This is a genomic window from Desulfovibrio sp., from assembly GCF_009712225.1.
GTDB lineage: Bacteria > Desulfobacterota > Desulfovibrionia > Desulfovibrionales > Desulfovibrionaceae > Desulfovibrio.
Genome location: NZ_WASP01000005.1, coordinates 1 through 57,671 on the forward strand (window position 1 = coordinate 1; position 57,671 = coordinate 57,671).

At 58.3% G+C, this 57,671-nt stretch carries 45 protein-coding genes (1 of these 45 running past the window's edge); 23 read left to right on the plus strand and 22 right to left on the minus strand.

The window, feature by feature from the left end:
• The coding region (locus tag F8N36_RS03885; protein WP_291331487.1) for a sulfite reductase, dissimilatory-type beta subunit at positions 1-766 on the minus strand (766 nt) is incomplete at its 3' end.
• An 18-nt stretch (positions 767-784) separates the two neighbouring features.
• Positions 785-2,098 (minus strand): dissimilatory-type sulfite reductase subunit alpha, encoded by a 1,314-nt coding sequence (dsrA, locus tag F8N36_RS03890; protein WP_291331488.1) that lies wholly within the window; start codon positions 2,096-2,098, stop codon positions 785-787.
• Between the two features lie 573 nt (positions 2,099-2,671).
• Here dsrA and F8N36_RS03895 point away from each other — a divergent pair.
• The 3 genes from F8N36_RS03895 to F8N36_RS03905 are packed head-to-tail and all read left to right on the plus strand — an operon-like array spanning position 2,672 to position 4,637.
• Positions 2,672-2,941: a hypothetical protein gene (locus tag F8N36_RS03895; RefSeq protein ID WP_291331489.1), complete on the plus strand. Its 270-nt coding sequence runs from the start codon at positions 2,672-2,674 to the stop codon at positions 2,939-2,941.
• Entirely contained in the window at positions 2,938-3,936 is a 999-nt protein-coding gene (locus F8N36_RS03900) for a hypothetical protein (RefSeq protein WP_291331490.1), read from the plus strand. The genes F8N36_RS03895 and F8N36_RS03900 overlap by 4 nt, the downstream gene beginning before the upstream one ends.
• Positions 3,933-4,637, plus strand: coding sequence for a septal ring lytic transglycosylase RlpA family protein (locus tag F8N36_RS03905; RefSeq protein WP_291331491.1), 705 nt, complete (start codon positions 3,933-3,935; stop codon positions 4,635-4,637). The genes F8N36_RS03900 and F8N36_RS03905 overlap by 4 nt, the downstream gene beginning before the upstream one ends.
• A gap of 118 nt (positions 4,638-4,755) precedes the next feature.
• Here the strand turns inward: F8N36_RS03905 and F8N36_RS03910 are convergent, their stop codons facing one another.
• Positions 4,756-5,778 (minus strand): NAD-dependent epimerase/dehydratase family protein, encoded by a 1,023-nt coding sequence (locus tag F8N36_RS03910; RefSeq protein ID WP_291331492.1) that lies wholly within the window; start codon positions 5,776-5,778, stop codon positions 4,756-4,758.
• 228 nt (positions 5,779-6,006) lie between these two features.
• Between F8N36_RS03910 and F8N36_RS03915 the strand changes: the two genes are divergently transcribed.
• Together F8N36_RS03915 and F8N36_RS03920 are read left to right on the plus strand one after the other, a co-directional pair.
• Positions 6,007-7,164: a glycosyltransferase family 4 protein gene (locus F8N36_RS03915; RefSeq protein ID WP_291331493.1), complete on the plus strand. Its 1,158-nt coding sequence runs from the start codon at positions 6,007-6,009 to the stop codon at positions 7,162-7,164.
• The gene (locus F8N36_RS03920) at positions 7,161-8,510 is read left to right on the plus strand and encodes a sugar transferase (RefSeq protein ID WP_291331494.1); all 1,350 of its coding nucleotides are present in this window, start codon (positions 7,161-7,163) and stop codon (positions 8,508-8,510) included. Before F8N36_RS03915 ends, F8N36_RS03920 begins: the two co-directional genes overlap by 4 nt.
• An 86-nt stretch (positions 8,511-8,596) precedes the next feature.
• Here F8N36_RS03920 and F8N36_RS03925 read toward each other — a convergent pair whose 3' ends face one another.
• The 7 genes from F8N36_RS03925 to F8N36_RS03955 form a co-directional block, all read right to left on the minus strand.
• Complete coding sequence (locus F8N36_RS03925; protein WP_291331495.1) at positions 8,597-11,653, minus strand: EAL domain-containing protein; 3,057 nt, start codon at positions 11,651-11,653, stop codon at positions 8,597-8,599.
• 334 nt (positions 11,654-11,987) lie between these two features.
• The gene (locus F8N36_RS03930) at positions 11,988-12,395 is read right to left on the minus strand and encodes a (deoxy)nucleoside triphosphate pyrophosphohydrolase (protein ID WP_291331496.1); all 408 of its coding nucleotides are present in this window, start codon (positions 12,393-12,395) and stop codon (positions 11,988-11,990) included.
• A gap of 24 nt (positions 12,396-12,419) precedes the next feature.
• Positions 12,420-14,429 carry an ABC-F family ATP-binding cassette domain-containing protein gene (locus F8N36_RS03935; RefSeq protein ID WP_291331497.1) on the minus strand — a complete coding sequence of 670 codons (2,010 nt, stop codon included), beginning with the start codon at positions 14,427-14,429 and terminating at the stop codon, positions 12,420-12,422.
• Positions 14,426-15,517 (minus strand): NAD(P)-dependent oxidoreductase, encoded by a 1,092-nt coding sequence (locus tag F8N36_RS03940; protein WP_291331498.1) that lies wholly within the window; start codon positions 15,515-15,517, stop codon positions 14,426-14,428. The genes F8N36_RS03935 and F8N36_RS03940 overlap by 4 nt, the downstream gene beginning before the upstream one ends.
• On the minus strand, positions 15,514-16,644 hold the full coding sequence (locus F8N36_RS03945) for a hypothetical protein (protein ID WP_291331499.1): 1,131 nt from the start codon (positions 16,642-16,644) through the stop codon (positions 15,514-15,516). The genes F8N36_RS03940 and F8N36_RS03945 overlap by 4 nt, the downstream gene beginning before the upstream one ends.
• Positions 16,645-16,646: 2 nt before the next feature.
• Positions 16,647-17,573 (minus strand): dihydroorotate dehydrogenase, encoded by a 927-nt coding sequence (locus F8N36_RS03950; protein ID WP_291331500.1) that lies wholly within the window; start codon positions 17,571-17,573, stop codon positions 16,647-16,649.
• 174 nt (positions 17,574-17,747) lie between these two features.
• Complete coding sequence (locus F8N36_RS03955) at positions 17,748-18,557, minus strand: dihydroorotate dehydrogenase electron transfer subunit (RefSeq protein WP_291331501.1); 810 nt, start codon at positions 18,555-18,557, stop codon at positions 17,748-17,750.
• Positions 18,558-18,756: 199 nt separating this feature from the next.
• Here F8N36_RS03955 and F8N36_RS03960 point away from each other — a divergent pair, with 199 nt between their 5' ends.
• From F8N36_RS03960 to lepA, 11 genes are all read left to right on the plus strand, one after another.
• Positions 18,757-19,830, plus strand: a complete 1,074-nt coding sequence (locus F8N36_RS03960) for an aminopeptidase P family protein (RefSeq protein ID WP_291331502.1) — start codon at positions 18,757-18,759, stop codon at positions 19,828-19,830.
• Positions 19,831-19,839: 9 nt separating this feature from the next.
• Positions 19,840-20,367 (plus strand): shikimate kinase AroL, encoded by a 528-nt coding sequence (gene aroL, locus F8N36_RS03965; protein ID WP_291331503.1) that lies wholly within the window; start codon positions 19,840-19,842, stop codon positions 20,365-20,367.
• Positions 20,368-20,451: 84 nt separating this feature from the next.
• Positions 20,452-21,513, plus strand: coding sequence for a glycosyltransferase (locus F8N36_RS03970; RefSeq protein ID WP_291331504.1), 1,062 nt, complete (start codon positions 20,452-20,454; stop codon positions 21,511-21,513).
• Positions 21,514-21,937: 424 nt separating this feature from the next.
• Complete coding sequence (locus tag F8N36_RS03975) at positions 21,938-22,357, plus strand: ATP synthase F0 subunit B (protein WP_291331505.1); 420 nt, start codon at positions 21,938-21,940, stop codon at positions 22,355-22,357.
• Positions 22,358-22,468: 111 nt separating this feature from the next.
• Positions 22,469-23,050, plus strand: a complete 582-nt coding sequence (locus F8N36_RS03980) for an ATP synthase F0 subunit B (protein WP_291331506.1) — start codon at positions 22,469-22,471, stop codon at positions 23,048-23,050.
• Positions 23,047-23,598: an ATP synthase F1 subunit delta gene (gene atpH / locus F8N36_RS03985; protein WP_291331507.1), complete on the plus strand. Its 552-nt coding sequence runs from the start codon at positions 23,047-23,049 to the stop codon at positions 23,596-23,598. Before F8N36_RS03980 ends, atpH begins: the two co-directional genes overlap by 4 nt.
• 3 nt (positions 23,599-23,601) lie before the next feature.
• Entirely contained in the window at positions 23,602-25,110 is a 1,509-nt protein-coding gene (atpA, locus tag F8N36_RS03990; protein ID WP_291331508.1) for a F0F1 ATP synthase subunit alpha, read from the plus strand.
• A 26-nt stretch (positions 25,111-25,136) separates the two neighbouring features.
• Positions 25,137-26,021 carry a F0F1 ATP synthase subunit gamma gene (locus F8N36_RS03995; RefSeq protein WP_291331509.1) on the plus strand — a complete coding sequence of 295 codons (885 nt, stop codon included), beginning with the start codon at positions 25,137-25,139 and terminating at the stop codon, positions 26,019-26,021.
• 10 nt (positions 26,022-26,031) lie between these two features.
• Positions 26,032-27,453 (plus strand): F0F1 ATP synthase subunit beta, encoded by a 1,422-nt coding sequence (gene atpD / locus F8N36_RS04000; RefSeq protein ID WP_291331510.1) that lies wholly within the window; start codon positions 26,032-26,034, stop codon positions 27,451-27,453.
• 94 nt (positions 27,454-27,547) lie between these two features.
• A complete protein-coding gene (locus tag F8N36_RS04005; protein ID WP_291331511.1) occupies positions 27,548-27,949 on the plus strand; it encodes a F0F1 ATP synthase subunit epsilon in 402 nt (133 codons plus the stop codon).
• 368 nt (positions 27,950-28,317) lie between these two features.
• The gene (lepA, locus tag F8N36_RS04010; RefSeq protein WP_291331512.1) at positions 28,318-30,123 is read left to right on the plus strand and encodes a translation elongation factor 4; all 1,806 of its coding nucleotides are present in this window, start codon (positions 28,318-28,320) and stop codon (positions 30,121-30,123) included.
• A 243-nt stretch (positions 30,124-30,366) separates the two neighbouring features.
• On the opposite strand, the gene F8N36_RS04015 is transcribed toward lepA, so the two are convergent.
• From F8N36_RS04015 to F8N36_RS04055, 9 genes are all read right to left on the minus strand, one after another.
• Positions 30,367-30,639 (minus strand): hypothetical protein, encoded by a 273-nt coding sequence (locus tag F8N36_RS04015; protein ID WP_291331513.1) that lies wholly within the window; start codon positions 30,637-30,639, stop codon positions 30,367-30,369.
• A gap of 27 nt (positions 30,640-30,666) precedes the next feature.
• The gene (locus F8N36_RS04020) at positions 30,667-32,481 is read right to left on the minus strand and encodes a KUP/HAK/KT family potassium transporter (RefSeq protein WP_291331514.1); all 1,815 of its coding nucleotides are present in this window, start codon (positions 32,479-32,481) and stop codon (positions 30,667-30,669) included.
• A gap of 193 nt (positions 32,482-32,674) precedes the next feature.
• Positions 32,675-34,315 carry a lactate permease LctP family transporter gene (locus tag F8N36_RS04025; protein WP_291331515.1) on the minus strand — a complete coding sequence of 547 codons (1,641 nt, stop codon included), beginning with the start codon at positions 34,313-34,315 and terminating at the stop codon, positions 32,675-32,677.
• Between the two features lie 173 nt (positions 34,316-34,488).
• Positions 34,489-35,463, minus strand: a complete 975-nt coding sequence (locus tag F8N36_RS04030; RefSeq protein WP_291331516.1) for a glycosyltransferase family 2 protein — start codon at positions 35,461-35,463, stop codon at positions 34,489-34,491.
• Positions 35,460-36,056, minus strand: a complete 597-nt coding sequence (locus F8N36_RS04035) for a GtrA family protein (protein WP_291331517.1) — start codon at positions 36,054-36,056, stop codon at positions 35,460-35,462. Before F8N36_RS04035 ends, F8N36_RS04030 begins: the two co-directional genes overlap by 4 nt.
• Before the next feature lie 27 nt (positions 36,057-36,083).
• The gene (locus tag F8N36_RS04040) at positions 36,084-37,223 is read right to left on the minus strand and encodes a DegT/DnrJ/EryC1/StrS family aminotransferase (protein ID WP_291331518.1); all 1,140 of its coding nucleotides are present in this window, start codon (positions 37,221-37,223) and stop codon (positions 36,084-36,086) included.
• A 156-nt stretch (positions 37,224-37,379) separates the two neighbouring features.
• The gene (locus tag F8N36_RS04045) at positions 37,380-37,880 is read right to left on the minus strand and encodes a chemotaxis protein CheW (RefSeq protein ID WP_291331787.1); all 501 of its coding nucleotides are present in this window, start codon (positions 37,878-37,880) and stop codon (positions 37,380-37,382) included.
• A 192-nt stretch (positions 37,881-38,072) separates the two neighbouring features.
• Complete coding sequence (locus F8N36_RS04050; RefSeq protein ID WP_291331519.1) at positions 38,073-38,897, minus strand: glycosyltransferase; 825 nt, start codon at positions 38,895-38,897, stop codon at positions 38,073-38,075.
• Positions 38,894-41,692: a response regulator gene (locus F8N36_RS04055; RefSeq protein WP_291331520.1), complete on the minus strand. Its 2,799-nt coding sequence runs from the start codon at positions 41,690-41,692 to the stop codon at positions 38,894-38,896. The genes F8N36_RS04050 and F8N36_RS04055 overlap by 4 nt, the downstream gene beginning before the upstream one ends.
• A 167-nt stretch (positions 41,693-41,859) precedes the next feature.
• Here F8N36_RS04055 and F8N36_RS04060 point away from each other — a divergent pair, with 167 nt between their 5' ends.
• Positions 41,860-42,789, plus strand: coding sequence for a DMT family transporter (locus F8N36_RS04060; protein WP_291331521.1), 930 nt, complete (start codon positions 41,860-41,862; stop codon positions 42,787-42,789).
• 65 nt (positions 42,790-42,854) lie between these two features.
• Here F8N36_RS04060 and F8N36_RS04065 read toward each other — a convergent pair whose 3' ends face one another.
• Complete coding sequence (locus tag F8N36_RS04065) at positions 42,855-44,426, minus strand: cobyric acid synthase (protein WP_291331788.1); 1,572 nt, start codon at positions 44,424-44,426, stop codon at positions 42,855-42,857.
• A 323-nt stretch (positions 44,427-44,749) separates the two neighbouring features.
• On the opposite strand from F8N36_RS04065, the gene F8N36_RS04070 reads away from it, so the two are divergent.
• The 3 genes from F8N36_RS04070 to F8N36_RS04080 all read left to right on the plus strand — a co-directional run bounded on the left by F8N36_RS04070 (position 44,750) and on the right by F8N36_RS04080 (position 48,861).
• A complete protein-coding gene (locus tag F8N36_RS04070; RefSeq protein WP_291331522.1) occupies positions 44,750-46,909 on the plus strand; it encodes an AsmA family protein in 2,160 nt (719 codons plus the stop codon).
• 218 nt (positions 46,910-47,127) lie between these two features.
• Entirely contained in the window at positions 47,128-47,976 is an 849-nt protein-coding gene (gene motA, locus F8N36_RS04075) for a flagellar motor stator protein MotA (RefSeq protein WP_291331523.1), read from the plus strand.
• Positions 47,977-48,150: 174 nt separating this feature from the next.
• Positions 48,151-48,861: a flagellar motor protein MotB gene (locus tag F8N36_RS04080; RefSeq protein WP_291331524.1), complete on the plus strand. Its 711-nt coding sequence runs from the start codon at positions 48,151-48,153 to the stop codon at positions 48,859-48,861.
• Between the two features lie 104 nt (positions 48,862-48,965).
• Here F8N36_RS04080 and htpG read toward each other — a convergent pair whose 3' ends face one another.
• A complete protein-coding gene (gene htpG, locus F8N36_RS04085) occupies positions 48,966-50,945 on the minus strand; it encodes a molecular chaperone HtpG (protein ID WP_291331525.1) in 1,980 nt (659 codons plus the stop codon).
• A 297-nt stretch (positions 50,946-51,242) separates the two neighbouring features.
• Between htpG and F8N36_RS04090 the strand changes: the two genes are divergently transcribed.
• On the plus strand, positions 51,243-52,559 hold the full coding sequence (locus F8N36_RS04090) for a cytochrome ubiquinol oxidase subunit I (RefSeq protein ID WP_291331526.1): 1,317 nt from the start codon (positions 51,243-51,245) through the stop codon (positions 52,557-52,559).
• Between the two features lie 2 nt (positions 52,560-52,561).
• Positions 52,562-53,587, plus strand: a complete 1,026-nt coding sequence (cydB, locus tag F8N36_RS04095) for a cytochrome d ubiquinol oxidase subunit II (RefSeq protein WP_291331527.1) — start codon at positions 52,562-52,564, stop codon at positions 53,585-53,587.
• 295 nt (positions 53,588-53,882) lie between these two features.
• Here cydB and F8N36_RS04100 read toward each other — a convergent pair whose 3' ends face one another.
• Positions 53,883-54,773, minus strand: a complete 891-nt coding sequence (locus F8N36_RS04100; RefSeq protein ID WP_291331528.1) for a hypothetical protein — start codon at positions 54,771-54,773, stop codon at positions 53,883-53,885.
• A gap of 464 nt (positions 54,774-55,237) precedes the next feature.
• On the opposite strand from F8N36_RS04100, the gene F8N36_RS04105 reads away from it, so the two are divergent.
• On the plus strand, positions 55,238-57,671 hold the 5' portion of the coding sequence (locus tag F8N36_RS04105; protein ID WP_291331529.1) for an FAD-binding and (Fe-S)-binding domain-containing protein. Its footprint extends 1,118 nt past the window's final position; only the first 2,434 of its 3,552 coding nucleotides appear in the window; its start codon is at positions 55,238-55,240; the stop codon falls past the right edge of the window.

The following is a 57,671-nucleotide window of genomic DNA, read 5'->3' on the forward strand; positions in this document are numbered from 1 at the left end:
CTTCCTTGATGGCGATGGAGTTCACCTTGTTGCCGTTGTATTCCACCTTGGTGGGACGCACAGCGGCGGTGGGGCAAGCAGACACGGCCAAAGGAATTTCGCACAGCTGGTCAGCCCATTCGTGGTCGACCATCGGGGGCTTGCGGTGGATACCCACAAGGCCGATGTCCGAGCAGTGCACGGCGCCGCACATGTTGATGCAGCAGGCAAGCGCGATGCGCACGGGGGCGGGCAGACGCATGGACTTGAAGTCTTCAAACACGGCGTCCATCACGGCCTTAACCGGGCCAGAGGCGTCGGTCGCGGGGGTGTGGCAGTGCACCCAACCCTGGGTGTGCACCATGTTGCTGATGCCAGCGCCGGTGCCGCCCACGGGGAACTTGAACGAGCCACCGTTAAACTTGCGGCTGTTCAGGTCGTCGCGAAGGGCCTTCATGCCGGCTTCGCTGTCCACCATGAATTCAATGTTGTTACGGGTGGTCCAGCGCAGGTAGCCGCCACAGTGCTTGTCGGCGATGTCACACAGCTCACGGATGTGAGTGATGGACATGGTACGGGTACCACCCACGCGAACGGTAAAGCACTTGTCGCCGCTTTCGGCCACGTGCACGAGCACGCCGGGCTCCAGAATTTCGTGATAGAGCCACTTGCCGAAGTTGTTCTTGATCACCGGCGGGAAGTATTCATTATACTTATGGGGTCCGATGTCAGTAATGCGGCCTTCCATCGGTTTTGCGGGATTGTACCCGGAAGAAATAAAAGCCATGTTCTTCTCCCCCTTTGACTAGCGTTGATGGCGTTTGCGGTAAGCAGCGAGGTCGCGGGTCCAGCCGCCGGGCACTTCTTCTTCCTTGAAGAAGATGTACGGGTTGGAACGCGGTTCCTTCACATGGTAGGCAGCGGCGGGAGTGTCGGTGACTTCCAGCAGCTTCTGGAACGACAGGCGCTTCATGGTTTCACCCACGCGCTCGCGGTTCTTGCCTTCTTCCATCCACCAGTCCCAAATCTTTTCGATGACTTCTTTCACGTCATCGTAAGGGGCTTCACAGGAGACGAAAGGCACGAGCAGCGAACCCATCTGGGCGCCGTCCACCACGGGAGCCTTGGCGCCCACGAGGATGCTCGCGCCGCGTTCGTCACCGATGTGCAGAGCGCGGGGCATGGTGTTGATGCAGTGCATGCAGCGCACGCAGTCGGCGGTCTTGATGGAAAGCTTGGAGCCGTCCCACTTCATGCACTTGGAGGGGCACAGGTCAACGACTTCCTTCTGGATGTCGAACTTGCCCCAGTCACGACCGGAGTGAGCGCCAGCGTTGGGGGCGAATTCGCCGCCCACGTAGCCCTTCACGGCGTCCTGGTCGATCTTGATGTCGTCCTTCCAGGTACCGACAACGGCAAAGTCAGAGCGCGCCATGGCGCACACGCAGCCGTTGGGGCAACCGTCGAACTTGAACTTGAACTTGTAGGGGAAGGCGGGGCGGTGCAGTTCGTCCTGATAGTCCATGGTCAGCTGGTAGCACATGTCCTGCGTGTTGTAGCAGGCATATTCGCAGCGCGACTGGCCAAGGCAAGATTCAGGGGTACGCAGGTTGGAGCCCGAACCACCCAAGTCAACGTTCATGTTGTGGGTCAGTTCGTGGAAGATTTCTTCCAGCTGGGCAGTCTGGGTACCGAGCAGCACGATGTCACCGGTGGAACCGTGCATGTTGGTCAGACCGGAACCACGCAGATCCCAAATGTCGCACAGGTCGCGCAGGAACTTGCTGTGGTAATACTTACCGGAAGGCTGTGCCACACGCATGGTGTGGAAGTGAGCCACGCCGGGGAACATTTCGGGCTGGTCGCAGTAACGGCCGATAACGCCGCCGCCGTAACCGAACACGCCGACGATGCCGCCGTGCTTCCAGTGTGTTTCCATTTCGTTGTAGGAAAGCTCAAGCACACCCAGAAGGTCTTCAGGGCAGTCCACAGGGATCTGATAATCAAGACCCTTGGGGTTCTGGGCCCGATAGGCCGCCTCCTGTTTGATGTCGGACACAAAGCTCGGCCAAGGGCCGCTTTCAAGCTGGTCCAACAAGGGGGTTGCATGTTTCGCCATTGCCATACCTCCACATGGTTTGTTTGTATCACGCGCTCGCGTGACGTGCCGGTCAACTGCGGCGATCCGGTGCGGCAATCCGGGGAATGGGCGCGAAATCGCTGCCCATGCAGGTGGTAAAACTACCCGCCTGCACACGCATACCGACTAAATCGGCATACGCCCGCCCCGTAAAATCGGGACGCCCCAGGGGATCGCGGATAACGGACGTGCATGGGCCTCCGACCGTCAGGCCGCAACGCGGTCAAAACACTGCTTAGCCCATTTTCAACATAATGACAACCGGGGCGGCATGATATACACAAAAGGCGCGAGAATACCCGTCGATCAAGGCTTTGCGACACAAAGCACTAGAACACAGCATGCCAAAATCATTACTTTAGGCCTTGTGGAGGGGCACTTTTTTGGGGCAAAAAGCAACTTTTTTCTTAAATATTGCACTTTTTTTCACAACTCTTGCAACCACCCTTGGCAAAGCATCCTGTTGCGCGTATACTGGTATAGTATTGTGCGGGCGCACCGCACCAACACACGGCCATTCAGGGCCGCAGATTCGCAAAGGCTATCCTTATAATGAAAGACCAGCTTGGATTGTACTATCACCCGCAGGCGGGTAATGCCCAGTCACGCGTGTATGTGCGACGTGGGCCTGACGGAGAAGTTGAATTTCGCCTCTGGCGTGCCGACCACCCAGAAGTGTGGGAACGCCACCCCTGGCTGAGCATGGCCGTGGTGCGCAGCGCTGCCCGCATGTACCAGCAGGAACGCAACCCCGAGGCCGACCCCATGCTGCTTTACGACATCGCCGTGGCGCGTGCCCTGCTGCAGGAGAACGAAGCGTGAACGGACGCTGGCTGTTGGCCAACCGCGACTTTCTCGTACGCGATCTGGTGCGCGACTATTGCACCGTCTACAGCCTGTTGGCCGACCAGCGCCACCGTTTTGATGTGGATGGAGCCGTTTCATATACCGCCCTGCGCGACCTTCTTGGTGAGGCAATGCGCAAGGGGGTATTCTGGCGGCTCAAAGACACGGCACACCATCTCTTCCGCAACAGCCCCGGCATAGAGGCCGTGGCCCCCGGCGGCATGCCCTCTCTGGAACTGCCCCCACAGGGGGATATTCCCACCGAAAGCGGCAACGCGGCAGAGCAGGAACAGATCAAGGCCCTGCGCCGCCATGCAGACAATGTTCTGCCCGGCGGAGCCGGTGCACAAAAAGCGCTGGAAGGCCTCATCGACTGGTGCATCGGCTACGCCTTTCACGAATGCGCCAAACTGAAGGAAGACGCCTTTCAGGGCCAGCACTACGCCAACAGGCTTATCCAGATTTCGCGTATTCCTGCCGTTACAGCAGACATGTACAATCCCCTGCGAGGCCTCGGCGGTCAGACGTCCGAAAGCTCCTCTCGCGAACTTTCGCGCATCATGCACGTTCTCGCCCATGGCCTGCGCCTGCTTGCCAGCTATCTGGCTGTAGAACGCCACAATGCCCATCTGGCCCGCTGGCTTGCCAGCGAAGAAGACTTTGCCCGCCGTATCTTTGGTCAGTCTTACGACCACCTGCTGGCCTCACTCTACGGCAACGACCGCGAACGCCTTTACCTCATGGCTGCCAGAGACTTTCTGCATGCTGGCCGTCGCGAACCCGCCCGCGCCCTGCTTGCCAAGGCCCATCAGGGTGGCAGCCTGGGGCTGGAAGGCCTGACCCTGCTGCGCGAGCTGGACAGGGAAGCAGCCTCGGAATGCGGGGGGTCTGGCATCTGCGCCGCCTGCGGCAAGAAAAACTCCTTACCCTGCCTGCCCTTTCTGGCTGGTCAGGGCCGTGGGTGTGCATGACGGTCAGACCGTATCTGCCTTTTCTCATTGCCCTGCTTTGCTGTGTTCTGCTGAGCGGCTGTGGTTCGCGCTCCTGGCACAAAGGCGGCGTGCCGGGCAGCCGTCCCTACACGGTGCGCGGCAAAACCTACTATCCCCTCAAGTCTGCCAGAGGTTTTGTGGAAGAAGGCACGGCCTCATGGTACGGCCCCGGTTTTCACGGCAAGACCACAGCCAACGGTGAAACTTACAACCAGTACGCCATGACGGCGGCCCACAAGATATTGCCGCTGGGAACCCAGGTGCGCGTCACGCATCTGGGCAACGGGCGTTCCATCATCGTGCGCATCAACGATCGTGGCCCCTTTGTGGATGACCGAGTCATCGACCTTTCGCGCGCGGCGGCCACCCGCCTCAATGTGGTGGGGCCGGGCACGGCCCGCGTGCGTGTGCAAAGCCTTGGCGGGGTGGAGCGCATGCAGGACGACGGGGATCTTACGGGAGAATTTTACGTGCAGGTGGGGGCCTTTGCCGACCGCATAAATGCCGACAACCTCATCAGCATTCTTTCCCAGAGCGGCAACAAGGGAAGGCTTGTATATGGCAGCAACAACATGTGGAACGTGCAGGTGGGGCCGTGGCCGGATTCGTTTGGCGCGCAGCGTCAGCTTGACGTGTTCCGGGGCATGTATCCCGGGGCCTTTGTGGTGGGAGACAAATAGCTGCAGCGCCTGACTGCCCGCCGAGGGTCTGCCCTCTGCCCCTGACACAGCTCTGCGCTCAAAAAGCAAAAAACCCCGCTCGCGCGGGGTTTTCACATTTTCAGAGCGGGGCTTGCTGTTACAGGTTGGCAGCGTACCAGTCGCCCGCAAGGCGCAAGCCCTGACGCACGTCAAACTGCGGGTTGTAACCCAGCAGGGTTTGGGCGCGAGAGATGTCGGCAAGCGAGTGGCGCACGTCGCCAGCGCGGTAATCGCGGTGAACGCACTCGGCACCCATCACTTCAGGCTTGTGGCGGGCCACTTCTTCCTTGATGAGGCCAAACAGCTCATTAAGGGTGGTGCGCTGGCCAAAGGCCACGTTGTAAATCTTGTTGCTGGCGTCGCCCTGGGCAAAACTGGCCAGCAGGTTGGCCTGCACAACGTTGTCGATGTAGCAGAAGTCGCGGCTGGTTTCGCCATCGCCGTTCACGAATACGGTTTCCTGCTTGATGAGGCTGGCAAACCACTGGGGAATAACGGCAGCATAGGCCCCGTAGGGGTCCTGACGCTGGCCAAACACGTTGAAGTACCGCAGCCCCACGCTGGAAAAGCCGTAGCAGCGGTGGAACACGTCGGCGTACAGTTCGTCCACATACTTGGTGACGGCATAGGGCGAGAGCGGGCTGCCGATCTTGTCTTCCACCTTGGGCAATTCGGGCGAATCACCGTAGGTGGAGGAAGAAGCGGCGTACACAAAACTTTTTACACCCGCGTCGCGCGCGGCCACCAGCATGTGCAGGTAACCGGTGATATTGCAGCTGTTGGACAGCAGGGGATCGTCAATAGAACGCGGCACGGAACCAAGGGCGGCCTCGTGCAGAACGTGCTGCACACCCTTGCAGGCGGCGTGGCAGGTTTCGATATCGCGAATATCGCCTTCAATGAAGGTAAAACGGCTCCACGCCTCGGGGCCAACGATGTCGCGCACCATGTCCAGATTCTTCTGGTAGCCGGTCATAAAGTTGTCCAGCCCGACAACGGTCTGCCCAAGCTTGAGCAGCTGTTCCAGCAGGTTGGAGCCAATAAAGCCCGCCACGCCAGTGATAAGCCAACGCGAAGGTTCGGCGGTCATGGATTTGGTAAGTTCGGAATACGCGCTCATGTGTTGCGTCCTGTTTTCAGATTTTCGGCCTGCGCCTGTGCCATACGGCAGGGGGCATGCCCACCAAGCTTTTACCCTGTAGCCGTGCGACTGTAAAGCCAGCCCCGGTTCCACAACTCGCATACCCGAGAACTGTGGCCCCTTTTCATAACACGGTTGTAATGCTATAGGCTTGCCCATGCGACACTAGCCCTCAGGGCAAGCGCGGAACAAGGGAGAGCGCCAAGCATGAAGATCATTGTTCTGGGCAACCAGGCAAAAGCCATGAGCAATTTCTGGAGCGTGCTCATCCGCCACATGCGCCGTGCGGGGCATGATGTGGTTTGCTGCGCCCCGCCGGGAGACACCGACGCCGAGGCGGCGCTGGCTGCCCAGGGCGCACGTGTGCGCCACTATTCGCTGGACAGAAAGGGCCTTAACCCCCTGAGCGACCTGCGCACCACGCTGGAGCTTTTCAAACTTTTCAGGGATGAAAAGCCCGATCTGCTTTTTGCCTCTACCATCAAGCCTGTCATCTATGGCTGCATGGCCGCCCGGGCTGCTCGCGTACCTCATATTTACGCTACCATCACGGGCCTTGGCTACGCCTTTGAGGCAGACTCGTTCTTCAAAAAATTAGTCAACCGCCTGGGCCGCCTGCTTTACCGCGCGGCACTCTCTGGAGCAGAAGGCGTGTTTTTTCAGAATCAGGACGACATAACGGTTTTCCGCCAGTCGGGCATTCTTGGTTCCAGCGCCCGCGTGCTCACCGCGCGGGGAACGGGTGTGGATACCAAACGTTTCGCTCCCAGCCCTTTTGCCGACTACACCGATCAGGGCACCCTGACCGGTCCGCCGGTTTTTCTGCTGGTGGCGCGACTGCTTGAGGCAAAAGGCCTGCCGGAATACGCCGAGGCGGCGCACATGCTCAAGGGCCGCTACCCCGATGCGCGTTTTCAGGTGCTTGGCCCGCCAGAAAAAGGCCTTGGCAGCGTGAGCCTCGAGCAGGTGCAGAGCTGGCAGCAACAGGGCAGCATCGAATACCTTGGCGAAACCCGCGACGTGCGCCCCTATGTGGCAGCAGCCCATGTACTTGTGCTGCCCTCGTGGCGCGAAGGAACGCCCACCTCCATCATGGAAGGCATGAGCATGGGCCGCCCTGCCGTGGTAACAGACGCGCCGGGCTGCCGCGAGGTTGTGCGCCCCGGCGTCAACGGCTATCTTGTGCCCATACGCGATCCGCAGGCGCTTGCCAGCGCCATGGAAGCCTTTATCACCTGCCCGCAGGACATTGCCCGCATGGGACAGGCAGGGCGAGAACTGGCCCTGAGTGAATTTGACGCCGAAAAAGTGGCTGCGCGCATTCTTGAAGACATGCACGTTCCCGCCATTGAGGACACACTATGATAAGCACTTACCGCATGGCCCTCTTGCAGACGCTTGACCTGGTCTGCATTCTGCTGGCCCTCAGCATTACCGGTTTTTTGACGGTAGAGCCGGATCTGAGCATTTTTCACGACTACACGGGCGCCACGCTCTTTACGATCTTTTTCTACATGCTCTTTTTCTACATTCTTGATGCCTACAGCGTGGGCAACGAGGATTTCAAGGAAACCGTAGGCCGTGTGCTTGTGGCCTGCCTTCTGGGCATCATTTCTTCGGCCACCGCGTCCTACGCTTTTCAGCACTGGCGCTTTGACCGCGAGACCGTGGCCATGCTTTTCATGATGTCGCTCTGCTTTTCACTGGGCTGGCGCTGGATATACCACCTCAACGCCGAAAAACTCACCCACCCCCTGCGCATACTGCTGGTGGGTGTAGACCGCGCGGGCAAGGTACGCCAGCTGCTGGCCGAAGGCCTGCCCAAGGCCGAGATTCTTGGCTATGTGGGCGAACGCGATCAGGGCCCCGACGCTGGACCGTGCCTTGGCGCGCCCTTTATGGCGCTGGATATTGCCAAGGAAAAGCAGGCCACCATGATTCTGCTGCTGCCCGACGCGCCCATTGACGACGACATAGCCCGCGACCTGCTTGAAGCAAAGCTGCGCGGCAGCATGGTTGTAGACATCCGCAGCTTTTACGAACATGTGGTGCAGCGCCTGCCGCTCTCGCAGATCAACGACGAATGGCTGCTGCAGACCGAGGGCTTTTCGCTCAATACCCGCGGCTCGCTGCGCCGTCTCAAGCGCGCGCTTGACGTGCTGATTTCGCTGCTGCTGCTCATACCCGCTGCGCCCATCATGCTGATCACGGCCATTATTGTGCGGCTGGAGTCTCCCGGCCCGGTCATTTACAAACAGGACCGCGTGGGCCTTTTTGAAAAGGAATTTACGGTCTACAAATTCCGCTCCATGCGCGCCGATGCGGAAAAGAACGGAGCCGTGTGGGCCAGCGCCCAGGACGCCCGTGTGACCAAGTTTGGCAAGTTTATCCGCAAGGTACGCATAGACGAACTGCCCCAGATATGGAACATCCTTAAAGGGGACATGAGTTTTATCGGCCCCCGGCCCGAGCGCATGGCCTTTGTGCGCCAGCTCAAGGAAAGCATACCCTACTATACCCTGCGCCACACTGTTAAGCCGGGGCTCACGGGATGGGCGCAGGTATGCTACCCTTACGGCGCCTCCGAAGAAGACGCGCGCCGCAAGCTGGAATATGACCTGTACTACATCAAGAACATGTCCATCCTGCTGGACATCAACATTGTCTTTAAAACCGTAGGCGTAGTGCTCTTTCCCAAGGGCGCGCGCTAGCAAGCCCTGCCCAGGACAAATTGCGCAAACAGAAATCCCCGTGAGCAGACCTCACGGGGATTTCTTCTGCTTTACAAACCGCAGAGCTAAGACAGCGCCGCTGCAATGCGCTCGGTAGATTCCTTAATATATCGCGCAAAGTTGTTGCCGCTGATGGCTGGTGAAAACAGATAGCCCTGAATGATCTTGCAGCCGTTTTCAGCCAGGAATTCGGCCTGCTCCCGTGTTTCCACGCCCTCGGCCACTGTGGCCATGCCCAGACCATTGGCCAGGGTAAGCACGGTTCTGACCAACTCGTTGGAAGCGTTGGCGGGCGCATTGATGCCGTCAATGAAGGACTTGTCGATCTTGAGGCTGGCAATGGGCAGGGTGTGCAGATAGTAGAGCGATGAATAGCCCGTACCAAAATCGTCCAGATAGATCTTTATGCCCTGCTCGCTCAAGGCGGCGATAGCCCGCGAGGCCTCGGCCATGTTGGACATGAAGGCAGTCTCGGTTATTTCGATGCCAATATGCTCCGGCCGCACATCCTCGCGCCCCAGCACGTCCAGCACATCATCCACAAATGATTCGGCAATGATGCTGCGACCAGACATATTGACCGCCACCCGCACATTGCCCAACCCCTGATCCTTCCATTCTCGATGCTGCCTGCACGCACGGCGCAGCACGTACATGTCGAGCCGCCGCACGAGCCCGGTTTCTTCTGCCAGAGGAATAAAGACAGCTGGCGACACCCAGCTGCCGTCGGGGCGTTTCCAGCGCACCAGGGCCTCGCAGCCTGCCAGTGATTTTTCGGCAATGCTGATCTTGGGCTGGTAGTAGACATCAAATGCGGCGCTGTCCATGGCTCTGAACATTTCGGTTTCGAGGGCCATACGGTCATTGGCGGCCACGGTCAGATCTTCGGTAAAGAAGTCATAGGTGTTCTTGCCCTTGGCCTTGGCCCTGTACATGGCAAGATCTGCGCTTTGCAGGAGCGCCTCCATGGTGCCGCCGTTGTCCGGGTAACAGGCAATGCCAATGCTGGCGCTGAGGTATATGGAATAATCATCCACATAAAAGCAGCGGTTAAGTGAGCACAGCACGTTCTTTGCCAGCGCTTCAATCTGGTTTTTGCTGTGCACCCTGCCTGCAACAATTACAAATTCATCGCCCCCGGTTCGGGCCACGCAGTCATCCTGCCGCGCAAGATAGGTCAGCCGCTCTGCGGCCTGGCGCAACAGCTTGTCGCCCAGCGAATGCCCAAAGCTGTCGTTGACCTGTTTGAACCGGTCAAGATCTATAAGCAGAACCCCCACCATACCGCCGGTGATGCTGGCCTCGCGCAGGGCATCCAGCAGTTTTTCTTCGGTCAGCGACTTGTTGGCCAGCCCGGTGAGCACGTCGTGGTTGGCTCTGTAGGCCAGTTCCTTTTCCATGGCCGAACGTTCAGAAATATCCAGCAGCGAAATAACAGAGAGCCCGCTGCCCGGTATCCTGGCCAGCGTCACGAGCACGTTTGCGGTTTTGCCGCCGTGCGTGATGAGCTCTGTTTCAAACTTTTCGCGGGTATGGCTGGCATCTGCTGCAAAGAGCTGCTGCGGGGCAAACAGGCTTTTGCTCAGGAACCTGCTTATGAACAGCTTGCCCTCAATTTCATCAGAAGGCAGGCCCACCAGATTGGAAAACTCCGTATTGGTCAAAAAGATCAGCCCCGTACTGCTGATAACCGCCGTGGCTGTGCCCGTGTTCATGAACAGGGTCTTGTAGCGTTCTTCCGACCGTTGCAGCTCCTGACGGGTTGTCTCAAGATCAGTGATATCCACGAACGATTCCAGATAAATTTCCTCACCGTTCATCTGAATGGCGCGTACAGACTTAACAATAGTTTTCTGCGTGCCGTCGGTAGCCACCAGTTTGCCAGCCAGCAATTCGGCCCTGGAGTGCCCGTTGACCATGGGGCACAGGTCTACCCCCCTGGGGCAGACAAATTCGTGGCAGGCCTTGCCCACAATTTCTTCCGTGGGCAGGCCGATAAATTTCTGGGCAAAGGCGTTGATGCTGCGAATTTTCAGGCTACCGGGCTCTATGGTGATAACACCAGCCTGCAGGGTATCGAGCGTTTGCTGCAAAAACTTTTCGTTTGATTGCAGGGCATCGATCATACTGTTGATCTTGAGAGAAAGATCAAAGATCTCGTCGTCGCCTCCAATCTCTATTTTTTTCAGTGTCGTGCTGCTTTTTTCTATGTGCTGCGCCTGACGCTGCATGGATAGTATGCGCCGTAGTATCTGCTTTTCCGTAAAATACAGAAAGGCCACCAGCATGCTCATGCCGGTAATGACAATGAGAATGAAATTCTGCATGAACATGCGCTTGCCGAGCTGCGCTATCTCCCTGTCCGTGACAAGGCGCAGACAAAAGGCAGAACAGTCAAACACATCACGTACTACAGAGTACGAATTGACCGCACCGTCTTCGCGCACAGTTTTAAATCCTGTTACGTCATCCGCCGCTGTGGGCACAGTGTTGAACACATCCACCGGCAGTATGGAAAAGTGCAGAAGGGTGTCGTGCTCAGCATCCCTTATAAATTCCGCGTCCATGGCGCGCGTCATAAAGACCACGCCGTTGGGCGGCAGCAGCATGGCAGTATCGCGTATTTTCTGGGCTGCCATTATATGCGGCACGCCGCCGATCATCAGTATGCCTTTCATGCCTTCATCGGCGCTGCTCATAAGCTTGCGGGTCAGCAATGCAAAAAGTCTTTGCGCTTCGCCCGATTGGCCCGGTGCCCAGTTTTCCGTTGCGTCTTCTACAAAGGCCGCGTGCACCCCCTCCCTGTCGTAATAGGCAATGGAAGACAGGTTGAGCTTCACAAGCATTTGTTGCTGCAAATTTGTTTTGACAAACTCGGGATCCATATACTGCATGAACCGGTAAGCATCGTCCCAACAGGCCCAGTCCACAGCGATATGACCTATCTGCACCTGTTGGGCATTAATGTGGTTGCGCAACTGCCGCATTTTTTCGCTTGAGGCATTGCCTTCAATGGTTTCTACCCCGCGCACAACGACAATTTCAGACGTAATGTATGAAATCATTATGAACAGGCCCACAATGGCCGCGCAAACAATAATGGAAAGATGCTTTATGCGCATAGGGAACCTGCCGGGCATTGGGCGCACGCAACACCGCCCTCAGGCATAAGGCGAAGCAAGGGATGCCCACCCGATGTGTGTGGAGAAACAGAGATGATGCGGCAAGGCCCGGTGCTCCCGGCTTGCCATTCCGCTGGCAACATTCGCATACCCTCTCCCGAAATATCTGGAAAAAGCACTGCCGCATTGGCGGATTCAATGATTACTGTTTTCAAGTTACCCTTTTACCCAAAATATTTCCACATATTGGCAGGCCATTTATTGGGCAGAGGTCGCAAAAAAGCCCGCGCTGGGCGGGCTTGCATAAAAAAACAAAATTTGCAGTGCAGCTTCGTCAGCCGATGCTGGGTTGACGTGACACCAGCTCTTCGAGCACCACGGCATCGGCAGGCAAAAAACCCAGGGCAAAAGCCTCCTGCGGTTCTACCCAGCGCAGGTTCTGCCCTTCCGCACCGCAGGGTTCGCCCGCAAACTCGGTCACATGAAAAAAGTAGATGCGCACGCCAAAACCGCGCTCTTCATATTCGTGGTCAAGACTTTTCCAGAACACGGCCTGCCGCACCCCGATGCCCAGCTCTTCGGCCAGCTCGCGCTTCAGGGCATCCAGCGGGCTTTCGCATGCTTCAAGCTTGCCGCCGGGAAATTCCCAGTACCCTTCCAGAGGTTTGTCACTCAGCCGCTGGCTGGCCAGAAACCTCTTGCCACGCCAGATGATGCCGGCTGCTACTTCTATATGCTGCATTAATTCCTCCGCATGGGGCCAGGGCTAGTCCTGATCCACATTCCACTTTGCCCGCGTGGCCGCCATGTTGTCTTCAAGAACGGTCATTTCTTCCAGTATGGCCTCACTGCGCTGCTTGCAGGCTTCAAAGGTCTTGAGCAGATCGCTTGAACGCGCATGGTCGGCATAAACATCGGGGTCGGCCAGCTGGGCTTCCACGGTGCCCTGCTCTTCGAGCACCGCGGCAAACTCGGTTTCAAGCGCCTCGTACCTGCCCAGCAGGGGCTTCAGTTCCTTGTGCAGGGCGTTGCGCTTGTCGGCCTGCTCACGCTTGATGCGCTTCTGCTCATCACGAGAGAGAGGCTGCGCCAGCGGCGCTTCTTCCTGCTTGCCCCGTGTACCAGCCTGCCCGCCAAAGATGGAAGGCGCAAGCTCGTCGCCGCCAGTAGCGCTCTGCCGGGCGCGTCGGTTTTCATCGTAAGATGCAAAATCAGGAAAGACCGTCAGGCCTTTTTCGTTGAGTTCCCAAGCCTCTGCCCCCACCTGCGAGAGCAGCCAGCGGTCATGGGCAACCATGAGTAGGGTTCCGTTGAACTTTTGCAGTGCGCTTACCAGGGCTTCGCGGCTTTCAAGGTCAAGGTGGTTGGTGGGTTCGTCAAGCAGCAAAAAGTTGCAGCGCTTCAAAAACAGCGTACCAAGCACAAGGCGGCTTTTTTCACCGCCCGAAAGAGCGCTCACCTGCCTGTCAAAATACTCCTGCCCCAGCATAAAGAGGCCGAGCACGCTCATGAGCTCTTCTTCCGTGGTGCGCGGGTCAGAAAGACGGCGCAGCTCGGCGAGCACGGTGGTATCGCCGCGCAGGGTGTCCATCTGGTGCTGTGTGTAGTAGCCCATGCGCATCTGCGGAGCCGTGACCATGTTGCCGCCCCGCCGCTCGAGCGTACCAGCCAGCAGCTTGAGCAGCGTGGACTTGCCGCAGCCATTGTGCCCCACCAGGGCAACCCGCTGGCCCCTGTACAGGGCAAAGGTGAGCGGCGGCCACATGGTCTTGCCGTCTTCAAAACGAAAATCCAGATCAGCGGCGGACAGCACCACCTTTTCGCAGTGCGGGGCCTCGGGCCAGCTGAAATTCAGCTCCTTGCGCTTGGGTTCTGGCCTGTAGTCTTCCAGCTCTTTTTCCAGCTTCTTGGCCATCTTCTGGCGCGAACCGGCCTGTCTGGCCTTGGTGGCCTTGGCGCGAAAACGCTCCACAAAAGCCATCTTGCGGTCAAGGTCTTCCTTGAGGGCACGGGCCTCGCGCTCGCGCTGGGCATTGTATTCTTCCTGCAGCGCCAGAAACTGCGTGTAGGTTGCCTTGCGGAATACGGGTTTGGACAGGCCGAGGTACAGAACGTGCGTACCCACCTTGTCCATAAAGATACGGTCGTGGGCCACAAAGACCAGCGCACCCTTGAAGTCCATGAGAAAAGCTTCGAGCCATTCCACGGCTTCCACATCAAGGTGGTTGGTGGGTTCGTCGAGCAGCAGCACGTCGGCACCGGCGGTGAGTACGCGGGCCAGCTTGGCACGTTCGCGCCAGCCGCCGGAAAGTTCGCGCAGGGTGCGGCCCCACTTGCTTTCGGCAAAGCCGAGACCAGAGAGCACGGCCTTGGCCCGGTGCTCCGGGTTGTAGCCATAAAGCGCCTCAAGCTCACCCTGACGGTGCATGAGGGAGGTCAGGCGCCCTTCGTCCTTCGCTGCGGCGGCTTCTTCCCACTCTGACCAAAAATCGCTCCAGTCGTGCAGCACGTCGAGCACATAGGTCAGCAGCGGGGTTTCCAGAGCCGATTCTGAAAGCTCCTGCTCCACAAAGCCAAGGCGGCACCCCTTGGGCAAGATCACCCTGCCGCCATCGGCGCTTTCAACACCGGCAAGCAGACGCAACAGGGTGGATTTGCCTGTTCCGTTGGGACCACAAACGCACAGGCGCACGCCGGAATCCACTTCCAGCGAAAAATTGCTGAGAATATCCCTGCCGCCAAACGCCTTGGAAAGTTCCTGTATCGTTATCTTCACAACCAGCCCTCTCGGCGGTAGCCCTCGATGGCTTCGGTCATGCCCGCCTCAAGGTTCACGCGTGGTGCAAAGCCCAGCTCGGCGCAGATGCGGCTGTTGTCGCACAGCCACCCCGCCTGACGGGCCTCGCGGTATTTATCAAGATTCCATGCCGGGGCGCGCCGCAGGCCATGCCCCAAAAGGCGGTTGACCACAGCATCGCCCACCACGGCAAAGGCCGTGGAAATCCCGGCAGTACAAGCCATCACCGGCAAGGGCATACGTATGATACGCACCTTGCGTGCTGCTCTTCCCAGCACTTTATCCATGGCCGCACCCATACCCTGGCAAAAGCCCGACATGGTGTAGGCCTCACCGTCGCTCAGATGGTAAACCCCACGGGCTTCGGGCCTGCAGGCGCACAAGACGGCCTGCGCCATGTCGGTGGCGTGCAGGGCGCTGACGTAAAACTCGCGCCCGGCACCGGGGCTCACTGCGATGGCGGCCTTCTGCACACCCTTGAAAACGGGCAGCAGGCCCTTGTCGCCCGAGCCGTAGATAATGGGCGGGCGCAGAGTTACAAGACTCTGCCCAAGGGCGCGGCCAAGCACCTGTTCTGTAAGCATCTTTGACCAGCCGTAGGCAGAAACCGGCGCGGCTGGGGTGGCGTCGTTCACCCCCGGTGCAACCCCGCTGGGCCCTGTAGCCGCAAGGCTTGAAACCAGCACAAAACGGAAATCATCCCCCAGCCCGCCCTCGGCAGACAGACGGGAAAGCGCACTGCCAAGACTGCGGGCGGCAAGGGCGTTGGCGCGCAGGTAGTCCTGCCAGCCAAGGCCAAACAGCAGGGCCGCCATGTGGATGACCACATCCTTGCCCTGCAGGGCCTGCTCCAGCCCAGCGCCCGTGGTAAGGTCGGCCTGTGCCGTGGCAACGCCCTGCGGCAGATGTCCGGTGCGCGAAACCGCGCGCGTGAGGCAGGTAACCTCGGCACCCGTCGCCAGCAGCTGCGGCAGCAGATGACGGCCCACAAAACCAGTGCCGCCCGTAAGCAGCACTTTTTTTCCCGCCAGATGCGGGGCCATACTGTTGCCTGCCGTCACGGTCATGGCTGAATCTCCCGGCGATAGATGCGGTAACGCTTGTTAAGCCGACCCGAAAAATCTTCCAGCAGTTCGTTGACCGCCACGTTATCTTCAAGCACCCACGAACCTTCGACCCACTGAAAATCGGGCTTCTGACGGGCTTTTTCCATCATATAGTCGAGCAGCAGCAGGGGCAGCCCCATGAGCCGGAATTCTTCGCGAATGCCAAAGAGGATCGTACGGTAACCGCCGCGAATTTCCGCGCGCGACTGCCACCAGTGCCACAGGGTGGATATGCCCAGTTTGCCCTTGATCCGCCGCAACAGCGGTGCCAGGTCAGGCAGGGCAACCATACCCGCCGCAGGCTCGTCGTTGTGGAAGAACAACACAAAAAATTCCGGATCCAGAACACCTTTAAGCTCTTTGACGTGTTGCTCGGCCTCGCCGTCTGAAAGGGGAGAAAATCCCCAGTTTTTGGCCCACGAAACCTTGTACAGGTCCAGCATGATGCGGATGTCTTCGGCAAGCGTCGCCTTGCTGGACGTGCGGCAGGTAAAGCGGCCCTCGGCCTTGAGGCGGGTCACTTCCTCATTGAGCCATTCTGGCGGCGAAAAGTGCGAACGCTCCATCAGATAGGCAAAAAGATCCTGCTCCTTGCGCATATGCCAGCCCTCAAGCAACTCGGCATAATAGGGAGGGTTCCAGGGCATCATGATGGTGGGGGCCAGCTCAAAACCGTCCACCAGCAGACCGCAGGTGTAGTTGGCCGAAGGGTTCAGCGGCCCGCGCATAAAGCTCATGCCCTGTGCGGCCAGCCAGTCGCGCGCGGCATCAAGCAGGGCGTGGGCGGCCTCCCGGTCGTTGACGCATTCAAAAAAGCCAAATGCCCCGCATTTTTCATTGGCGTAGGCATTGTATTTTTCGTCCACGATGGCAGCTATGCGGCCCACGGGCTGCCCATCGCGCAAAACCAGAAACAGTTCGCGCCGGGCGCTTTCCCAGAAGGGATGTTTACCGGGCGTAAGCAGCTCCGCATCCTGACTTTTGAGGCCGGGGGTCCACAAGGGGCTGTGCTCATAGATGCTCCACGGCAAATCCATGAACTGGGCAAATTCCTGCTTTGAGCGGGCGGGGATAACGGTAAGCGACATGGCTAATCCAGATTCAGGCTGCCGCGGAAGGCGTCAAGGTCTTCGATGCCCAGCCTTTCGCAGGCAGCGGAAAGTTCCTCTGCCAGGGCAAAGGCACAGTCGGGTCGCATAAAGTTGCCCGTACCCACCTGCACCGCGCTTGCGCCCACCAGCAGAAATTCCAGTGCGTCTTCGGCCGTCACAATGCCGCCAATGCCGACAACGGGAATCTTCACGGCCCTGGCCACCTGCCACACGCAGCGCAGGGCCACGGGTTTGATGGCCGGACCGGAAAGCCCGCCCACCACGTTGGCCAGCGAAGGCTTGCGGCTGTGCAGATCAACAGACATGCCGAGCAGCGTGTTGATGCACGAAACGCTGTCCGCGCCCGCGTCTTCCACGCTGCGGGCCATGAGAGCGATGTCGGTCACGTTGGGCGAAAGCTTAATCATCACGTGCTTGCCCGGCGCCGCACGGCGCACGGCCGCAGTAACCTGCGCCGCCAGAACAGGGTCCTGCCCGAACAGCACACCCCCTTCCTTCACGTTGGGGCACGAAACATTGACCTCAAGCGCGGCCACGCCTTCTTCTTCGTTCAGGCGGGCGGCCAGCTCGGCAAATTCATCAATAGAACCTGCGTAAATATTGGCTATAACGGCGGTTTCCTGCCAAGGCAGGCGAGGCAGCTTGGTGTTGCAAAAATTTTCCACACCGTCGTTTTGCAGGCCCACGGCATTGAGCATGCCCGCCGTGGTTTCCACAATGCGCGGGGTTGCGTTGCCCTGACGCGGCAACAGCGAGAGCCCCTTGACCACCATGCCGCCAAGCGCGGAAAGATCGCCGTAAGTGGCAAATTCAAGCCCGTAGCCGAAAGTACCTGAAGCCGTGAGCACAGGGTTCTTGAGGGTCAGATCGTGGGTCTGCCCCTTGAGCGTGACGGAAAGATCCATGCCGCATTCTCCAGATTGCCGGCAACCGGCTTTTTATGCGTGGCTTTGCCAGAGGGCCCATGCCGCGCATGCTGAAACGCGCCCACCATTTGCGGTGCGGCGCGTGTTACCATGGCGCAAGTAGCGTACTGGCGTTAATCGTCGCTTCTGAAATCGAAAAAAGAACAGGTAAGGCTAAAGCTCCACCTGATCCGACCAGAACACAGGGCCGTGGTTGCACACCTGCACAAGACCCTCGCGTTTTTCTTCAACGGGCCATGCTTCGGTAGTTTTGGTCACGCAGCCCAGGCAAGCGCCCACACCGCAGGCCATGCGGTTTTCGAGCGAAAGCTGGCAGCGCACGCCAAGCTCGGCGGCAAACTTTTGCACGGTACGCATGAAAGGCGTGGGCCCGCAGGCAAGCACCAGGCCCTTTTGCTCGGCGTATTCGCTCATGCGTTCCTGAATGGTAAAGATAAAGTCATCCAGATCGCCCGATTCGGCCTCGCGCAGGCTGTCGAGCGGCACATGCTCGTTGATGCTGTCCACCGGGTAGCAGCTGATGTGCTCGCGGTGGCCAAAAAGCATGGAAATGTTCCAGGGCTTGGGGTGCTCGCTCACATAGCCCACAAAGGGTACTATACCCATGCCGCCAGCCAGCAGCAGGGTTGGAGTGTCGGGCTCTATGGCAAAGCCGTTGCCCAGCGGACCCCACACGCGAACCTTGTCGCCCGGGCGCAGCTCGGACATACGGCGTGTACCTTTGCCGCGCACCTGAAAAAAGCAGATCATGTGCCTGGACGTCATGTGGCAGATGCCAAGCGGACGGGCCCAGGGTATATCCAACCCGAAGTTTCGGGGGCGTATCATAACAAACTGACCAGGCCGCCACCGAGTCCAGTCGGGGCGGGAGAGGCGCAGTGCAAAAAAGCGACTTTCGTTGCCCGTCTGCCCAAAAGGAACCAGATCAAGGACGTCGAGTTCGCAAGAAGTAGATTGTGACATGTCTATAAATATAGTCCTAGTTGCGTTCTAGGTCAACTGACCGGTAGCTCCATCGCCTGCCAGCTAATATATACAATTTTTGTATCAATTGTCCATTATGTGAGGTGCGTTCCCGCACCTGTTCCATCCTCTTCAACACCCCTAAATTTCAACTTTTCAGCGGGCCTTGTGCCGGGTATGCTGCCAGCAGGAGTTTTTTATGACAGAAATATTCGCTTCACGCCGTGAAACGCTGCGTCGCGCCATGCGCCAGCGCGGGCTTGATGCCCTGATGATCAACCAGGCCGCCAACAGGTTTTACCTCTCTGGATTCGAGCTGCACGACCCCCAGTTTAACGAGAGTGCAGGCAGGCTTGTAATCACCGCTGATGGCCGCGACTGGCTGGCCACAGATGCCCGCTACCTCGATGCCGCAGCCCGCATCTGGGACAGGGAACGTATCTTCATCTACGGCGGGGGAGCTGCCCAGGACCTGTATGGCCTGCTGCGCCTTTGTGGCAGCCGCATCGGCCTGGAATATCAGGGCATAAGCATGGCCTTTGCCCGCAGCCTCGCGGCCGCTGGTCCAGGCCTGCACTGTGAAGCGGCCGACGGCATGGTGGAACGCCAGCGCCGCATCAAGGAGCCCTGCGAAATCGCCGCGCTGGAAAAGTCCTTTGCGCTCAACCACAAGCTTATGAGGTGGGTTGAAAGCCAGCTGAAACCGGGCCGCACAGAGGCCGACATAAGCTGGTGCATCGAGCGCTTCTTTCGCGAGAACGGCGCTTCGGAACTGGCCTTTGCCAACATAGTGGCCGTTGGCAGAAATGCAGCCTTGCCCCACGCCATTCCCGGTGAAGACACTATTACCGCCAACTGCCCCGTGCTTGTGGACGTGGGCTGCAGGGTGGACAACTACTGCTCTGACCAGACCCGAACCTTCTGGGTTGGCAACGCCCCTACCGATGAATTTCGCCGCGCGCTTGACCTGACCCGCCAGGCTCAGACCGCAGCCATTGAGGGCATGCGACCGGGCATGGCCCTGCGCGATGCCTATGCACTGGCGCACGCTGTCTTTGAAAAATCTGGCGTAGCCAATGCATTTACCCACGGCCTCGGGCACGGTGTTGGTCTTGAAACCCACGAAGCCCCCAGCCTTTCGCCCCGCGCCGATGGCATACTTGAGCCTGGCATGGTAGTGACCGTTGAACCTGGCCTGTACTATCCCCAGTGGGGCGGCATACGCTGGGAATACACGGTACTGGTGGAAGAGGACGGCGTCAGAATTCTTTAGGGGGACACGATGGGCATTATTTACCTCGTTGGCGCGCGGGCTTCGGGCAAGACCACTGTCGGCAAGGCCCTTGCCAAAAAGCTGGGCCTGCCCTTTGCCGATACTGACCAGCACCTGCTGGAAAGTGCTGGCCGTAGCGTTGACCAGATAGTGGAAACCGAAGGCTGGCCGGGCTTCCGCCAGCGCGAGAGCGCAGCATTGCGCGAAGTGTCGGACGCCCACACCCGGGGCTGCGTTGTTTCCACCGGCGGCGGCATGGTGCTGGCAGAGGCAAACCGCACGCTCATGCGCCAGCGCGGTATGGTTGTATTTCTCGACGCACCGGTGGAAGTACTTGCGGAACGCCTGGGGCGCAACCCTCTCAACAGCCAGCGTCCCTCGCTGACTGGCAAGGACCTCATTGAGGAAGTAAATGACGTGCTCAACGAACGTCGCCCGCTTTACGAGGCCACCGCTCATCATATTGTGGATGCCTCGCGCCCCCTTTCATCCATTTGCCGCCATATTTCAGACCTCTGGAAGGCCCATGGCGCATAGGCAACTTCCAGCCTGGTTTTGCCTTGGTGGCAGCGTCATCGTGCTCTTTCTCATGGCCCGGCTTGCTCCTGACTGGTTGCATACGTGAATTTTTCCCCGACATCTGATCCCCAGCCGCTGGTTTCAGTGGTGCTGCCCGCGTGGAATGCGGCGCGCACTCTTGGCGCTGCCCTGCAAAGCCTGCTTGACCAGTGCCCCTCTTCGCTCGGCCCTGTGCCAGATTTTGAGGTTGTGGTTGTGGACGACGGCTCCACCGACGACACACGCACCCTGCTGGAACACTGGCGCTCCACCCACCTGCTGGGCAACAGGCTCCGCCCAGTCTACGCACCGCACAGGGGCATCGTGCCTGCGCTGAACAGTGGGCTTGCCGCTGCAAGGGGCGCACTTGTGGCCCGCATGGACGCTGACGACACAGCACACCCCCAGCGGCTGGCCTGCCAGACAGCTCACCTACTGGACAATGAGCACATTGATCTTTCTGCAACCTGCGTGACTTTTGGTGGTGATCGCGAACTTGCGCACGGATTTGCACACTTTGTGGACTGGCAGAACAGCCTGCTCACCCACGAGCAGATCAGTCGCGCGCGCTTTCGCGACACACCCGTGTGTCATCCTTCGGTCATGTTCCGCAGGGGATGCGTGAACCAGTGGGGCGCGTACCGCGATGGCGACTTTGCCGAAGACTGGGAAATCTGGTTGCGATGGCTGCACCATGGCGCTGTAATGGACAAGCAGCCAGAGCAGATGCTGGTGTGGAATGATGCGCCAACCCGCGCCACACGTGCAGACCGCAGATACGCACGTGAGGCCTGCGACAGGTTGCGGGCCTTTTGGCTTGCCCGCTGGCTTGAACAAAACAACCCTTTTCATCCCCTTGTCTGGATCGTTGGCGGGGGTCGCGTTGCCCGTCAAAGGCTCGCGCCGTTGTGGCAGCATGGCCCTGTACCCGCCGCGTACATTGATATTGACCCGCACAAAATCGGCAACCGGGTCGGAGGGGTAGCTGTTATGGGCCGCTCTGCCTTGCCTCCCCCTGGGCAGTGTTGCATTCTTAATGCGCTTACAGCCCACGGTGCAGCCGAAGAGGCAAGTCAGTGGCTGACCCAGACTGGACACCAGCCGGGCCAGTTTCTTATTGTTTAGCAGTCACTTTGCATAAATCTGACCTGTTAAATCGCCTATAGCATTTATTTGTGTCTTTCTTCCCAAGGCAAACTTCCATTGCATGCAGCTCTTTGCACTGCGATACTGCAATGACATTGTAGCGTACTGCATAAATGCATGCTTTATGCACCACAGCGGCTTTTTTGCCTCTTTATTTGGTTGTGCAAACAGCCAATTTTGACGCACTTGCAACGCATTCCTGTTACAGCACACGCACTCTGCCCTTATAGTTGCCATTTTCCGCCAATCCTGATCGCTCGAACAGCCCTTGTGAAAAAAAAATTGCGGAGTTTGCGAAATTTGTCACCAATACCCTTTGACATAACAGGGGCAAGGGGCTATGTTGCAAGGGCTTTATGTATTTTCAACTCCTTCAATCCGCAATTCATATGGAGGATGCGGCATGCTGGACTTAAATGTCACCCTGCTCTTTCAGCTGGCGAATTTCTTTATCGCTATTTATGTGCTCAACATCCTCCTGATTCGCCCCATCCGCGAAATCATTAAAAAGCGCAACGGCGTCATGGATGATATGGCCGAGGAAGCTGGCTCTTTCGAGTATCAGGCTGCCGAACGGCTCACCAACTATGAGGCCGAACTGGCCCGCGCCCGTCAGGACGCAGGTAGCAACCGTGAGGAAGGCCGCGCTGCTGGCGCGGCAGAACAGCAGAAGCTGGTGGGCGAAGCACAGCAGAGCGCCCGCAACATTCTGGCTGAAACCCGCGCCTCGCTACAGGCACAGGCTGCGGAAACCCTTGAAGCACTGCGTAAGCAGGTGGGCGAATTTTCTTCCCGCCTGGCCGACCGCCTTATCAAGGGCTAGCAAGCGGCGCTGACTCAGGCCTTTTGCGGGCCGTTCCGCAACGCCGCGCGTTGCGGGCATCATTGGGAACTGTTTTCGAATCGGCATATTATCGAACAGAGGGGGTGGGCTTTGAGCAGATGGAAACACGCGGGTTTTATCCTGCCGCTCGTTATTGCCTTTGCCGCGCTGGTGGTCATTCCTGCGGGAGCCATGGCTTCTGAGGGACATGCAGCGCCGCGTTGGGGCGACTTCGGCTGGCGCGTGCTCAACTTCGTGATTTTTGCCGGCATCCTCTGGTACTTCGTCGGCGGCTTGGCCAAGCGTTTCTTTAAGAACCGCCGCGAAGGCATCAAGAATGCCCTGGACGATCTTGACGGACGTCGCAAGACGGCCAAGGAGCAGCTGGCCTCGGTAGAGACCCGCATTGCCAACCTTAATGCTGAACGCGAGGCCATCTTGGCCGAAAGCCGCCAGCAGGCCGAAGCCCTTAAGCAGGGCATTGTGGAAGAGGCTCACCGCCAGGCCGCTCAAATTGTGGAGCAAGCGCGCCTTACGGCGGAAAATGAAGGCCGCGCCATCTTCGCCGAAGTGCGCGCCTCCATTGCCGATGAAATCGTGAACGCTGCCGAGAAGGCCTTGGGTTCCAAGCTCAACGCAGCCGAGCACGACAAGCTTATCGCCAACTCCCTTAACAAGGTGGTGCTCCATTGATCGACACCGTGGTTGCACGCAGGTATGCCAACGCAATCTTTGCGCTTGGCAAAAAGGAAGGGGAAGCAGCCCTGAGCTCGCACGGCGAATGCCTTGCCGCTCTTGGCAAGCTGCTTGCCACCGCGCCTGGGCTTGACGTTACCCTTAAAAGCCCTGTTATCGGCGTGGAAGAAAAAAAAGCGGTACTCGACAAACTGCTTGGCAAGCTTAAGGCCGACACTACCATGCGCAACTTCTGCTTTCTGCTGGCAGACAAGGAAAGGCTTGCCTTTCTGGGTGAAATCGCAGCGTGGTACGGCAAACTGCTGGACGAGGCCAAGGGCATTGTCCGTGGCCAATGCATAACCGCAGTACAACTTTCCGCAGACAAACAGTCTAAGCTCAAGGACACCCTGCAAAAGAAAGCGGGCACTGATATTGAGCTGACCTTTGCCGTGGACAAAGACATACTAGGGGGTATGGTGCTCAAAATGGGTGACCGGGTGCTGGACGCAAGTCTGCGCGCGCAGTTGGGAATCCTTCGGGAGACATTCAAGAGGGGTGAATAGCACATGCAGATCAAAGCGGAAGAGATAAGCAAGATCATTGAGGATCAAATCCAAAACTACGAGCAGCGCGTAGAAATGAGCGAAACCGGCACCGTGCTTTACGTCGGTGACGGTATCGCCCGTGTCTATGGGGTGCAGAATGCCATGTCCATGGAACTGCTGGAATTCCCCGGCGGCATCATGGGTATGGTGCTCAACCTCGAAGAAGACAACGTCGGCGTAGCTTTGCTCGGTTCGGACGTGGGCATCAAGGAAGGCGACCCGGTCAAGCGTACCGGCAAGATCTTCTCCGTGCCTGTGGGCGACGGTGTTATGGGCCGCGTGCTCAACCCTCTGGGTGAGCCCATCGACGGTCTTGGACCCATTGAGGCCACTGAAGTGCGCCCCGTGGAAATCAAGGCCCCCGGTATCATCGCACGTAAGAGTGTGCATGAGCCCATGCCTACCGGCCTCAAGGCTATTGACGCCATGACGCCCATCGGCCGCGGACAGCGCGAACTTATCATTGGCGACCGCCAGACCGGTAAGACCGCTGTTTGTGTTGACGCCATTTTGGCGCAGAAAGAAACGGACATCCACTGCTTCTACGTGGCCATCGGCCAGAAGAAGTCGTCCGTGGCTCTGGTGGCCGACACCTTGCGCCGTCATGGCGCGATGGAATACACTACCATCATTTCAGCCACGGCATCCGATCCTGCGCCCTTGCAGTACATTGCGGCGTACACCGGCTGCGCAATGGCCGAGTTCTACCGCAACAACGGCAAGCACGCCCTCATCATTTACGATGACCTGTCCAAGCAGGCTGTGGCCTATCGCCAGATGTCGCTGCTGCTCCGTCGCCCCCCGGGACGTGAAGCTTTCCCCGGCGACGTGTTCTACCTCCACTCGCGTTTGCTTGAACGCGCCGCGAAGGTGAACGACAGCTTGGGCGCTGGTTCTTTGACGGCTCTGCCCATCATTGAAACCCAGGCTGGCGACGTTTCCGCGTACATCCCCACCAACGTGATCTCGATCACCGACGGTCAGGTGTACCTGGAACCCAACCTCTTCAACGCCGGTGTGCGTCCGGCCATTAACGTGGGCCTTTCGGTTTCCCGCGTGGGTGGCGCAGCGCAGATCAAGGCCATGAAGCAGGTCGCCGGTACCATGCGTCTCGACCTTGCCCAGTATCGCGAACTTGCGGCTTTCGCCCAGTTCGGTTCCGATCTGGACAAAACCACCAAGGCCAAGCTTGACCGTGGTGCTCGTCTGGTGGAACTGCTCAAGCAGCCCCAGTACAAGCCCATGCCCTCGCATGAGCAGGTGGCTTCGATCTACGCCGCTACCCGTGGTTACATGGATGACGTACCGGTGGAACAGATCCGCAAGTTCGAAGAAGAAATGCTCACCTTTATGCGTGATACGCGTAAGGATGTGCTGACCGGCATCAAAGAAAAGAAAGTCATTGACGAGGCTGTGGAAAAAGCGCTCACCGAGGCCATTACCGCCTTCAAGCAGGGCTGGAAGGCCTAGGGGCCCCCTCCATACGGGAGATAAGCATGCCTTCACTCAAAGACGTAAAAATGAAGATCGTGGGGGTCGGTAAGACCAAGCAGATCACCAAGGCCATGAACATGGTGGCCTCGGCGAAACTGCGCGGCGCCCAGGCCCGCATCGAGCGCTTCAGGCCGTACGCGGCCAAATACCGCGACGTGCTCGCCGAACTGTCGAGCAAGGTGGAAGGAAACGCCCACCCCCTGCTCACAGAGCATGAGGAAAAGAAACACTGCGCCATTGTGCTGGTTACATCAGACCGTGGCCTGTGCGGCAGCTTTAACGGCAACATCATCGCCACCGCTCTGCGGCTGGCGAAGGAAAAAGCCGGGGCTGGAATGGAGATCAGTTTTGCCTGTGTGGGACGTAAGGGCCGCGACGCCGTTCGTTCTGCCGGGCACAAGATCTTCACTGCCTATGGCGACCGCATGGGTAGCATTGACTTCCCCTTGGCCAGCTCTGTGGCACAGGAAGTCATCCACGGCTACGAAACCTTCGCATTCGACGAAGTGTGGTTGATTTACGGCGAGTTCGTATCCATGGCCAGCCAGCCCCCTCGCACCCTTCGTCTGCTGCCGTTGCAAACGCCGTCAGCCGAAGAAGTTGCCACAGAGGCCGGCACACCCAGTTGCGAATACGTGTACGAGCCGCAGGAAGAAAAGCTGTTGGCGGAGCTCTTGCCCCGCTACGTCAAAGTGCAGGTTTACCGTGGCATGTTGGACACCTCGGCCAGCGAGCATGCAGCTCGTACAGCCGCCATGGACAACGCCACCCGTAACTGCAACGAGATGATCAACATGCTGACGCGGCTCTATAACAAGACGCGGCAGGCTTCCATCACCAGCGACCTCATCGACATCGTCGGCGGCGCTGAAGCGCTGAAGGGTTAAGGAGCCAAACATGAGCAAAAACATCGGTAAAGTCGTTCAGGTTATCGGCGCCGTGGTGGACGTAGAGTTCAGCGACGGCAACCTGCCGAGTATCTTCACCGCCCTGGAGATAACCAACCCGAACAATAGCGATGCTCCCAGCCTCATCTGTGAGGTTGCGCAGCACCTGGGCGACAACGTTGTTCGTACCATCGCCATGGACGCCACTGAAGGCCTTGTCCGCGGCATGGACGCGATCGACACCGGGAACCCCATCATGGTTCCCGTAGGCAAGGCCGCCGTTGGCCGTATCCTGAACGTCATCGGTCGCCCCGTTGACGAACTGGGCCCGGTTAACGCTGAAAAACACTATCCCATCCACCGCCCTGCTCCGGCCTTTACCGACCTGAACACCAAGGTGGAATTGCTTGAAACCGGCATCAAGGTCGTTGACCTTCTTGTTCCCTTCCCCAAGGGTGGCAAGATGGGCCTCTTCGGCGGCGCCGGCGTGGGCAAGACCGTTATTCTGATGGAGATGATCAACAACATCGCCAAGCAGCACGGCGGTTCGTCGGTTTTCGCGGGCGTCGGTGAACGTACCCGTGAAGGCAACGACTTGTACCACGAACTCAAGGATGCCGGCGTTCTGGAACGCGCCACGCTTGTTTACGGTCAGATGAACGAACCTCCGGGAGCCCGTGCTCGCGTGGCCCTTACGGCCCTTGCTTGCGCGGAATACTTCCGTGACGAAGAACACCAGGACGTGCTGCTCTTCATCGACAACATCTTCCGTTTTACACAGGCTGGTTCCGAAGTGTCCGCTCTGCTTGGCCGCATGCCCTCGGCCGTGGGTTATCAGCCCACCCTGGGTACTGACCTTGGTGCCTTGCAGGAACGCATTACCTCGACCAACAACGGTTCGATCACGTCGGTGCAGGCCGTTTACGTCCCTGCTGACGACTTGACTGACCCGGCCCCGGCCACCACGTTCTCGCACTTGGACGGCACACTCGTGCTTTCCCGTCAGATCGCGGAACTGGGCATTTACCCCGCCGTGGACCCGCTCGACTCCACCTCGCGCATCCTCGACCCCAACGTTGTGGGCGAAGATCACTACATGGTGGCCCGTCGTGTGCAGATGGTTCTTCAGAAGTACAAAGAACTTCAGGACATCATCGCCATCCTCGGCATGGACGAACTGTCTGACGAAGACAAACTGACTGTTGCGCGTGCGCGCCGCATTCAGCGCTTCCTCTCGCAGCCCTTCCACGTGGCCGAAACCTTCACCGGCACCCCTGGCCAGTATGTGAAGCTTGAAGATACCATCAAGGGCTTCAAGGGCATTCTGGACGGCGAATTCGACCACATGGCGGAAGGTGACTTCTACATGCTGGGCGGCATTGAACAGGCCGTTGCCAAGTACGAACAGCGCAAGCTGCAGGAAGAGAAGTAAGGCGTTAATCGCAACGCTTTGAGGTTCTGGGTCGCGCCATGCCGGCGCGACCCGAACCCGGCCATCTGCGTATATCAGGAGCGAAGGAGTACCTATGGGCACGCTGCAACTTGAAGTGGTTACGCCGGACAAAACCGTGGTCAGCGGCGAAGTGGAAATGGCCGTCTGCCCTGGAATCGAGGGCGAATTCGGCGTGCTGCCCAAGCACGTTTCCCTGCTTTCCGCCCTGAAGATCGGTGGCCTGCGCTACCGCACCGGTGGCAAGGATGAGCATGTTTTCATTTCTGGCGGTTTCGCCGATGTGAACAACGATGTGCTCACCGTGCTTGCCGAATCGGCAGAGCTGGCGGACAGCATCGACACCGCGCGCGCCATGGCCGCCAAGGAACGCGCTGAGAAGCGCATTGCCGGCCATGACGAAAAGGTGGACATGACCCGCGCTGAAGCTGCTCTGCAACGCGCCATAGTGCGCTTGCAGCTGGCCCAGCTTCGCTGAGCTACCAATTTTCAGATTTGTGGAGCCGCAGCCGCGTGGAACATTTCCGCGCTGTTGCGGCTTTGCTTTTGTTAGCCCGCGTTCGCAGCTTGAATATGGCGTCTTATTGCACGTTTTTTGACCAGCATCAGTATTGGCAACTACTGCCACAGATATTTGGCCGTAGCGTCTATATCCCACCAACGCAAGACCACCTGTGCTTAAAAAATTTTATTGATTTCAGACTCCCACAGGTACTCTGTCCATAGATCTTCCTGACCAGATATCTCTCGCAACAGCAAATGGACTTCCGTACGAATCTTGGGTATTGATAGAGGTTCAACGCGGAAAATTCGCCGCCAACCTATCCAGTTTCCCAGGACATGACCATGCCCAAGCAGGAAAATATCCGCAATTTTTGCATTATCGCCCACATCGACCACGGCAAATCCACCCTGGCCGACCGCATTCTTGAGCTGACGCAGGTTGTCAGCAAGCGGGAGGCGCGCCAGCAGTATCTGGACAAAATGGAGCTGGAACGGGAACGTGGCATCACCATCAAGGCCCAGACCGTGCGTATTCCCTACAAGGCCCAGAACGGGCAGGAATACGAGCTGAACCTCATCGACACCCCCGGACACGTCGACTTCAACTACGAAGTTTCGCGCTCGCTGGCCGCCTGTGAAGGCGCGCTGCTTGTGGTTGACGCCACCCAGGGCGTTGAGGCCCAGACTCTTGCCAACGTCTACCTTGCTCTGGACCACGATCACGAAATAGTGCCGGTGCTCAACAAGATTGACCTGCCCAGCGCCGAAGTCGACCGCGTAAAGGCCGAAATTGAAGAAAGCATTGGGCTGGACTGCTCTGAGGCCATGCCTGTTTCTGCCAAAACCGGCATGGGCGTGGACGCAGTGCTTGAAGCCATCGTGCACCGCCTGCCCGCGCCAAAGGGCGACGTAAACGCGCCGCTCAAAGCGCTCATTTTCGACTCTTGGTACGACAGCTATCAGGGCGTGGTGATTCTTTTCCGCATCATGGACGGTACCATCAAGCGCAACGACATGGTGCGCCTGATGAGCACGGGCAAGGAATACGAAGTGCTGCGCCTCGGTGTGTTCTCGCCCGAAGCCACAGATGTGAACACTCTGCACGCTGGCGAGGTGGGTTTTATGTGCGGCTCCATCAAGGAGCTGGGCGACGCCCGCGTGGGCGACACCATCACCCTGGCCGACAACCCCGCCTCTGAAGCCGTTCCCGGATTCACGGAAGTGAAGCCCATGGTTTTCTGCGGCCTGTACCCCACAGAGTCCGACGAGTACGAAAACCTCAAGACCGCCCTTGAAAAGCTTCAGCTCAACGACGCAGCTTTTTCGTTTGAACCCGAAACCTCGCAGGCATTGGGTTTCGGCTTCCGTTGCGGCTTTTTGGGCCTGTTGCACATGGAAATCATCCAGGAGCGGCTTGAACGTGAATTTGAGGTCAGCCTCATCGCCACAGCTCCTTCTGTGGTCTACAAGGTGGACACCAACGACGGCAAAACGCTGCAGATCGACAACCCGAGCCACCTGCCCGACCCCACCAAGATTCGCGCGCTGTACGAGCCCTACGTGAACATGGATATCCACGTACCCAACGATTATGTGGGCAATGTCATGAAGCTGTGCGAAGAAAAGCGCGGCATGCAGAAAAACCTGCACTATCTGGCTACCAACCGCGTGGTTGTGACCTATGAACTGCCCTTTGCAGAAATTGTGTACGACTTTTTCGACCGCCTCAAGTCTGCCACGCGCGGCTATGCTTCCATGGACTACCATCCGCTGGATTACCGCGAATCAGACCTCGTGCGCCTCGACATCATGCTCAACGGCGAAACCGTTGACGCTCTGGCCGTCATCGTACACCGCGACCGTGCCTACACCTATGGGCGCGGGCTGGCACTCAAACTCAAGCGCAGCATTCCCCGCCAGCTTTTCCAGGTAGCCATTCAGGCGGCCATCGGGCAAAAAATTATTGCCCGTGAAACCGTTTCGGCCTTCCGCAAGGACGTGACCGCCAAGTGTTACGGCGGCGACATCACCCGCAAGCGAAAGCTGCTTGAAAAGCAGAAGGAAGGCAAAAAGCGCATGAAGCGCATGGGTAACGTGGAACTGCCGCAGGAAGCGTTTTTGGCCGCCCTCAAGGTGGGCGACGAATAATAGCGTTTTCTTACAGCAAAATAGCAAAAGGGGTGGCCGTCATGGTCACCCCTTCTTCATTTCATGAAAGATTTTTTCAGCCCGCCCAATTTGGTCCCAGGTTGCCCGTAGAAGCAATCTAACAACCCAGACGGGTCCTTGCCCGGAAAATCAAAATAAACCGTCCCAAAGACCATCAGCGATGCACAGGCGCAGCCACACCCCATGCACCAGGCGCATACCACCTGACAAAAAGGCGTAACGCTAAGGCAGGTGCAGTCTGCGCATCTGCTCGTCGCTTATCTCAAAACGCCTCATGCACATGTCGTAGTAAGCGCGCCAGGGGAAATAGCTGGTGTTGCCCCGCCATTCGTTGTTCATCTGCGTTGCATCAGAGCGGCACTGCCGGTCGGCGGCCAAAGCCTGCTGGTCATCAAACGAAAGCGGTGCCCGCTCCTGCGCGGCGCAACCGCCCAGCGCACACGCAAGGCACAGGCAAAGCAGCACACTGCCATAAATCGCGTGTCGTTGTCGCATAGCCTGCCTCCTTTTTGCGGCGTCCTGCTACATGTCTATGCGGCTGATAACCCCGTGCACTGCGTGCACCGGCATTTTGTAAAACTGCACAAACGACGGCGCCAGTTTTTTTATGACGGCGTAAATACGCCACAGGGGCGAACTGGTGAGGATGTCTTCCACACCATAGAAAATAACGCGTGGCTTGATGCCCGCCTCTACCATTATCTGGTCGATATCGACCACTTCCATGTAACCGGCAGAGACCTCAAACACGCGGATACCATCGGCAGGATCTTCCGCGAAGCGCCACACCACGCCCGTGGGTTCATAAGTGCGCGACATGCACAGCATGATGTTCTGCTCATAAATGATGCCATTGCTGAACATGGTTTTGACAATGTAGGGCGAAACCTTGTCGAGGCTACGCAAAAAGAAGATTGCCGTGCCGCGAATGGTGTGGCCATGGGCTTTCTCCTCTGCAAATTTTCTCAAAAACTGCTCCTTGCCCATGGGCCGCATGCGCTGGTAGGCCGCCTTTTGCCCCTGGGTATAGATAAGTATGACGGAAAGCGGAATGAGCGAAATAAGAATGGACCAATACCCGCCGTGGGGGAATTTATAAAAGTTGGCGAGCAGGTAGATGAAGTCCAGCGCACATATGAACGCCGCAATCACGGCATTCAGGTGCCGCCCCTGCAGGTGGAAAATCCATACCATGAACACGCCGGTTATGGTCATGGTTCCCGTAACCGCCAGACCATAGGCGGCGGCCAGCTTGTGTGATTCGCCAAAGCCGCAGATCACCAGCACCACAGCGATAAACAGGCCCCAGTTCACAGAATTTATGTATATCTGCGAGTGCAGTTCCTTGGAGGTATAATCCACCTTGAACAGGGGCATGATGTGGGTGGCCATGCTTTGATACATAATGGAAAACAGGCCGCTGATGAGCGCTTGCGAGGCGATGACCGTGGCCAGCAGGCTGAGCACAAGAAAGGGCACGTAAAGATAGTGCGCCTGGCTGTTGATCATTTCGAACAGCACGTTTTCCGCACCGGGATTGCGGATGAGAAACGATGTCTGGCCCATGTAGCTGGCAACCAGTGCCATGAAAACAATACCCCAGGCCGCGATAATGGGTTTGCGCCCCATGTGCCCCATGTCCGCGTACAGGGCTTCACCACCTGTTGCGCACAAAATGACCTCTGAGAGCACAAAAAAGCTTACCAGACCGTTGTGGATCATGAAATCGATGGCGTACCAGGGGTTCAGGGCCTTGAGAACCTGCGGCGTCTGCGCGATGGAGACGCAGCCGGAAAATGCCAGCACGCAAAACCATATGGCCATTATGGGGCCAAAAACCACAGAAACCGCACCGCTGCCTCGCCGCTGTACGGCAAAAAGCACCAGCGTAATGGCAAGGGCCAGTCCCACAATCACAGTCTTGGGTGTTTGCTCCAGCCCGGGCACGAGAGTCAGGCCTTCAACAGCAGAGAGAATGGAAATGGCAGGCGTGATGACGCCGTCGCCTATGAGCAGCGAAACGCCCACAAAGGCCAGCACAGAGGCCAGGCCAATTTTCTTGGTAGATTTGAGCAGAGGACGCAGGATTGAAAGCAGCACAATGGTGCCACCCTCGCCGCCCTTACTCAGGCTCATGGCAAGCCAGGCATATCCCACCGTCACAAGCAGCAGCAATGTCCAGATAATCAGCGATAAAATGCCGATAAAATGGGCTTCTGTGCGCTCTGTGAGCAGAAAAATAACAGCCAGCGTGTAGATAGGGCTTGTGCCAATATCGCCGAAAACAAGGCCCAGCGATTTGATGATCGTAGAAAAAGTAACCTGCTGCGAATCCATGAGTCCTCCAAGCATTGCAGCGCACCATAAAGCACGCGGGCGCGGCTGGCAAGATGGGCCAAAAGGCCCAGCCATCGGGGGTTGGCAGCGCTTGCTGTCGCAGCCCCCTCAAAGCGCAGTGGGCATTCATCCCCTACACAAAAACACGCCGCCCCTTTCGGGGCGGCGTCACATTACGGAAGGAAAACCACTTTTACGGCAGCATCCAGTGCAGCACGTTGGACTGCAGGTAGGTGAGCACGCAGATAAAGGCCGTCATGGCCAAGCTGTGCCCAAGCGTAAAGCGGAACAGGTCGCCTTCATGACCAACCAGGTTGGTGGCAGCGGTTGCCACACTGATGGACTGGGGCGAAATCATCTTGCCGGTAACACCACCGGAAGAGTTGGCGGAAACGGCCAAGGCCGGATCCATGCCCACCACTTCGGCCGTCGAGCGCTGCATGCCGCAGAACAGGGCGTTCGAAGAGGTGTCCGAACCGGTAAGGAACACGCCCAACCAGCCCAGAAGGGGCGAGAAGAGCGGGAACAGGGGACCGGTCAGGGTGAAGGCGATACCCAGGGTGGAGCTCATGCCGGAGAAGTTCATGAGGTAGGCCAGACCCAGGATCATGGCAATGGTCAGGATGGGGAAACGCAGCTGGTGAATGGTGCGGAACAGGCAGCTGACGGCCTTGCCGAACGAGTAACCAGGCATGAAAGGCACAGAGAAGAAGCCAGCCAGCAGAATGGCCGTACCACCGGCGGAGAGCCAGTTGAACGTAAACACTGCGGGGTAGTTGGGATCTTTGCCAGCGGCCAGAATGGGGGCAGCCTTGTGCACCATGCCGTCAAGAGCGGGCCAGGAGAACTTGAGCACCGAACCGGGCACGGCGTTCAGCATGTTCTTGAACTGGGGCAGGCCCCACAGGAACACCATCACGGCCAGCACGATGTAGGGCAGCCACGCACGCAGCACTACGCCCATAGCGGGGGCAGCGCCACTCAGAGCGGTTTCCTTTTCACCTTCAAAGCGCCAAACGCTCTTGGGCTTCCACACGCGCAGCAAGAGCACCATAGCGATAATGGTGATCAGGGCCGACATGATATCGGGCAGCGTAGCGCCGTGGTAGTTGGAGAACAGGAACTGCGAACCGGCAAAGCTCACGCCAGCCACGATGATGGCGGGCAGCACTTCCATGGCGCGCTTGAAGCCGCACATGACCACGCAGAGCCACAGCGGAACAAGGATGGACAGGAAGGGCAGCTGACGGCCCACAATCTGGCTCACGTGCATTTCCGGAATACCGGAAACCTGGGCGCCGACGATGATCGGGATACCAATGGCGCCAAAGGCCACAGGAGCGGTGTTGGCAATCAGACAGATACCGGCGGCGTACAGCGGGCGGAAGCCCAGGCCCACCAGCATGGCGGCGGTGATTGCCACAGGCGTACCAAAGCCAGCGGTACCTTCAATGAAGGAACCAAAGGCAAAGGCGATAAAGATGGCCTGAAGACGGCGGTCGTCCGTAAGACGGGCAAGCGATTCTTTGATGTACTCAAATTCGCCCGATTCAACGGTCATGTTGTACACCCAGACCGCCGTGATGACGATCCAGATGATGGGGAAGAGGCCGAAAGCGGCACCGTAGCTCAGCGCGCCCAGAGCAGTGCCGAAGGGCATGCCCCACACGGCAACAGCCAGAACGAAAGAAAGACCAACGGCAAGAGCCGCAGCGTAGTGCCCCTTAGCACGGCGCACGGCCAGCATGTAAAAAAGGCTGATCAGGGGGATACCTGCCAGCAGGGCGGAAACCACAGCTCCGCCAACCGGATCATACACTTGTGTCCAAGCCATATAACAGACCCTCAACTGTTATGTGTTACTAGGGGGCGTATGGCAGTGCGGAGTCCCTTCCGTGCGACCCTGAAATACTACCCTATCCCCCTCTAAGACCATTGAGAGCGAATATAATCTTTTAGCCAAAAAAACAACACGTTTTTCCTATATTGACGACACAAAACTTAGCGTTATCGTCGCAAATTGGCGGGTAGAGCGAAATACAGGCGGGCTGCAAGGTCAAAAAAAACTCCCGGCAGATAACTTGCCCACCAGAAAAGTCTGTACTTGAGGCCGCTGTTTCGCCACGGGCGTATGGCCTCGCGGGCGGCGCTGTTGTGCCCCTCGCGCCACAGGGCCACGGCCTTCTGAAAACCAGCCCTGCGGGTCATCAGCTCCACAAGCCCCGCATATTCCTGATCATAGCCAGGGTACAATGCCCGGTGCTTTTCAAGAATCCGCAGCGTCTCGTCCGCAAACTGGCCAAATTTTCTAAAGGTCGTGTTGGCTCCGTGCACTCGCCAGAGGGTCAGGGGCTCATCCACATGGTCCAGTTCCCAATCGTGGGCGATGCGATAAAAAACGTCGGCCTCCTCGCACACGTTGAGGCTCTGGTCAAACCAGCCCCCGTTGATGCCCTGGCCGGAAGCAATCTTTTCCGCCGAAAGACTGGTCAACGCCTCGCGGCTAACCATGGCCGAAGACATGGAAATCCACTGCCGCTGCATCAGCGCGGCAAATGCCATGCCACGCTCTGGCGAGGTTTCGGCAAACAGGCGTTTGAGCACCCGCCTGCCATCAAAAATTTCCGTATCGGTAGATACCAGGCCAACGCGGGGGTTGGCTTCAAACAGGACCACCTGCCGTTCAAGCTTTGCGGGTTTCCACAGGTCGTCGCAGTCGAGAAAGGCCAGATACCGGCCCCGCGCCTGCGCCAGAGCCAGATTGCGGCCCTCGCCCAGCGGCACGATGCTCTCGCCCCTGAAATAGCGCACCTTTTCGCCGTAGCTCCGGGCTATGGCCGGGCTTTCGTCGGTCGAGCAGTTATCCCAGAAAATAACCTCAAAATCCGTAAAGGTCTGGGCCATGAGACTGTCCATGGCCTCGCGCAGGTCGCGCGAGCTGTTCAGACAGTTCATTATTACCGAGACAGCGGGGGCATTCATGCTTTTTCCTCGTTGGGTGCGGGATGTTGGGCTGCGGATGATGCTACAGGGGGCTGCCCAGACTCAGACTGATCTTGCCCGAGCTGATCTTGTCCGGACCGATATGGCCCAGTCTTTTCTGCCCCGGACTGCACAAAGGAAGCCTGCTTTTTGAAAACCCATACCTTGCACAGGGCATAGACGATGACAGGTACAAGCAGCACGGCTATTGGCATGGCCCAGGCATAGGGTACACCCGCCTGCATGAGCAGCCACACAATGGCAGAGTTACAGCACAGGCCAACTGCCTGGGTTGCCGCAAAACGCGGCAGCATGGCGCGGTGGGTGGCAATGCCTGCGCCCGCTTCCGCAGCGCGGAAGGTCCACAGGCATTGCCCGAGATAGGACACGATAAAACTGAGCGCATAGGCCAGGGCATTGCCCACCAGCGTGGGCAGCCCCAAAACGCTGACAAACAGCAGCCCCAGTAAAAAATAGCTTACCGAGGCAGCGCCGCCCACAATGCCAAAACGCACCCAGCGCTTGGCGAGAATGCCGCGCACCAGTGCCGCAATTCCGGCGCAGCCGGGTATACCCTGCCAGCCGCTAGCCACGGCTGCCTCCGCCCGCAGGGGCGGTGCCTACTTCAGTGCGGCAACCAACGCGTCGCACACGCTCTCCACGTCTTCAGTGCTCAGGGCGGGGTGCAGGGGCAAGGTCACAAGCTCGCTGTAGAGCTGCTCGGTCACGGGCAGCGACAGCGCACCGCTGCCAAAGCAGCTCAGCAGATGGTTGGGCTTGTAATGCACGCCCGTGGGAATGTCGCGAGCGGCCAGAAATTCCTTCACCGCGTCCTTGCGACCGCCCAGCACGCGCACCGGCATGATGTGGCGCACCACAAAATCCTGCGGATCTGTGCGCAGCACGACCAGCCCATCAACCCCGGCCAGCCGTTGCTCATAAATGGCTGTCAGCTGGCGGCGGGCCGGTATGAATTCAGATTCAAGACGCGAAAGCTGCACCCGGCCAATGGCGGCCATGATATTACTCATGTGGTAACGCCAGCCCTGCCGTTTTACGTCCGGATCCCACGAACGCGCACCCGTAAAACGCTTTTGCGCGTCGTTGGCCACAGAAAGCAGGCGGGCGTCAGAAGCCAGCTGCCCGGCTTCTTCATCAAAGGCGATCAGGCAACCGCCCTCGCCGCAGGTAATATTTTTGATGCCGTCAAAGCTGAAACAGACCATGTCGCCCATGCTGCCGATCTTGCGGCCGTGGCTTTTGCAGCCAAAGGCATGGGCGGCGTCTTCAACCACGCGCAGGCCTTTTTCGCGAGCAAAGCTGTAGATGGCGTCGAGCTGCCAGGGGTTGCTGGCATAGTGCACGGGCATGATGGCGATGGTGCGGGGGGTCAGACGGCGCTCGGCATCGGCAAGATCAATGGTGCCGGTATCGGCCAGCACATCGCAGGCTACCGGCGTACAGCCAGCAGCTGTAATGGCCTGAAAAGACGCCACAAAGGTAAGAGAAGGAACAAGAACTTCGGGTGTGCCGTCTACGCGACACTGTGCGGCAACGGCGTCCACGGCCAGATGCAGGGCCGCGGTGCCGGTATTGACTGTAATAACCTGACTGGGTTTGACGCCAAGATACTGCGCCACTTCTTCTTCAAAAAGGCGCACTTCGTTGCCCATGCCAAGATAGCCGTCTTCAGTAATAACGCGGCTAACGGCGCGGGCTTCAGCTTCACCCACAACGGAACGTGAAAGACGCATGGACATAAGGCCTCCTGCTGCGGCGGCATGACCGGGGTTTACAGACCGCCCGGCTGGCGTTGGCTTCAGGCTGCGCGTCGTCACTCAAAAAAACCGCAGGCACCGGGGCTTTAAAAAACCCGCCGTCCGTACAGATTCAGGGGTGCGCGCCTGGCCGCCATGCTAACCCGCATCGGCGTTCATGTCGCTCAATAACGTGTCGAGGTCAAGCAGAATGAGCAGGCGGTCTTCAAGCTTGCCCACGCCCCGAATGTACTCGGAGCCAATGCCGCACACAACAGGCGGTGCGGGCTCTACCGTAGAGGCGGGAATGCGCAGCACTTCAGAGACGCCGTCTACAAGAAAACCCACGATTTTCTGGTTAAATTCCATTACCACAATGCGCGTGTTGCCGTCGTGCTCCACCGGGTGCAGATGAAAACGCGTGCGCATGTTGATGACCGGAATAACCTTGCCGCGCAGGTTGATAACGCCCTCAATGAAGGCGGCGGCATGCGGAACCATGGTGATCTGCATGAGCCGGATGATTTCCTGAACCGAAAGGATATCGACCCCGAACTCTTCTTCGCCAATGCGAAAGGTTACCAGCTGGAGCAGGTCGCCCTCATGTTCCTGGCCAGAGCCCTGATGCGTCTCAAGCGTTGATGTCTGCACCGCGTCCATTGTGTCCGTCATGGGATGGCCTCCATGGTATAAAGGGCGTTTCAGCCCGTACACCGCCGCTGTTGCGGCAGCTTTTCACCTGTTTTGGGTGTCCGGGCCTGCCGCAGAAGCTGCGCGTCAGGTCCGGTTCTCTCACTTATCGGTTACTATGCAAAATACTTCATGCCCAAGTGCAAATTCGGGCTGCCCCACCTAGAACCACGATTCCACAAGTGTGCGCTCGTCAGAGCGCAGATAGTCAAGCCAGAGATTCTGCATATAGCTGTAATGGTTAATAAGCAGGTCTTTCAGGTTTGTTTTGTTGTGCTCCCACGGTTTTGGGCCGTGAAAGTGCACGATGCGCGCCTCATCCCTGCACTCCGCGCGGTAGGGAGGACAGTTCCAGCAGTCGTCCAGCCGCGTTATGCGTTTGCCGAAAAAATAGTTTATCAATGATTGGTCAAGGTTGCCGATGCGCGACTCGTTTTCGCGGCAAAAAGCCATAAAATGACCAATAAAGTCGCGCTTGCGCAACTTTTCAAGGTTGAACAGAGCTACGCCGCTGGAATATGTCCAGATGGGAAATGGCAGGGGCACCGTGTAGCGCGCGCCGCGAAATTTGTAAGAAAGCTGCTGGTGCTGGTGAAAAAACGGTGCCGTATACTCTCTGGCCATGCCCACATACGGCAGCTGCTGTGCAAAAAGCTCATCCAGTGGCCGATAAAAAAGTACGTCCGTGTCGCAGTAAAGCACACGGTCATCGTGGGCAAGCTCTGGCACCAGCGCAAGCTCAAGTTTGAGAAAACACCCGGCGCAGGCCTGCCCCAGAGGTGTGAATCCGCTGGGATCAAGCTGCGGCGTATAGCGCGCCACAGGGATATTTTCCGCCTTCAGCTCGGCCAGCAGAGCTGTATCGCGCCCCGCATACACGCACAGACAAGGCGCGTGCTCCCCCTGCACGGCGCGCAGGGAGCGCACCGCCACCTTGAGCAGGGTCAGATACTGAATCTTGTCGTCAAGGCAGAATACTACTTTCATGCATTCTCGCCCCGCAGGCGGTGTTGCAGGGCGGCAGACTGACCCTGAAGCGCACCGTTGTCAAAGTCCTTCACCGAGGCAAGAATGGCAGAAAGGTCTTCGGCGTATGGGGTTCCATCCACAAAGGGTATGAAACGCTCCAGCGAACTTTCCGCATTGCCCCAGTCTGTTTCCATAAGCTCCGGCAGCTCTGCCAGCAGGGCAAGCAGGGCCTCACGATGCTCCTCATCCAGGTGCATGGTGCCAGCGGTGGCCATGCTGCCCATGCCTTCAAGGCAGCGCACGCGCAGCAGCACCTCGTTCATGCTTTCTTCAAATTCGTCCATCAGGCTTTCGCTGGGCAGGGTCATGGGCAGGGTACTTTCCATGCGCCGCGTGAGGCGGCACACGCGCTCCACACCCAGGTTGGCGGCTACACCCTTTACTGTATGCGCCAACCGCGCCGCACCGCGCAGGTCGCCACAGGCCAGCAGCCCGCGCAGCTCTCTGGCACTGTCTCCGTAGTGGTCCACAAACCGCAACAGAAGTTCACGGTACAGATCATGGTTGCCGCCCACGGTGGCAAGACCGGCCTCCACGTTCACAGCCGGGCATTCCGGCTCGGCAACGGCAGCCTCGGAAGCGCGCATCATGTCGAACTCGCGGGTACCGTTTTCACTCTCCAGGGCCTGTTCGGGCTCGGCATTCTGCACAAGAGGATTGTGCTCAAGCCCGCCGGGCAGCCACCTTTCCAGAGCGGCGTAAAGAGCCGCGGGGTCAACTGGCTTGGTGAGATAGTCGTTCATGCCCACGTTCTTGCCGTCCATACGCGAAGCGGCGTCAGCATGCGCGGTCATGGCCAGAATGGGCAGACTTTCCGGGGAATACCCCAGATCACGGATGCGCCTGGTGGCCTCGAGCCCGTCCATCACGGGCATCTGCACATCCATGATCACCAGATCCACACCGCCCGCGCGCACTTCATCCACTGCGGCCATACCGTTGGAGGCCATGCGCACGGCTAGCCCTGCCTGAGAAAGAAGCTCGCTGGCAATTTGGGCGTTTATATCGTTGTCTTCCACCACAAGCACGGTGTGCTGCTGCATATCGGCAGGCATGAATATACTTTCAACCGCTTCCTGCGCTTCCTGAGCGGGCGAGGTTTCCAGCGAGCAAACAGGCTGTACCCGGACAACTGAAATTTCAAAGAAAAAACGGCTGCCCTTGCCGAGCGAGCTTGCCACGCAGAGCTCGCCCCCCAGCAGGTCAACCAGCTGCCGCGCCAGAGCCAGCCCAAGGCCAAGACCGCTGTTGGAACGGGTGAGAGATTCGTCGCCAAGGGCAAAGGGCTCAAAAAGTTTTTCCTTGAGGGCGGCGTCCATGCCGGGGCCGCTGTCGGCCACCACAAAAAGCAGACGGCAGGTATCGTCCGGCCCGTCATCGTGCGCATACTGCACGCTGCACTCCACAACGCCGTTGCGGGTGTACTTGACCGCATTATCCAGAAGTATGCGCAGCACTTCTTCCAGATGGCGCTCATCGCCCTCGACAACAGCCGGAGCGGCGGGATCAATGATAAATTTGAGCTCCAGCTGCTTTTCCAGAGCGCTGGCGGCCACACTCTGCCGCAAGAGCTCAAACAGACGCGGCAGCTGAAAGGCGCGATTTTCGCGCCGTAACAGGCCCTCATTGGCGCTCGAAAAATCAAGGATGCGGTTGACCATGTCGAGCAGCACGCTGCCCGCCTTGTTGATCTGGGAAATATAGTCGCGCTGCACCCCGCTGGGGCCAGCCTGAAGGCTCAGATAGCTCATGCCGATGATGGCGTTGAGGGGCGTGCGGATCTCGTGGCTCATGCGCCGCAAAAAATCTTCCTGTACGTGCGAGGCCTTTTGGGCCAGTTCCAGCGAGGTAAGAGCCTGAGCTCTGGCCAGCACGGCCTGCTGCTTGCTTTTGCGGGCGCGGCGTTCGGCCTCCTTGAGCTCGCGTATGCGCGTGAACAGGGTTCCCTTCATGCGCTGCAGGGCATCGAACATGCTGGCAAGCTCATCCTGATGCTGTATCTTTACCGGAGCCGGGTCGCCGCCTTCGGCCACACCTTCGGCATAACGGCTAACCTCGCCAAGGGGCTGAACAACGCGTTTCTGGAAAATATAAACATTGATCACGGCGCTGGCGGCCAATGCCAGCAGGGCAACGGCCATGGCCCAGACCATCTGCTCGAGCGGCCTTTCCTGAATCCCTATCTGGTCAAGAAAACCCCGGTACTGCGCTTCACGCAATGCCTGGGCGCTGAACAGAACCTGCTGCACTTCGCCATCCAGATTCACCCTGTCGGCCCAGGCCTGCGCGCCGCGCAGATCAAGACTGTCCCTGTCCCAGTGCGGGGGGCCGCTGTTGCCCATCGCCATGGTCACGGCAGTGTCCAGCAGGGTATCGAGATGCTTGCGCTGAACCAGCAGAGACCGCACCTGTGCCTGCAGGCCGCTGGAAAGATTGATGCGGCGGGCGGCTTCTTCAAAAGATACGCCGCGAGTGGCGGCATCCTGGGCGTCTCCGGCGCGCATCTGACTCAGAATCTGCCAGTTGGCGTAGCGTTCGGCGCTGCCGGTAAAAATAAAGGCGTGGGCTTCCTCGTAGCACTGACGGGTGTTGTTTTCCACGTCCAGAAGCAATGAATCGAGCTCGTAGTAGTTTTCGAGCGTGCGCCTGCCTTCGTGCAGACCACGGCCAAAAGCCACCAGGCAAAGCCCCAACAGCAGGAGAAGAAGCAACTGCGCAAGGTTGGATGTCTTGATAATGGTTCTGATGCTCATGCTTCTTGCTCCCGCAGGCAGAAGGCCGTACCTTCCGCCAAACCATACACCCGCAGGCGCCACCCGGCGCAATTCCAACTATGCCCGTCTGTTGAAGTATTGTACTTCTTACCATAGGCTGCGGCAAAAATCATCCGCGACCATTCTGGAGAATCCGAAAAACCACCATGCCCCCCAACTCCCCCAAACTGCTGCCCCACATGGCCCTGCTGACTGCCATGGCCTTTTGGGGCTCAACATTTGTCGTTCTGCGCATCGCCCTGTCGACCTTAACTCCCCTGCAGACGATGGCGGGGCGCATGCTTGTGGCCTGCGTGGTTTTTTTGCCCCTGTGCCCGCGCCTCTGGCGCGAGCTGAAAGAGCAAGGCCATTGGGGAACACTGGTGCTCATGGCCCTTTGCGAACCCTGCCTGTTCTTTCTTTTTGAAACGCACGCCCTGCGGCTTACCACAGCCTCTCAGGCGGGCATGATCACATCGCTGCTGCCCCTGCTGGTGGCCGCCGCCGCCTTTGCCGCCCTGCGCGAACACGCAGGCCTGCGCATGTGGATGGGTTTTCTGCTGGCTGTCTGCGGCGTTACCTGGCTGACCCTTGCCGCCGTGCCCGATGACAAGGCCACCAACCCCATGCTGGGCAATATTTTTGAAGCCATCGCCATGTGCTGTGCAGCCGGGTACACCGTGCTGGCACGGCATCTCTCCACGCAGTACAGCGCCCTGTGCATAACGGCGGTGCAGGCATTTGTGGGCATGATCTTTTTTTGCCTGCTGGCCCTTACAATCCCCGAACCCAATACCTTTGTGAGCCTTGGCAGAACCTTTCCCACCTGGGCACCGTGGGCATGCCTGCTGTATCTTGGCGGCATTGTTACCTTTGCCGGGTACGGCCTGTACAATTTTGGCGTCAAGCGGCTCTCTGCCGGACGCGCGGCGGCCTACACCAACCTGATTCCCGTTTTTGCCCTGTTGTTTGGCGTTGCGCTGCTGGACGAAAAGCTGTTTCCGACCCAGTACGGCGGCGCACTGCTCATTGTATTGGGCGTGCTGCTGAGCCAGTGGAAGGGCAAGGCCGACAAACCGGCAGAACAACCCGCCTAGGCTGCTGGCAGAATCCAAACCCGCATGCGGCGCACGGCACGGCGGGTCTTGGGCTGGCTATTGAATCAGGCCATGCCCAGCTGACCGAGAATGGCTGGCATATCCAGCGCGTCTTCCACAGCGTCCGCCAGCCTGTCCAGCTCCGGCCCCAGGCAGTAGGTCGCCAGCGGTGCCGGCGGCAGCCCGGCCTCGCTGCGCAGGCTTTGCAAAAAGGCGTGGCGAAAATTGTCCACGTCAAAAAGACCGTGCAGATAACTGCCCCATACGCGCGCACGGCCCTGCGCATCGCAGGTTCCCCAGCCAAGGGGCTGCTCCTCGCTGTCTGCCATGACCACGCGCACTTGCGCCTGCGACGGCAGACCGGAGCCTTCGACGGCAGACACAACTGCCGTCTGCCCGTGATGGATCTCGTACCCGCACACAGATTGTCTCTCCACCCCCGTCAGGCAGGGATGCACCCAGCCGCATGTGCGGCGCAGCCGCTTGGCCGCCAGCAGTTTGGTGCACAGGGGCAACAGGCCAAGCCCTGGCTCGCAGCCGCCCTCTTCCAGCCCCAGCGGATCGGAAATTTCAGCGCCAAGCATCTGCAAGCCTCCGCAAATGCCCACCACGGCCCCGCGACCCTGTTGCTGACACCGGTCGGCAAAGCCGCGTACGCAATCGGCCAGCCCGCTACGCAGCAAAAAACGCAGGTCATCCACCGTATTACGGCTGCCGGGCAGAATGACCGCATGCGGCTCGCCCCAGTGTTCGGCGCTACGCACAATGCGCAGGCGCACCCCCGGTTCGTCGCGCAGGGCATCAAGATCGGTGGCATTGCTCAGATGTGGCAGGTCGGGAACCACAATATCCAGCAGCCCGTATTCTCCCTGAGCCGCACCCGCGTACAGGCCCGGCGTCAGCCCCTGCTTGAAGCTCACGGAATCTTCTTCGGGAAGGCGCAGGTTTTCGAGCATGGGCACAACGCCCCAGAAAGGCTTGCCCGTGCGGCGTTGCAGCATGCTCAGGGCCGGATCGAGCAGGCTGGCGTCGCCGCGAAACTTGTTGAGAATAAAGCCGCCAACCCTGCTCCGCTCTGCACGGGTCAGCAGGGCCATTGTTCCCGCAAGTGCCGCAAAAGCACCGCCCCGGTCGATATCGGCCACAAGGGCCACCAGCGCGCCCGCATGGCGGGCCATGCGCATGTTTACAATGTCGTGCGCTTTAAGATTGATCTCTGCAGGGCTGCCCGCGCCTTCCAGCACCATCACGTCCATGCCTGCGGCCAGACTGTTGTAGGCACGTCGCACGGCCTTCCAGGCGGTGGGCTTGTAGCGCAGGTACTCGGCCACGCGCATCTGGCCCACGGGCTCACCCAGTACAATCACCTGTGAACCCGTGTTGGAGGTGGGCTTGAGCAGCACGGGGTTCATGCGCACGTCTGGCGCAAGACCACAGGCCGCCGCCTGCAGGACCTGGGCGCGGCCCATTTCCTTGCCGTCGCTGGTCACAAAAGAATTCAGGGCCATATTCTGCGCCTTGAAAGGCGCAACACGCAGCCCGCGCCTCGCAAGCAGACGGCACAGGGCTGCCGCCAGCAGGCTTTTGCCCGCGTTTGAGCAGGTTCCCTGAACCATCAGGGCTGGAGGTAGGGTCATGGGCAGGGTGTGCGTTTGCCCGCCGGTTGATGTGTGCAATCTTTCAAGCCCCATGCGGATATGTCTCCCCTGCGCCTGCGGCCCCGGCCATATGCAGTGCTGATCAAAATTGTCATTTTTCGGCAATATATGGTTTGCAAAGCATGACCGCAACCGCGATTTATCATGCATTTCAGACATACCTGCCGTCCGGTTGCTTCTTCGCCTTGCGCTACTAGCGGGGTTTTCGTATAAAAGAAACAGTGGTCATATCCATACCCCGTTGCCGAAAGGCACGGTCAGTTTACGCGGCCGCCAGGGCCGCGAATACCAGCGGAGATTCAATGAAGCGCATTTTTATATGGATTCTGGGCGGCATTGCCCTGCTGGCTATTGCTGCGGTCGTACTGATCAGCCGGGTGGACACGGACTTTGTGGTGCGGCAGATAGCCGATGCCACAGCCAAGGCCACCGGCCAGCCACTTCAGTTCGACACTCCGCCAGGAATTTCCTTTTTCCCTCCCGGCGTCCACTTCGGACAGGCCCACTGGGGCAATGCGGATGAAGCCCAGGGCATGGCCATTGCCGTCAAAAGCGGTATGGCACAGCTGGAACTGAGCCCCCTGCTTACCGGTAATGTGGTCGTGCGCGAAATTCGCCTCGACAGCCCGGTAGTCGAGATCCGCGAGAGCAAATCCGTAGCCCCGGCAGAAGCAGCGCCCGAACCGCCCAAGGCCGACACCACAAAGCCCTCTACCGCCAAATCCGGGGCATCCAAGCCCAGTGCGGCCAAATCTGGCGCTCCCAAAACAGACGCTCCGCAGGCAAACGCCACCGCAACCACCGACCAGCCTGCTCCTGCGGCCAAACCCGCCACGGAACCGGCCACCCTGCCCATTGAACTGAAGCGCCTTGTGCTGCGCCAGGGTTCGGTCACCTATACAGACGCTGCCGGGCAGATTCTGCGCATCAAAGACGTCAACCTTTCTGTGGAAAACCTGCGCATAGGGCAGGAAGCCACAGTGCAGTGCGACTTTTCCTTTGCACTTGGCGGCAAGCAAGCCAATGCGGCCACAGAAGCCAGCAACCTTTCTGGCACCATGGCCTTTACATCACGCCTACGCTATTCACCGCCGCAGCTGCTTTTCAGGCAGACCGCGCTGACCGTCACCCCGCTGACCGGTGCACTGCCCAAGGAGGCTGGCCCCCTGCAGCTGACCTGCGAGGGCATGCTGCGCCTTACCGACATGCACCTGCAGCTAACCAGAGCCCTGCTCAGCACGCCCCAGGCCCGCATGACCATGTCGGGCGAGGCGGCGCTGAACGCACCCACCTTCAACGGAACGCTGGAAATCGAGGGGTCGCCCCAAAAGCTGGCCGCCCTTGCGGGGCACAAGATCAAAACCGCACCCAGCAAGGATGAACTGCGTTTCCGAACCATACTCCGCTATGTTCCCAACGCCATGAATCTCAGCCAGATGCAGCTGCAGGTGGACGATATCACCCTGCGCGGCGGTCTGCGTTTTGAATTTCCGGCAGATGCCCCTCTGGGCATAACCGCCGATGTTCAGGCCGGGGCCATCAACCTTACGCCCTACCTGCCCGCTGAAGAAACCCACGCTGCTGGCAGCAAGGCGCAAGATGCCAAGGCCACCTCGAGCGAGGCCGATGCCGCACGCGCCAAAAAGGCAGCCAAGCCCGATGCCGAAGCCGCGCAAAAAATGCCCACGCTGGACATACGCGCCAAGATTGCGGCCATCAGCAAGGGCGGCCTGCAGATCAAGGATATTGTGCTGGCCATCAAGGGCGAAAAAGGGCGCTACTCCCTCAATTCCCTTACTGCCGGTATTGGCAGCGGCGGCAGCATCAAGGCCACGGGCAGCATGAACATGACCAATGAGACATGCGCCATCAAAGCTCTTGTTGCCGACGTGGATCTGGGGCCGCTGCTGGTGGCTCTGGGCAAAACCCGCACCGTGGACGGCATCGGCATGCTGGACACAGAGTTGACCATGGACTGCGGCGGTGCTGCTGAGGCGCGTCAGAGCCTGACAGGCCGTGGCCTTGTTGAAATTCGCCAGCTGCACGTTCCAGCCATGGCAGAGCTTGGCAAAAGCCTGCCCATGCTTGCCAGCAAGGGAGGCCCGCTGCCCGACCGCTTTGATCTGGCCCGTGCGCCCTTTACGGCCAAAAACGGCGAAATCAACGCGGCCCCCATTACCGTGACCTCTTCAAGCCTCAACGCAGCTGGCAAGGCTCACATCAGCCTGCCCCGGCAGAACATCGAAGCGAACATGGACATCAAGACCCTGGGCCTGACCATTCCGGTGACGGCCAAGGGACCGCTGAGTGATATTTCATACGGGGTGGATCCCAAGTTTGCCCTTGATATGGCCAAAACCCTGCCAGGTTCACTTTTGAACACCGGCAAGCAGGCGGGCGGAGCCACCAAGGATGCCGCCAAGGGAGCAGAAGGCCTGCTGCGCGGTATTATAGGCCGCTAACAGGACGCAAGCCAAGGCTTTACCGGCTGTTCTGCAGCCCTGGAATTTTATCCGGGGCTTGCCTTTTCAGCTCCATGGGCTAAAGCTATTAGCATTGCGGGCGTTAAGCATTGAAGAAGACCAGACAGTATATCTGGTGATTACCGCGTTTTCAGGACGGTCGGCTTTCAGGATGCTGACCGAACTACACGGATAGTATTGAGAGAACAGGCGGCAGTATGTACTTACTTATAGGACTGGTCATTGTTGCGGCTTCAGTCGGCACGGGCTACACCATGGCCCACGGCGACTGGGGCGTTCTTTTTCAGCCCGCCGAGTTCATCATCATTCTGGGTTGCGGTCTTGGCGCGTTCTTTGGTTCGCAGACCAAGTACACCTTCAGTCTGGTTGTCAAAAGCCTCAAGCATCTGTTTGCCGACCCGGGTTCCAGCAAAAACCATTACCTTGAAACCCTTGCCCTGCTGTACGCACTTTTTTCCAAGATGCACCGCGAGGGCGTGATCAGTATTGAAAGCGACGTTGAAAAGCCCGAATCCAGCCCTATTTTCAGCAAATATCCCAACATTTCCAAAGACACCGTGCTGGTGAACTTTGTGGGTGACACGCTGCGTGTGTATCTGACCACCGGCGACCCAGCTGATATCGACAGTCTCATGGACGTGGACATCGAAACCATGAAGGAAGAAGGTATTTTGCCCGCCCACGCCGTATCGCACATGGCTGAATCACTGCCGGGCATGGGTATTGTGGCCTGCGTGCTGGGCGTGGTTTTGGCCATGGGTAAGATTAACGAACCTCCGGAAGTGCTGGGGCACTACATCGCGGCAGCACTTGTAGGCACGTTTTTTGGTATTCTTGCCTGTTATGGCCTCTTTGGCCCCATGGGTGCCAAGCTTGAAAACTACGTGGCCGAAGAACATTTTTATTTCAACGCCATCAAGGAAGCAGTGGCTGCGGCCATTCGCGGTTCTACCCCTCTGATCGCGGTTGAATACGGTCGCAGAGCCATTCCCTATCCCTTTCGGCCCACGTTTGCCGAAATGGAAGAACGCCTCAAGAGCGGCTAGCCCGCATGCGCGGGGTGGGATGTCCTGCGGCGCGGGGACATGGCAGAGATTTTGCCTTGCTACCAAAGCTTGGTACGATTCAGCAGGTTAGTGGCAAGGGCAACCGACAGACATCTGACCCTGTCGTAAAGCGCACGTCCCTGCGCATAAAAAACTACAGAAAGGAGGAAGCCTATGGGCGGCGGCGCATGGAAAGTCGCGTATGCCGACTTTGTTACGGCCATGATGGCCTTCTTTCTTCTGCTGTGGATCCTCAGCATGGTTCCGCCGGAAACCAAGGCTGGCCTTGCCGCATATTTTAGTGGCGAACGCAATTTCGACTCCAGCTCCACATCACCCATCTCCAACAATCCGTTTATTCAAAATACGGATAAAATTGACGCGCGCGACCTCAAGATCAACGAAGTTGAAAAGTCGCATTATGCCATTGCCCAAAAAATCAAACAGATGCTCATGGCCGATGCCGTGCCGCAGAACTCCTCGGGCATCAGCGCCGACGACGTGGGCGTGCAGCTGCGCGTCAATTCAGATGTCATGTTCAAGCCCGGCAGCATCGAGCTGCAACCGGAAGGCACCAAGGTGCTTGAAGCCGTGCTGAAGCTCATGAACGAATACAACCTGTACCTTGTGGTGCGGGGGCATGCCGATTCAACTGAAGCCAAGCCTCCCTATGCTTCAGCCTGGGAACTTTCTGGCGGGCGCGCTGCAGCTATGGTGCACTACCTTGCCAGCCACGGCATCAAGCCCACGCGCATGCGCGCCGTAAGCTATGGCGACACGCGCCCCCTCAAGCCCGGCATTGACGAGCAGAGCCGCGCCCTGAACAGGCGGGTCGAATTTTTCTTCCACCGGCCAGAGGTCATGTCGTACAGCGTTGTGTACTAGACAACCCAGCCAACCAGCCAGTTTCAACAGAGAGGCCCCCGTGGAATCCACAGGGGCCTCTTTTCATATACGGCGCAGGATTGCCCCGATGATAGGAGCTGGCGCTATATTTTGCGCACCTCGGTGTACCATGAGGCGGCCTCTTCAAGCAGCTTGCCGGTACGCGCGGCCAGAGCCTGCGGGTCTTTAAGGTAACCGTCGAGCAACAGACTGGCGTCAAAGAGGTGGGTGGTCATGTCGGCAAGAATCCTGTCTTCCGCATCAGCCTTGAAGATGCGCAGCATGCTGCGCAGCAGCGGGTGGTCGCGGTTGACCTCCAGCACCTTCACAGGGATGGAGTCGTCTTTCTGCATGACCTTGAGCAGCTTTTCCATGGACGAAGACATGCCGCCGTCGGGCGAGACCAGCACGGCGGGGCTGTCGGCCAGACGGTGCGAAACGCGCACGTCCGTAACCTTTTCGCCCAGAATGGCCTTCATTTTTTCCATGAGGGCGTCAAAGCTCGCACTGTCGTCTTCTGAAAGCGGCGCGGCGGCCTCGTTCTTGGGCTGTTCCTTGTCGGCAAAGTCGTTCAGGGCGTCGTCCGCCGCTGTTTCCACCGACTTGAATTCCCATTCCTTGTATTTGGCAAGGCTGTCCATCACAAACTCGTCCACCGGCTCGTAGAGCCACAGCACTTCAATACCCTTACGGCGGAAGCGCTCCATATGGGGATTGAGACGGGCCGCCTCACGGTTCGGCGCTGCCACATACCAGATGGTCTTTTGTCCTTCGGGCGCGCGGGCCATGTATTCGTCGAGGCTCGTAAGCGCGTCAGCGTCAGCAAGAGTGGACGAATTGAAACGCAACAGGGCGCAGATGCGCTCGCGGTTTGCATAATCGTGGTAGCCCAGCTTAAAAACCTTGCCGTGCAGCTTCCAGAAGCGGCTGTATTTTTCCGCATCGTCCCTGGCCAACTTTTCAAGGTGCCCAAGGGCCTGCTTGACCAGCACCTGGCTGATCTTGCGCAGCACCACGTTTTCCTGCAGCGTCTCGCGCGAGATGTTGAGGGGCAGGTCTTCCGTATCCACCACGCCCTTCATGAAGGCCAGATATTCCGGCACAAGTTCCTTGTTGCGGTGCTGTATCAGCACGCGGCGGGCGTAGAGATCAAGACCCCAGTATTCGCGGTCGGCGCCAAAAAAGTCCTGAGCCGAATCGGGCGTGAACAGCAGGGCGTTGAACTGCACGGGCGCGTCCACAGAAAGATGCAGCGTGTCCAGCGGTTCCTTGGCGTCGTAGGTCAGAGCCTTGTAGAAGGAATCGTACTGCTCCTTGGTGACCGAAAACTTGGGTTCGCGCCAGAGGGCAGGCTGGGTGTTGACCCGCTCGCCATCCACCAGAACGGGAAACGGCACAAAAGCCGAATGCTTGCGGATAATGGATTCAACGCGGAATTTTTCCGCAAATTCGGTGGCGTCGTCCTTGAGCCAGGCCTTGATGACCGTGCCGCGCTGCGGGGCGTCGCCCGTGGCGGGCTCAACGGTAAACGTGCCAAGACCGTCGCTTATCCACACGCTGGCCTCGGCGTTGTCGCCAAAGGCTGGGCGCGAGGTGACCTCTACCTTGCTGGCCACCATGAAAACGGAATAGAAGCCCACTCCAAAACGGCCAATAATGTTGGCCGCGTCGGCGGGTTTGGCTTCTGCGCCCTCTTCGTCAGATGCGGCTTCGGCGGCAGGGTCTGTGCCCTTGGCGGCGTTTTCAGCGGCCACATCTGCCAAAAACTGTTCGGAACCAGACCGGGCGATGGTGCCCAGATTTTCGGCCAGTTCTTCTGCTGTCATGCCCACGCCGGTATCGGCAATGGTCAGCACCTTGGCGTCCTTGTCCAGGCTGATGCTGATTTCAAGCGGAAGATCAGCCACACTTGGGTTCTCGCCCTTGCTCATGCGGTAACGCAATTTGTCCAGCGCGTCCGATGCATTGGAAACAAGTTCCCGCAAAAAAATTTCGCGATTGGTATACAGTGAATTGGTGAGGATATGCAGGACCTTGCGCACCTCAGCGCGGAATTGGCGGGAATTCTTACCAGCCTCTGCCATGACAAACCTCCTGAAAAACGATATGGTTGAAAATAATATCCCCTGTCGAATTTTCAAGGGGAACCACACAAAAAAACATCTGTTTTTTGAAGTGGGCTTTACCGCAACGCAGCGGGGAGACTGGCTGCGGCGGTAAAGTATTGGCCCGATAACATGAAATAGATTTTCAATTAAAAGGGGGATAATTAATAATACCCGCGCCGCTAAAGGGCTGTCGGGCAAAATGATATTCGTAACTACTTGCTATTCGATGGGAAAAAAGCTATTTCGCCTGAAGGATATTCAAGGAGGGCCTACATGGACGTTGTAATGCTTTCGCGTTTGCAATTCGCTGTGGCCGTTTTTTTCCATTTTATATTCGTGCCGCTCACTCTCGGGCTTTCCGTCATTCTTGCCTGGATGGAAACCCGATATGTTCGCACCGGCGACGAATTCTGGAAAAAACAAGCCAAATTCTGGGGAAAACTTTTTCTCATCAACTTTACCCTGGGCGTGGTGACAGGTATCACCCTGGAATTCCAGTTTGGTACCAACTGGTCGCGCTACTCTGAGTATGTGGGTGATATTTTTGGTTCATTGCTGGCTATTGAAGCCACGGTGGCCTTTTTTCTGGAATCCACGTTTCTTGCGGTCTGGCACTTTGGCTGGAAGCGGGTTGGCAAAAAAATGCACCTCGCCTCCATTTACATTGTGGCCTTTGCGGGCAACCTTTCTGCACTGTGGATCATCCTTGCCAACGGCTTCATGCAGCATCCTGTAGGCTACACCATCAATGAAGCCATGGGCCGCGCCGAGCTTGCCAACTTCTGGCAGGTGGTAACCAACGGTTACGCCTGGGGCATGTATGCCCATACCGTGCTTGCCTCGTGGGCAGTTGGCGGTTTTTTTGTGCTGGGCGTTTCGGCCTGGCATTTGCTGCGCAAAAGCAACGTGGAATTTTTCCGTGCATCGTTCAAGATGTCTGCGGTATTTACTCTGGTTCTTGTGCTGCTGCTGGGCCTTTCGGGCGACCAGCAGGGCAAGACCGTGGCCCAGTTGCAGCCCGCCAAGCTGGCCGCGCTGGAATCGCACTGGGAAACCGGGCGCAATGTGCCCTTTTATCTGCTGGCATGGCCCGATGAAGCCAACGAGGGCAACAAGGTGCAAGCCATTGGTATTCCCGGCCTGCTGAGCTGGATTGCCTACGGCAGCACCGATGCCGAAGTTAAGGGCCTCAAAGACTTTGCCAAGGAAGACCGGCCCCCGGTTGTGCCCACCTTCCTGAGCTTCCGTGGCATGATAGCCATGGCGGGCATTTTTGTGCTGCTGGCGGTTGGCGCATTTTTGCAGCGCAAAAAGGACGAACCCTGCCCGCTGCTGCTCAAGGCACTGGTATGGAACATTCCCCTGCCCTACATTGCCATTATGCTGGGTTGGGCTGTGGCAGAAATTGGTCGCCAGCCCTGGATTGTTTACGGTCTCATGCGCACTTCTGATGCGGTTTCGCCAGTGCCAGCAGAAAATGTCGCCATATCGCTGGGCGGTTTTATTGTGGTGTATTCACTGCTGGGCCTGCTGGACATTTACTTGCTGCGTAAATACGCCATCAAGGGCCCCGACGCCCAGGAGGTATAGCCATGTTGGAAACCATCTGGTTTGTGCTGTGGGCGTTGTTGTGGGCCGTGTACTTTATTCTGGACGGTTTTGACCTGGGCCTTGGCGCGTTGCTGCCCTTTTTGGGCAAAAACGAGTCCGAGCGTCGCATCATGTACAATGCCGCCGGGCCTTTCTGGGACGGCAACGAAGTGTGGCTTATCTCTGCCGGCGGCGTGACCTTTGCGGCCTTTCCCAAGGCCTATGCGGTCATGTTCAGCGCGCTGTATGCCCCGCTTTTGCTGCTGCTTTTTGCACTGATCTTCCGGGCCGTTTCATTCGAGTTTCGCAACAAGGTGGAACACGATAGCTGGCGCGCCCTGTGGGACTGTGTACACTTTCTTTCCAACCTCGTGCCCTGCGTGCTTTTGGGTGTGGCCTTTGCCAACCTGTTCATGGGTATTCCCGTTGACGCCAAGGGTGTGTACCACGGCAACCTGCTTGGCCTGCTGAGCATTTACGGCCTTGCGGGCGGCGTGTTCTTTTTGTGCATGTTTACGCTGCACGGTTCGCTGTGGCTGGCTATCAAAAGCACGGGCAGCCTGCAAACCCGCGCCGTAGCCTCTGCCACCTTTTTGTGGCCCCTCATGCTGGTGCTGCTGGTGGTGTTTCTGGTGCTTACAGCCCTGTACACCAAGCTTTATGCCAACTATCTTGCCATGCCTGTACTCTTTGTGCTGCCCTTGCTGGCCCTGGGCGGCCTTGTGGGTGCGCGGGTTATGCTGGCTGCGGGCAAGCTGTGGCTGGCATGGGCGTGCAGTGCCGTGTTTATCCTCGGCGTTACCTTCTTTGGCGTGGCGGGCATGTTCCCCGGCATGATCATTTCTTCCATTGATCCTGCCGCTACAGTCACCGCCTTTAACGGAGCCTCAAGCCAGCTCACTCTCAAGATAATGCTGGGCGTTGCCCTGGTGATGGTTCCCATTGTACTTGCCTACCAGTTCTGGCTGTACAAAACCTTCTCTGCCCCGGTAACCGACGAAGACCTCAAGGACGAGCATGCCTACTAACATGCTCTGCTGATTGATCGACAAAAAGTCCCGCGCTACTAGCGCGGGACTTTTTTATTGCCCGTCCAAATCCTGGTCCTATGCCCTGCAATCAGCGAGCTCCGTCAGATGAACAGCCAGATTGCCACGCGTACGCACCCAGCAGATGCCCTGTGGGGGATTGGCATTTCTGCCCCCGTCAGGCAACACATGGCAGTTGCCACAGCTCAAGGACATCGCGCAAAAAAACCGCACCGGTGGGCAATCTGGTGCCCAGCCGGTGCGGTCATAGTGTCTGCTAGTGTTTGCAGCGCGGTCAGTCGGTGGATTCAACCTCGCGTACGCAGTACCCCTGATGCCGCAGAGGCGTAAAATAATTCGTGCCCCAAGTTACGGCCAATACAAAAACTGCCGCAAAAAGACCAATAGCCGGGCTCCACAAGGGGCTGGCAGAGAGCGCCAGACGCATGAGCAACGTGCCTATGACAAACCCCGAATTACGGAATACGGCGTGGAATGCAGGCATGTACCGCTGGGCAATCAGCACCATGGAAATATCTGCAAAAATCAGCACCGTATAGAGCGTTTCAAAAAACTTGAGGTCTTCACCGGTTTTTACAAAGTGCGTGAAATCCCTGAAGCCGATGAACAAAAATATGACAAACAAGGCCAGAGCCAGCATTTTTTTGCTCATGACATAGCGCATGCGCAGGTCAGGCGTTGCGATAAAATGCAGGTGCTGACGGGCAATACGCTTGTACAGCCCAAGGCACATGTATACCGCCAATGCGCCAGCACCTGAAACCGCAATGCTGATGACTGGCAAAAGATCGTTGACCACGCTCACGGGTTCCGGCAGGTGGGCCAGCTCCTTAAAGGCGTTACGCAGCAGAATGAGCGTCAGGATTTCAAACTGTTTGCCCATGGACTGCGAAAGTGAACTGGGTATCGCCAGAATGAGGCTCATGACCTCAAGCCCAAGTATGAGCGTGAAGGCCAGATGAATGGCATAAAAATGGCTATGCGGCGTAATATTTGCCAGCCACGGCGGCAGAACCCCCAAGCGCTTGAGCTCTACCCCAACAAGAGCCAGCAGATATACCCAGAGGATGCACAGGGCCACGCGGCGCTGGGTGGCGGCACGTTCCCACGCAGAGTGCAGCCAGTCAAAAACATCCGTAATGGGCTGTAGTTTTCCAATAAACATGCGGGTTACTCCCTAAGTAATTGTCGGCGGCTGCCGCAGCAGTTCCGTCTGGCAGAAGAATATCCACAGCTTGCCAAATGTCAAAGACTACTAATCCTAATATGGTGATTGCCTAACCGCTCCGCGGGCCCAGGGCCAAGCCCTGCGCACTTGCCAAGTATCAATATAGAACGTAGAGAAAAGGCTTCCCCCGCGTTACAGATTATCGGCGTACCCGGTGATACTGAAGGTTGCGGGCCGCAAGCGGCCTGACAATAGCGGGCTGCCCCCACCTGCCATGCCGCCCGACCCCGCAAGCTGACGGGCCTCGGTACGGCATGTTTGGCTATTGGGCGGCTGCCCGCATGGCAGGTCACTGCCGCAACACCACGCGGGAAACAGGGCTGAGGGTTGTGCATACCCCGCCCTGCCTCCACTGATTTGACCGGCGGTAACGCCGCAAGAGCTTCATGAGGTAGAACGTCATGCCCCATAAGGGTCCGCATATCTCCATTTCTCCCGACTATGTGGTGAACAGAATTCTGCGTATCAACATTGATGACTTTGCAGAATGGCCGGAATCTGTCCGTAATCTGGCCATCGCCATAGCCGAAGAACTTTTTCTGGTGGCCTACAACCCCTTTATCAATGCGGAAACTGTCCGCACCAGCGTGCGCGAGAGCTTTGACAAGGAATCCGTGTCGCTGGCGCACTACTACGCCACGGCCATCAGCGAAGGCCTCACCATGTTCTGGTCGGCCCACGAGGCTGAAACTGCCTTTCGCTCCAAGCTGGTGGACGCGCTGCACAACGTTCTGCCCGAAGAATGTATTCTGACCAATCCGGCGGCCATGGTCGAATCAGCCACCGATGCCACCGACCTGCGTATGGAACTGCCCCTGCTGGTGGTGGAACCCGACAATACCGAACAGGTTGCCGAGCTGGTCAAACTCGCCAACGACATGAAGTTTGCGCTCATTCCCCGTGGCGGCGGCTCCGGCATGACCGGCGGCGCTGTGCCCGCACGCAAGCGCACGGTTATTGTCAGCCTTACCCGCCTTACGCGCATCGGGCCCGTTGATCTTGAAGCCATGACAGTTACCTGTCAGGCCGGTGCCATCACCCAGGCCGTCATCAACGCCGTGGACGCCAAGGGTGCGCTTTTTTCCGTTGACCCGGCATCCAAGCAGGCCTCTACCATCGGCGGCAACGTGTCAGAAAACGCTGGCGGCCCCAGCGCTTTTGAATACGGCACCACCCTCGATAATCTGCTGTGGTGGCGAATGGTTACGCCCACAGGTGAGATTATCACCGTTGAGCGAGAAAACCACCCCCGCCACAAGATACTGCCCGACGAAACCGCTGTCTTTGTGGTCAAGGACGTGAGCGGCGGCGTGCGCAACGTGGTGCACCTGCGGGGCGACGAAATTCGCCTGCCCGGCCTTGGCAAGGACGTGACCAACAAGGTTCTGGGCGGCCTGCCGGGCATGCAGAAAGAAGGCGTGGACGGCATTATCACCGAAGCCTGCTTTATCGTGCACCCCAAACCCAAGCACAGCCGCGTCATGGTGCTTGAATTCTTTGGCCGCTCCATGCACCCCGCCGCCGTGGTAGTGCGCGAGCTGGTTGCCCTGCGCAACCGCATCCGCCAGGAGGGCGACTACGCCCACCTTTCGGCCATGGAAGAATTCAACGCCAAGTACGTGCAGGCCATCGAATACAAGCGCAAGTCTGAAAAATACGAAGGCTCGCCTATTTCGGTCATTATCCTGCAGGTGGACGGCGACGATCCCTACCTGCTCGACAAGTGCGTGGGCGACATTGTGAGCGTTGTCGAGCAGCAGGACAATGTGGATATTATCGTTGCCGCCGACGAAAAGGAAGGCGAACGCTTCTGGGAAGACCGCCACAGACTCTCGGCCATCGCCAAGCGCACCTCTGGTTTTAAAATGAACGAGGACGTGGTCATTCCCATGGATCGCATCCCCGATTTTGCGCTGTTCCTCGAGCAGATCAATCTTGAATGCACGGCGGCGGCCTACCGCCACGCCCTGCAGGAAGTGGGACGCCTGCCGGGTTTTCCCATGGAAGACAAGGACTTCAACCGCGAATTTTCGCAAGCCTCCAAGGCTGCCTCTGGCGATGTTGCCGCCACTGAAGTTTCAGACATGGAACTGGCCGCCCGCGCGGAGGACTTTCTTGCCAAACTCAAGGAAAAATATCCCCACCTTGCCAAAAAGATCGACAAGATCAGGGAATACATGGATGCCAGCCGCATTGTTGTGGCCAGCCACATGCACGCTGGCGACGGCAACTGCCATGTGAACATCCCCGTCAACTCCAACGACGCCCTCATGCTGGAAGAAGCGGAAGAAACCGCTGCCCGCATCATGGCAGAATGTCAGGAGATGGGCGGCGAGGTTTCGGGCGAGCACGGCATCGGCATCACCAAGATTGCCTTTTTCGGCAAAGACAAGATGGACGCGCTGCGCGCCTTCAAAGAGCGCGTTGATCCCCGCGACGTCATGAACCCGGCCAAGCTGGTGTTCCGCGAACTGCCGGTGCGCCCCTTCACCTTTTCGTTCAACAGGCTCATCCGCGATATCCGCGAGAGCGGCCTGCCCGACAAGGAAAAGCTCATCAGCCTGCTTACCTCCATTCAGGTGTGCACCCGCTGCGGCAAGTGCAAACAGGTCTGCTCCATGTGCTACCCCGAGCGCTCCATGCAGTACCACCCCCGCAACAAAAACATGGTGCTGGGCATGCTGCTTGAGGCTGTGTACTACAGTCAGGTCAACAAGGGCCGCATTGACGAAAGCCTGCACAAGGCCCTGCGCGACATTGTGGAGCACTGTACGGCCTGTGGGCGCTGCATGGCCAACTGCCCGGTCAAGATTCCTTCTGGCGAGGTGGCGCTTA

Bases quoted from the DNA above. Each gene is read 5' to 3' on its own strand.
- F8N36_RS04080 (WP_291331524.1), top strand. From the start codon at position 48,151: ATGGGCGGCGGCGCATGGAAAGTCGCGTATGCCGACTTTGTTACGGCC.
- F8N36_RS03910 (WP_291331492.1), bottom strand. From the start codon at position 5,778: ATGAGCGCGTATTCCGAACTTACCAAATCCATGACCGCCGAACCTTCG.
- F8N36_RS04020 (WP_291331514.1), bottom strand. From the start codon at position 32,481: ATGGATTCGCAGCAGGTTACTTTTTCTACGATCATCAAATCGCTGGGC.
- F8N36_RS04005 (WP_291331511.1), top strand. From the start codon at position 27,548: ATGGGCACGCTGCAACTTGAAGTGGTTACGCCGGACAAAACCGTGGTC.
- F8N36_RS03920 (WP_291331494.1), top strand. From the start codon at position 7,161: ATGATAAGCACTTACCGCATGGCCCTCTTGCAGACGCTTGACCTGGTC.
- cydB (WP_291331527.1), top strand. From the start codon at position 52,562: ATGTTGGAAACCATCTGGTTTGTGCTGTGGGCGTTGTTGTGGGCCGTG.
- F8N36_RS04100 (WP_291331528.1), bottom strand. From the start codon at position 54,773: ATGTTTATTGGAAAACTACAGCCCATTACGGATGTTTTTGACTGGCTG.
- atpA (WP_291331508.1), top strand. From the start codon at position 23,602: ATGCAGATCAAAGCGGAAGAGATAAGCAAGATCATTGAGGATCAAATC.
- F8N36_RS03950 (WP_291331500.1), bottom strand. From the start codon at position 17,573: ATGGATCTTTCCGTCACGCTCAAGGGGCAGACCCACGATCTGACCCTC.
- dsrA (WP_291331488.1), bottom strand. From the start codon at position 2,098: ATGGCGAAACATGCAACCCCCTTGTTGGACCAGCTTGAAAGCGGCCCT.
- aroL (WP_291331503.1), top strand. From the start codon at position 19,840: ATGGGCATTATTTACCTCGTTGGCGCGCGGGCTTCGGGCAAGACCACT.
- F8N36_RS04055 (WP_291331520.1), bottom strand. From the start codon at position 41,692: ATGAGCATCAGAACCATTATCAAGACATCCAACCTTGCGCAGTTGCTT.
- F8N36_RS03955 (WP_291331501.1), bottom strand. From the start codon at position 18,557: ATGTCACAATCTACTTCTTGCGAACTCGACGTCCTTGATCTGGTTCCT.
- F8N36_RS04040 (WP_291331518.1), bottom strand. From the start codon at position 37,223: ATGTCCATGCGTCTTTCACGTTCCGTTGTGGGTGAAGCTGAAGCCCGC.
- lepA (WP_291331512.1), top strand. From the start codon at position 28,318: ATGCCCAAGCAGGAAAATATCCGCAATTTTTGCATTATCGCCCACATC.
- F8N36_RS03930 (WP_291331496.1), bottom strand. From the start codon at position 12,395: ATGCAGCATATAGAAGTAGCAGCCGGCATCATCTGGCGTGGCAAGAGG.
- F8N36_RS03995 (WP_291331509.1), top strand. From the start codon at position 25,137: ATGCCTTCACTCAAAGACGTAAAAATGAAGATCGTGGGGGTCGGTAAG.
- F8N36_RS03940 (WP_291331498.1), bottom strand. From the start codon at position 15,517: ATGACCGTGACGGCAGGCAACAGTATGGCCCCGCATCTGGCGGGAAAA.
- htpG (WP_291331525.1), bottom strand. From the start codon at position 50,945: ATGGCAGAGGCTGGTAAGAATTCCCGCCAATTCCGCGCTGAGGTGCGC.
- F8N36_RS04045 (WP_291331787.1), bottom strand. From the start codon at position 37,880: ATGGACGCGGTGCAGACATCAACGCTTGAGACGCATCAGGGCTCTGGC.
- F8N36_RS03915 (WP_291331493.1), top strand. From the start codon at position 6,007: ATGAAGATCATTGTTCTGGGCAACCAGGCAAAAGCCATGAGCAATTTC.
- F8N36_RS03905 (WP_291331491.1), top strand. From the start codon at position 3,933: ATGACGGTCAGACCGTATCTGCCTTTTCTCATTGCCCTGCTTTGCTGT.
- F8N36_RS04090 (WP_291331526.1), top strand. From the start codon at position 51,243: ATGGACGTTGTAATGCTTTCGCGTTTGCAATTCGCTGTGGCCGTTTTT.
- F8N36_RS04060 (WP_291331521.1), top strand. From the start codon at position 41,860: ATGCCCCCCAACTCCCCCAAACTGCTGCCCCACATGGCCCTGCTGACT.
- F8N36_RS03895 (WP_291331489.1), top strand. From the start codon at position 2,672: ATGAAAGACCAGCTTGGATTGTACTATCACCCGCAGGCGGGTAATGCC.
- atpD (WP_291331510.1), top strand. From the start codon at position 26,032: ATGAGCAAAAACATCGGTAAAGTCGTTCAGGTTATCGGCGCCGTGGTG.
- F8N36_RS04015 (WP_291331513.1), bottom strand. From the start codon at position 30,639: ATGCGACAACGACACGCGATTTATGGCAGTGTGCTGCTTTGCCTGTGC.
- F8N36_RS03975 (WP_291331505.1), top strand. From the start codon at position 21,938: ATGCTGGACTTAAATGTCACCCTGCTCTTTCAGCTGGCGAATTTCTTT.
- F8N36_RS04025 (WP_291331515.1), bottom strand. From the start codon at position 34,315: ATGGCTTGGACACAAGTGTATGATCCGGTTGGCGGAGCTGTGGTTTCC.
- F8N36_RS04070 (WP_291331522.1), top strand. From the start codon at position 44,750: ATGAAGCGCATTTTTATATGGATTCTGGGCGGCATTGCCCTGCTGGCT.
- F8N36_RS04030 (WP_291331516.1), bottom strand. From the start codon at position 35,463: ATGAATGCCCCCGCTGTCTCGGTAATAATGAACTGTCTGAACAGCTCG.
- F8N36_RS04065 (WP_291331788.1), bottom strand. From the start codon at position 44,426: ATGACCCTACCTCCAGCCCTGATGGTTCAGGGAACCTGCTCAAACGCG.
- F8N36_RS03960 (WP_291331502.1), top strand. From the start codon at position 18,757: ATGACAGAAATATTCGCTTCACGCCGTGAAACGCTGCGTCGCGCCATG.
- F8N36_RS04050 (WP_291331519.1), bottom strand. From the start codon at position 38,897: ATGAAAGTAGTATTCTGCCTTGACGACAAGATTCAGTATCTGACCCTG.
- F8N36_RS03925 (WP_291331495.1), bottom strand. From the start codon at position 11,653: ATGCGCATAAAGCATCTTTCCATTATTGTTTGCGCGGCCATTGTGGGC.
- F8N36_RS03945 (WP_291331499.1), bottom strand. From the start codon at position 16,644: ATGTCGCTTACCGTTATCCCCGCCCGCTCAAAGCAGGAATTTGCCCAG.
- motA (WP_291331523.1), top strand. From the start codon at position 47,128: ATGTACTTACTTATAGGACTGGTCATTGTTGCGGCTTCAGTCGGCACG.